The 54,139-nt window shown below is 64.4% G+C and carries 52 protein-coding genes; 31 read left to right on the top strand and 21 right to left on the bottom strand.

What is annotated here, in order from left to right; genetic code table 11:
* Positions 1–24: 24 nt before the first annotated feature.
* From ACEN8I_RS21200 to ACEN8I_RS21185, 4 genes are all read left to right on the top strand, one after another.
* Positions 25–507 carry a hypothetical protein gene (locus tag ACEN8I_RS21200; RefSeq protein WP_413330597.1) on the top strand — a complete coding sequence of 161 codons (483 nt, stop codon included), beginning with the start codon at positions 25–27 and terminating at the stop codon, positions 505–507.
* A gap of 12 nt (positions 508–519) precedes the next feature.
* Positions 520–915, top strand: coding sequence for a type II toxin-antitoxin system PemK/MazF family toxin (locus tag ACEN8I_RS21195; protein WP_413330596.1), 396 nt, complete (start codon positions 520–522; stop codon positions 913–915).
* 67 nt (positions 916–982) lie between these two features.
* Positions 983–1,528: a hypothetical protein gene (locus ACEN8I_RS21190; protein WP_413330595.1), complete on the top strand. Its 546-nt coding sequence runs from the start codon at positions 983–985 to the stop codon at positions 1,526–1,528.
* Positions 1,529–1,894: 366 nt separating this feature from the next.
* Positions 1,895–2,797 carry a DUF5677 domain-containing protein gene (locus ACEN8I_RS21185; protein WP_413330594.1) on the top strand — a complete coding sequence of 301 codons (903 nt, stop codon included), beginning with the start codon at positions 1,895–1,897 and terminating at the stop codon, positions 2,795–2,797.
* 78 nt (positions 2,798–2,875) lie between these two features.
* Here the strand turns inward: ACEN8I_RS21185 and ACEN8I_RS21180 are convergent, their stop codons facing one another.
* Together ACEN8I_RS21180 and ACEN8I_RS21175 are read right to left on the bottom strand one after the other, a co-directional pair.
* Positions 2,876–4,135 (bottom strand): DEAD/DEAH box helicase, encoded by a 1,260-nt coding sequence (locus ACEN8I_RS21180; RefSeq protein ID WP_413330593.1) that lies wholly within the window; start codon positions 4,133–4,135, stop codon positions 2,876–2,878.
* Positions 4,136–4,215: 80 nt separating this feature from the next.
* Positions 4,216–5,691 carry a DHA2 family efflux MFS transporter permease subunit gene (locus ACEN8I_RS21175; RefSeq protein ID WP_413330592.1) on the bottom strand — a complete coding sequence of 492 codons (1,476 nt, stop codon included), beginning with the start codon at positions 5,689–5,691 and terminating at the stop codon, positions 4,216–4,218.
* Between the two features lie 76 nt (positions 5,692–5,767).
* Between ACEN8I_RS21175 and ACEN8I_RS21170 the strand changes: the two genes are divergently transcribed.
* From ACEN8I_RS21170 to ACEN8I_RS21150, 5 genes are all read left to right on the top strand, one after another.
* Positions 5,768–6,811, top strand: a complete 1,044-nt coding sequence (locus ACEN8I_RS21170) for an ornithine cyclodeaminase family protein (protein WP_413330591.1) — start codon at positions 5,768–5,770, stop codon at positions 6,809–6,811.
* Positions 6,812–6,846: 35 nt separating this feature from the next.
* Positions 6,847–7,998, top strand: a complete 1,152-nt coding sequence (locus tag ACEN8I_RS21165; protein ID WP_413330590.1) for a DSD1 family PLP-dependent enzyme — start codon at positions 6,847–6,849, stop codon at positions 7,996–7,998.
* Positions 7,999–8,287: 289 nt separating this feature from the next.
* Positions 8,288–9,994: an FAD-dependent oxidoreductase gene (locus tag ACEN8I_RS21160; RefSeq protein WP_413330589.1), complete on the top strand. Its 1,707-nt coding sequence runs from the start codon at positions 8,288–8,290 to the stop codon at positions 9,992–9,994.
* Between the two features lie 11 nt (positions 9,995–10,005).
* Positions 10,006–10,266, top strand: a complete 261-nt coding sequence (locus ACEN8I_RS21155) for a UBP-type zinc finger domain-containing protein (RefSeq protein WP_413330588.1) — start codon at positions 10,006–10,008, stop codon at positions 10,264–10,266.
* 8 nt (positions 10,267–10,274) lie between these two features.
* On the top strand, positions 10,275–11,012 hold the full coding sequence (locus tag ACEN8I_RS21150; protein WP_413330587.1) for an AAA family ATPase: 738 nt from the start codon (positions 10,275–10,277) through the stop codon (positions 11,010–11,012).
* 25 nt (positions 11,013–11,037) lie between these two features.
* On the opposite strand, the gene ACEN8I_RS21145 is transcribed toward ACEN8I_RS21150, so the two are convergent.
* The 3 genes from ACEN8I_RS21145 to ACEN8I_RS21135 all read right to left on the bottom strand — a co-directional run bounded on the left by ACEN8I_RS21145 (position 11,038) and on the right by ACEN8I_RS21135 (position 12,565).
* Entirely contained in the window at positions 11,038–11,268 is a 231-nt protein-coding gene (locus ACEN8I_RS21145; protein WP_413330586.1) for a hypothetical protein, read from the bottom strand.
* A 49-nt stretch (positions 11,269–11,317) separates the two neighbouring features.
* Positions 11,318–11,965: a glutathione S-transferase gene (locus ACEN8I_RS21140; protein ID WP_413330585.1), complete on the bottom strand. Its 648-nt coding sequence runs from the start codon at positions 11,963–11,965 to the stop codon at positions 11,318–11,320.
* A gap of 132 nt (positions 11,966–12,097) precedes the next feature.
* Positions 12,098–12,565, bottom strand: coding sequence for a hypothetical protein (locus ACEN8I_RS21135; RefSeq protein ID WP_413330584.1), 468 nt, complete (start codon positions 12,563–12,565; stop codon positions 12,098–12,100).
* A gap of 195 nt (positions 12,566–12,760) precedes the next feature.
* Between ACEN8I_RS21135 and ACEN8I_RS21130 the strand changes: the two genes are divergently transcribed.
* Positions 12,761–14,089, top strand: a complete 1,329-nt coding sequence (locus ACEN8I_RS21130) for an OmpA family protein (protein WP_413330583.1) — start codon at positions 12,761–12,763, stop codon at positions 14,087–14,089.
* Between the two features lie 30 nt (positions 14,090–14,119).
* Here the strand turns inward: ACEN8I_RS21130 and ACEN8I_RS21125 are convergent, their stop codons facing one another.
* The gene (locus ACEN8I_RS21125; protein ID WP_413330582.1) at positions 14,120–15,223 is read right to left on the bottom strand and encodes an acyltransferase family protein; all 1,104 of its coding nucleotides are present in this window, start codon (positions 15,221–15,223) and stop codon (positions 14,120–14,122) included.
* Between the two features lie 315 nt (positions 15,224–15,538).
* Here ACEN8I_RS21125 and ACEN8I_RS21120 point away from each other — a divergent pair, with 315 nt between their 5' ends.
* Entirely contained in the window at positions 15,539–15,958 is a 420-nt protein-coding gene (locus ACEN8I_RS21120; protein WP_413330581.1) for a hypothetical protein, read from the top strand.
* 34 nt (positions 15,959–15,992) lie between these two features.
* Here ACEN8I_RS21120 and ACEN8I_RS21115 read toward each other — a convergent pair whose 3' ends face one another.
* A complete protein-coding gene (locus ACEN8I_RS21115; RefSeq protein WP_413330580.1) occupies positions 15,993–17,366 on the bottom strand; it encodes an MATE family efflux transporter in 1,374 nt (457 codons plus the stop codon).
* A complete protein-coding gene (locus ACEN8I_RS21110; RefSeq protein ID WP_413330579.1) occupies positions 17,363–17,956 on the bottom strand; it encodes a DUF2239 family protein in 594 nt (197 codons plus the stop codon). Before ACEN8I_RS21110 ends, ACEN8I_RS21115 begins: the two co-directional genes overlap by 4 nt.
* 270 nt (positions 17,957–18,226) lie before the next feature.
* On the opposite strand from ACEN8I_RS21110, the gene ACEN8I_RS21105 reads away from it, so the two are divergent.
* The 4 genes from ACEN8I_RS21105 (at position 18,227) to ACEN8I_RS21090 (ending at position 21,544) form a co-directional block, all read left to right on the top strand.
* Positions 18,227–19,294 (top strand): methionine ABC transporter ATP-binding protein, encoded by a 1,068-nt coding sequence (locus ACEN8I_RS21105; RefSeq protein WP_413330578.1) that lies wholly within the window; start codon positions 18,227–18,229, stop codon positions 19,292–19,294.
* Positions 19,284–19,949 carry a methionine ABC transporter permease gene (locus ACEN8I_RS21100; RefSeq protein WP_413330577.1) on the top strand — a complete coding sequence of 222 codons (666 nt, stop codon included), beginning with the start codon at positions 19,284–19,286 and terminating at the stop codon, positions 19,947–19,949. Before ACEN8I_RS21105 ends, ACEN8I_RS21100 begins: the two co-directional genes overlap by 11 nt.
* 105 nt (positions 19,950–20,054) lie before the next feature.
* On the top strand, positions 20,055–20,849 hold the full coding sequence (locus ACEN8I_RS21095; RefSeq protein ID WP_413330576.1) for a MetQ/NlpA family ABC transporter substrate-binding protein: 795 nt from the start codon (positions 20,055–20,057) through the stop codon (positions 20,847–20,849).
* 146 nt (positions 20,850–20,995) lie between these two features.
* Positions 20,996–21,544: an NADPH-dependent FMN reductase gene (locus ACEN8I_RS21090; protein WP_413330575.1), complete on the top strand. Its 549-nt coding sequence runs from the start codon at positions 20,996–20,998 to the stop codon at positions 21,542–21,544.
* 317 nt (positions 21,545–21,861) lie between these two features.
* On the opposite strand, the gene ACEN8I_RS21085 is transcribed toward ACEN8I_RS21090, so the two are convergent.
* Both ACEN8I_RS21085 and ACEN8I_RS21080 read right to left on the bottom strand, forming a co-directional pair.
* The gene (locus ACEN8I_RS21085) at positions 21,862–22,782 is read right to left on the bottom strand and encodes a TauD/TfdA dioxygenase family protein (RefSeq protein ID WP_413330574.1); all 921 of its coding nucleotides are present in this window, start codon (positions 22,780–22,782) and stop codon (positions 21,862–21,864) included.
* A gap of 152 nt (positions 22,783–22,934) precedes the next feature.
* Positions 22,935–23,588 (bottom strand): FMN-dependent NADH-azoreductase, encoded by a 654-nt coding sequence (locus ACEN8I_RS21080; protein WP_007873448.1) that lies wholly within the window; start codon positions 23,586–23,588, stop codon positions 22,935–22,937.
* Positions 23,589–23,785: 197 nt separating this feature from the next.
* Here ACEN8I_RS21080 and ACEN8I_RS21075 point away from each other — a divergent pair, with 197 nt between their 5' ends.
* The 7 genes from ACEN8I_RS21075 to ACEN8I_RS21045 all read left to right on the top strand — a co-directional run bounded on the left by ACEN8I_RS21075 (position 23,786) and on the right by ACEN8I_RS21045 (position 30,402).
* Positions 23,786–24,691, top strand: a complete 906-nt coding sequence (locus ACEN8I_RS21075; protein ID WP_413330573.1) for a LysR substrate-binding domain-containing protein — start codon at positions 23,786–23,788, stop codon at positions 24,689–24,691.
* A gap of 435 nt (positions 24,692–25,126) precedes the next feature.
* A complete protein-coding gene (locus ACEN8I_RS21070) occupies positions 25,127–25,777 on the top strand; it encodes a peroxiredoxin (protein ID WP_074574492.1) in 651 nt (216 codons plus the stop codon).
* A gap of 4 nt (positions 25,778–25,781) precedes the next feature.
* On the top strand, positions 25,782–26,387 hold the full coding sequence (locus ACEN8I_RS21065; RefSeq protein WP_413330572.1) for an RBBP9/YdeN family alpha/beta hydrolase: 606 nt from the start codon (positions 25,782–25,784) through the stop codon (positions 26,385–26,387).
* Positions 26,384–27,385 (top strand): sulfate ABC transporter substrate-binding protein, encoded by a 1,002-nt coding sequence (locus ACEN8I_RS21060; protein WP_413330571.1) that lies wholly within the window; start codon positions 26,384–26,386, stop codon positions 27,383–27,385. Before ACEN8I_RS21065 ends, ACEN8I_RS21060 begins: the two co-directional genes overlap by 4 nt.
* A gap of 8 nt (positions 27,386–27,393) precedes the next feature.
* On the top strand, positions 27,394–28,287 hold the full coding sequence (cysT, locus tag ACEN8I_RS21055) for a sulfate ABC transporter permease subunit CysT (protein ID WP_413330570.1): 894 nt from the start codon (positions 27,394–27,396) through the stop codon (positions 28,285–28,287).
* Positions 28,284–29,195 (top strand): sulfate ABC transporter permease subunit CysW, encoded by a 912-nt coding sequence (cysW, locus tag ACEN8I_RS21050; RefSeq protein ID WP_413330569.1) that lies wholly within the window; start codon positions 28,284–28,286, stop codon positions 29,193–29,195. Before cysT ends, cysW begins: the two co-directional genes overlap by 4 nt.
* A 118-nt stretch (positions 29,196–29,313) precedes the next feature.
* Complete coding sequence (locus tag ACEN8I_RS21045; RefSeq protein ID WP_413330568.1) at positions 29,314–30,402, top strand: sulfate/molybdate ABC transporter ATP-binding protein; 1,089 nt, start codon at positions 29,314–29,316, stop codon at positions 30,400–30,402.
* Positions 30,403–30,452: 50 nt separating this feature from the next.
* Here the strand turns inward: ACEN8I_RS21045 and ACEN8I_RS21040 are convergent, their stop codons facing one another.
* Positions 30,453–31,340 (bottom strand): LysR family transcriptional regulator, encoded by an 888-nt coding sequence (locus tag ACEN8I_RS21040; protein ID WP_413330567.1) that lies wholly within the window; start codon positions 31,338–31,340, stop codon positions 30,453–30,455.
* 94 nt (positions 31,341–31,434) lie between these two features.
* Here ACEN8I_RS21040 and ACEN8I_RS21035 point away from each other — a divergent pair, with 94 nt between their 5' ends.
* Positions 31,435–32,472 (top strand): NAD-dependent epimerase/dehydratase family protein, encoded by a 1,038-nt coding sequence (locus tag ACEN8I_RS21035; protein ID WP_413330566.1) that lies wholly within the window; start codon positions 31,435–31,437, stop codon positions 32,470–32,472.
* A gap of 17 nt (positions 32,473–32,489) precedes the next feature.
* Here the strand turns inward: ACEN8I_RS21035 and ACEN8I_RS21030 are convergent, their stop codons facing one another.
* The 3 genes from ACEN8I_RS21030 to ACEN8I_RS21020 are packed head-to-tail and all read right to left on the bottom strand — an operon-like array spanning position 32,490 to position 33,606.
* Positions 32,490–32,765, bottom strand: a complete 276-nt coding sequence (locus ACEN8I_RS21030) for a DUF2277 domain-containing protein (protein ID WP_413330565.1) — start codon at positions 32,763–32,765, stop codon at positions 32,490–32,492.
* 47 nt (positions 32,766–32,812) lie between these two features.
* Positions 32,813–33,223: a VOC family protein gene (locus ACEN8I_RS21025; RefSeq protein ID WP_007865284.1), complete on the bottom strand. Its 411-nt coding sequence runs from the start codon at positions 33,221–33,223 to the stop codon at positions 32,813–32,815.
* A 29-nt stretch (positions 33,224–33,252) separates the two neighbouring features.
* On the bottom strand, positions 33,253–33,606 hold the full coding sequence (locus tag ACEN8I_RS21020; protein WP_413330564.1) for a VOC family protein: 354 nt from the start codon (positions 33,604–33,606) through the stop codon (positions 33,253–33,255).
* A gap of 200 nt (positions 33,607–33,806) precedes the next feature.
* Here ACEN8I_RS21020 and ACEN8I_RS21015 point away from each other — a divergent pair, with 200 nt between their 5' ends.
* Positions 33,807–34,313, top strand: coding sequence for a disulfide bond formation protein B (locus tag ACEN8I_RS21015; RefSeq protein WP_413330563.1), 507 nt, complete (start codon positions 33,807–33,809; stop codon positions 34,311–34,313).
* A gap of 50 nt (positions 34,314–34,363) precedes the next feature.
* Here ACEN8I_RS21015 and ACEN8I_RS21010 read toward each other — a convergent pair whose 3' ends face one another.
* Positions 34,364–35,338 carry a Bug family tripartite tricarboxylate transporter substrate binding protein gene (locus ACEN8I_RS21010; RefSeq protein ID WP_413330562.1) on the bottom strand — a complete coding sequence of 325 codons (975 nt, stop codon included), beginning with the start codon at positions 35,336–35,338 and terminating at the stop codon, positions 34,364–34,366.
* A 221-nt stretch (positions 35,339–35,559) separates the two neighbouring features.
* On the opposite strand from ACEN8I_RS21010, the gene ACEN8I_RS21005 reads away from it, so the two are divergent.
* The 5 genes from ACEN8I_RS21005 to ACEN8I_RS20985 all read left to right on the top strand — a co-directional run bounded on the left by ACEN8I_RS21005 (position 35,560) and on the right by ACEN8I_RS20985 (position 43,156).
* Positions 35,560–36,243 (top strand): IclR family transcriptional regulator, encoded by a 684-nt coding sequence (locus ACEN8I_RS21005; RefSeq protein ID WP_413330561.1) that lies wholly within the window; start codon positions 35,560–35,562, stop codon positions 36,241–36,243.
* A gap of 92 nt (positions 36,244–36,335) precedes the next feature.
* A complete protein-coding gene (locus ACEN8I_RS21000; RefSeq protein ID WP_413330560.1) occupies positions 36,336–37,550 on the top strand; it encodes an alpha-hydroxy acid oxidase in 1,215 nt (404 codons plus the stop codon).
* Positions 37,551–37,723: 173 nt separating this feature from the next.
* Positions 37,724–38,548, top strand: a complete 825-nt coding sequence (imuA, locus tag ACEN8I_RS20995) for a translesion DNA synthesis-associated protein ImuA (RefSeq protein ID WP_413330559.1) — start codon at positions 37,724–37,726, stop codon at positions 38,546–38,548.
* The gene (locus ACEN8I_RS20990) at positions 38,508–39,971 is read left to right on the top strand and encodes a Y-family DNA polymerase (protein ID WP_413330558.1); all 1,464 of its coding nucleotides are present in this window, start codon (positions 38,508–38,510) and stop codon (positions 39,969–39,971) included. The genes imuA and ACEN8I_RS20990 overlap by 41 nt, the downstream gene beginning before the upstream one ends.
* Before the next feature lie 11 nt (positions 39,972–39,982).
* The gene (locus ACEN8I_RS20985; RefSeq protein ID WP_413330557.1) at positions 39,983–43,156 is read left to right on the top strand and encodes an error-prone DNA polymerase; all 3,174 of its coding nucleotides are present in this window, start codon (positions 39,983–39,985) and stop codon (positions 43,154–43,156) included.
* Here ACEN8I_RS20985 and ACEN8I_RS20980 read toward each other — a convergent pair.
* The 6 genes from ACEN8I_RS20980 to argA all read right to left on the bottom strand — a co-directional run bounded on the left by ACEN8I_RS20980 (position 43,150) and on the right by argA (position 48,606).
* A complete protein-coding gene (locus tag ACEN8I_RS20980) occupies positions 43,150–43,827 on the bottom strand; it encodes a phosphoribosyltransferase (RefSeq protein ID WP_413330556.1) in 678 nt (225 codons plus the stop codon). The genes ACEN8I_RS20985 and ACEN8I_RS20980 overlap by 7 nt on opposite strands.
* Before the next feature lie 116 nt (positions 43,828–43,943).
* Positions 43,944–44,423: a response regulator gene (locus ACEN8I_RS20975; RefSeq protein ID WP_413330555.1), complete on the bottom strand. Its 480-nt coding sequence runs from the start codon at positions 44,421–44,423 to the stop codon at positions 43,944–43,946.
* Positions 44,420–46,126 carry an ATP-binding protein gene (locus tag ACEN8I_RS20970; RefSeq protein ID WP_413330554.1) on the bottom strand — a complete coding sequence of 569 codons (1,707 nt, stop codon included), beginning with the start codon at positions 46,124–46,126 and terminating at the stop codon, positions 44,420–44,422. Before ACEN8I_RS20970 ends, ACEN8I_RS20975 begins: the two co-directional genes overlap by 4 nt.
* A 180-nt stretch (positions 46,127–46,306) precedes the next feature.
* Positions 46,307–46,939, bottom strand: coding sequence for a LysE family translocator (locus ACEN8I_RS20965; RefSeq protein ID WP_413330553.1), 633 nt, complete (start codon positions 46,937–46,939; stop codon positions 46,307–46,309).
* The gene (locus ACEN8I_RS20960; RefSeq protein WP_413330552.1) at positions 46,936–47,184 is read right to left on the bottom strand and encodes a DUF1272 domain-containing protein; all 249 of its coding nucleotides are present in this window, start codon (positions 47,182–47,184) and stop codon (positions 46,936–46,938) included. The genes ACEN8I_RS20965 and ACEN8I_RS20960 overlap by 4 nt, the downstream gene beginning before the upstream one ends.
* Before the next feature lie 72 nt (positions 47,185–47,256).
* Positions 47,257–48,606 carry an amino-acid N-acetyltransferase gene (gene argA / locus ACEN8I_RS20955; RefSeq protein ID WP_007865306.1) on the bottom strand — a complete coding sequence of 450 codons (1,350 nt, stop codon included), beginning with the start codon at positions 48,604–48,606 and terminating at the stop codon, positions 47,257–47,259.
* A 202-nt stretch (positions 48,607–48,808) separates the two neighbouring features.
* Between argA and ACEN8I_RS20950 the strand changes: the two genes are divergently transcribed.
* Together ACEN8I_RS20950 and hrpA are read left to right on the top strand one after the other, a co-directional pair.
* Positions 48,809–50,029: a GGDEF domain-containing protein gene (locus ACEN8I_RS20950; protein WP_413330551.1), complete on the top strand. Its 1,221-nt coding sequence runs from the start codon at positions 48,809–48,811 to the stop codon at positions 50,027–50,029.
* A gap of 101 nt (positions 50,030–50,130) precedes the next feature.
* Entirely contained in the window at positions 50,131–54,018 is a 3,888-nt protein-coding gene (gene hrpA, locus ACEN8I_RS20945) for an ATP-dependent RNA helicase HrpA (RefSeq protein WP_413330550.1), read from the top strand.
* Positions 54,019–54,139: the final 121 nt, after the last annotated feature.

Here is a 54,139-nt window from a genome sequence, read left to right as displayed (position 1 = left end):
TTTGACTTTCACTTTAAGCGTTGCATGAACCTGTCGAGGTACTTCGAAACAAATGACGGATCACTTCCCGAAATAGAAGTGACATTCAGCGATTCGTCACGGATGCTTTTGGCCTTTCAGCATCTCTACAACCGTGGTGCGCGGAATGTCACCGCGAATGGTGGGTCTCTCTGGCTCACCCAGTCGCAAACCGAGGCGCCATTTTCCGGCCCCGAAAGCGCATCTCTTGTTGTCTCAGGAGCGGCCGAGGCATTCCATGTGGTGCTAGGCGATATCGCAGGCTCTGACCGAACGATTCCGGACTTAGGCGTGTTCGTGTTTCCAGACACTCTTGCGTTCGATTACCGAATGGGCCCCGATTGGGGATCGCCGGAAATCCAGTCCTTGCTTGCGCTGCTGCGCCAACTCTGCGAGCTTGGTGGAGCGGTTTCTGTTCCGTGGTGGGGGCTCGACGGCGAGCGCGACTTCCTTGAAGCACTGGCCGCCGATGCAAACACTCCAAGATGAGAAACTAGGCTTATGGACAGAGACCCAGAAGCCCCTTTAGGCCCATTCCCCGACACCTTCAAGCAGGGCGACATATTCTGGATGGATCCCGATCCCTCACGCGGCTCCATCCCGGGCTCCCCGCATCCCCATGTCGTCGTGCAGGACGACGTCTTTAACCGCTCCCGCATCAGCACCGTGGTTGTGTGCGCGCTGACCTCGAATCTGAACCGTGCGACCGAGCCGGGCAATGTCTTGCTGGAGCCCGGCGAGGGGAATCTGCAGAAGCAAAGCGTGGTCGTCGTGTCGCAGGTCTCTTCGGTTTACAAGACGCGCCTGGGTGAACACATAGGGAGCTTGTCGGGCGAACGGGTTCAGCAGATACTGGCGGGCATGCGATTTTTGCAGGCGTCGTTTCTCCGTCGATAGTCCGGGGCCTCGTGCCCGATAGTTCCCGCCGCCTGCGCCCATTCCTCGCCATTTGAAGGCCCACACCATGCCAGCGTCGAGTCCCTCCACCATCACCTTGCTTGTGCTTCTTCCGCTGATTACATGGCGTGTCTACGCCCGCTTTCGCCGCATGGTGGGGCGCCAGCGCCTGTCGAGGATTAGGCCCTGGATCACGCTGGTGATCTTTCCGATTCTGATCTGCTTGCTAGGCTTTGCCGCGCGCGAGCACCTGGATCGGCTCTGCTGGCTGGCCGGCGGCCTGGGCCTGGGCGCCTGGCTGGGCGTCTTCGGGCTGGGCAAGACGCGCTTTGAGCCGACACCCCAAGGCCTGTTCTACACGCCCAATGCGCATCTGGGCATTGCGCTGTCACTGCTGTTTGTCGCGCGCATTGTTTATCGCCTGGTCGAGGTCTACCTCATCGCACCGGGGATGCCCAACGGCATCGGAGACTTCGCGCGCAGCCCGCTCACACTGGCTGTTTTTGGCCTGCTGGCGGGCTATTACATCAGCTATGCCATCGGCCTTGTGCGCTGGCGCTTTCGTGTTCTGCGGGCTAAGAGGGAGCGTGAAGAGCTAGGACGGGATGTTTAGCCTCATCGAGACCTGATCGGCACCGTAATTGATTGCACGCTGATCTCCAACCTCAACCTCAACCGCACCACGAAGCCGGGCAATGCCTTGCTAGAGCCCAGCGAGGGGAATTTGAGAAAGCGGAGTGTGGTGTTCTCGCAGGTATCTTCCGTTTACAAGACGCATTTGGGGACGTATATGGGGACGCTGTCGAGCGAGAGGATTCGGCAGATATTGATGGGAGTGCGATTTCTGCAGGCCTCGTTTTTCAGCCGGTAGCTTCCCAGTTGTTGCTTCGAATGCATTGAGAGAGCGGCTTTTAAGAAACTCAATCGCACCGCCATTTTTGATTTTTTTATTCGTAGTCAATCTACTGAGGGAGTAAAAATGGGTAAGAAAGCAGCGGCTATCGAAGCTCTAACTACTCATGGTCTGTTAAATGAGTTGAAAGTCGCCGTTGACGAGATAACTCGTGCGACCATACATGAGAAGGGAATATATGGGTTGGCGATACGTGCCTCGGTAGCGAAGAGCTTTGAGTTCACTTCTTTAGTGCATCAAGATCCCCCACCGGAACATGGCTTCTTTATAACCGCAACGCTACGTGGTATTTGCGAAGATCTGATCACTTTTACCTTTCTAGAGTCGCTAAGCGAAGATGATCGCAATCAAGCTCTGACGTTACTCATGAATGCAAACTTGGCAGAGGGTATTGCTGCGCAAAGCGATTTTTTTAGTCTGAACCGCCCGTGGCAGCCCGTAGTACAACCCTCGAAGCAAAGTGGGGAAGTTGCTGAGCAACAATTGCGGACATTGTCAGCAAAACTTGGATGGACTGGCCGGCAATCCTGGCCAACGGTGTGGCATATGGCAAAGGTTGCCCGCATGCACGAGTTGTATAGCTACTTGTACTCTACAACGTCAAAATGGGTTCACTTCAGTCCACAAATCTTGTTGCGGATGGGTTGGGGCGGAGGAAAAGATGATCACGCGAATGAGCATACCGAGTGGAAATTCACGACGACGAACTTCTCTAGGTACTATGCTGAGTTCAGCCAAATCTATTCGCTCTTGCTGCTTTTGAAGTTACTTCGTGGGCCAGCGGCGACATTTTTACCTGATATCGCACAAAAAATTGTTATTGCTCTTGAGACGCGTCTAAATGAGCCTATTCGCTGGCCAGAGGCTGTAACTTATGAAGAGTTGAATTTGGAGGGGCCAACCTCAATCATGCGTATTTTTTTGCGCGCTACTCATGAAATTAAGAGTGAGGTCAAGCGCGGAGGCTGACCTATTCAAATAGCAGCGCATTTGGTCGAGGACATTCAAATGCTAACTAGTCGCATGACATGAGACATACGCGACAAACTATGACTGACCGCCGGAAAGCGCCCGCAACTTATCCTTCTTGCTAGGCCGCTTCCCCTTGACCCCACCCGTCCCCGCAGGATCGACCGGGTTCACCGCCGCGACTTCCACCCGCTCAAAACCCGCGACCTGCTCGCGCGGCACTTTGAGGCCCAGGCGCTTTTCAATCAGCTTGAAATGCGCCTCGGTGTCTGCACTCACAAAACTTACCGCCACGCCTGATTCACCGGCCCGGCCGGTGCGGCCTATGCGGTGGGTGTAGTCGGTGACGGAGCGCGGCAGGTCGTAGTTGACGACGACCGGTAGCTGCGCGATGTCTATGCCGCGTGCGGCGACGTCGGTGGCGACCACCACTTGCACGGCCTTGATCTTGAAGTCCTGCAGCACCTGGGTACGTTTGCCCTGGCTCAGTTCGCCGTGGAAGGGTTCGGCCTGGATGTCCACTTTTCGCAGCTTGTCGGCCACGATTTCGGCCGCGTGTTTGGTGGCGACAAAGACCAGCACGCGCTCCCATTTTTCGGTTTGCACCAGGTGGCGCAGCAGCTGGGTGCGGCGGGGGGCATCGACTTCAATCGCGCGCTGGGCGATGTCGGGCACGGCTTGCACCACGGGCGCGACTTCGACGCGCAGCGGGTTGCGCAGCAGGCTGGCGGCCAAGGCTTCAATGGCGGGCGGGAAGGTTGCTGAAAAGAACAGGGTCTGGCGCTTGGCCGGCAGCAGGGCCAGGATGCGATTGAGTTCCTCGCCAAAGCCCAGGTCCAGCAGGCGGTCGGCTTCGTCGAGTACCAGGCTGCTGGTACCGGCCAGGGTCAGGGCGTTGTGGTCTATCAAATCGAGCAGCCGGCCCGGTGTGGCGACCACGATGTCGGCGCCGCCACGCAGGTTCATCATTTGCGGGTTGATCGAGACGCCGCCAAACACAATCGCCACTTTCACGCGCTGCGGCAAATATTTGGCGAAGCTGACGATGGCCTCACCGACCTGCGCCGCGAGTTCACGCGTGGGCACCAGGATGAGCGCACGAACGGGCCGGTGGCCGCCGGGCGCGGCAGTGGTCGCCAGGCGCTGCAGCAGCGGTAGCGCAAAGGCCGCGGTCTTGCCCGAGCCTGTCTGGGCCGAGGCCACCAGGTCGCGGCCTTCCAGGATGGCCGGGATGGCGGCCTGCTGGATGGGCGTGGGGGTGGTATAGCCTTTTTCGTCGAGGGCGCGCAGCAGCAGGGGCAGCAGCGCGGGCGAAAAGCCCAGTGAGGAAAATGGCATGGGGTGGTGTGGAGGAGGGTGGGAGGACGCGGTATTGGCCGCGTGGAGCGAGCCCGGCAAGGCCGCCTGAAGCCTCAAGTTTAAGGCCGCGTGCTTTTCACCCCGGCCGGCGCCAGAAACAGCAGCGCGCAGGCCGACGCCCCCAGCGCGCACAGCACGCAGCCCAGCACCACCCAGCGAAAGGCCGCCACCAGCAATTCGGGCGGGGCCGACTGCACCGGGCCCTGCAGCGCGATGGCAAACACCACGCCCAGCAAGGCCACGGCCAGCAGGCCGGCCACGCGGGCCACGGCGTTGTTGATGCCCGAGGCAATGCCGGCATGGGCGGCGGGCACGGCGTTCATCACGGTGGTGGTTAGCGGCGCGACGGCAATCGTCATGCCCAGGCCCAGCACCACCATGGCGGGGAAGAAACCGGCCCAGTAAGGCCAGCCCACGCCGGGCAGGGCCAGCAGCGCAAAGCCCGCGGCCGCCACGGCCGGCCCGGCCATCAGCATGGCGCGGGCGCCAAAACGTTCGGTGAGCCTGGCGGTGGCCGGCGACAGAAAACCCAGCAGCAGCGAGAAGGGCAGCAAGGTGGCGCCCGCGGCAGTGGCGGAATAGTGGAAGGCGCCTATCAGCACAAAGGGCAAAAAGAACAGCGCGCCGCTGAGCGCGAAGTACAGCAGCAGCGTGAGCAAATTGGTACCCACAAAATCCCGCGACTTGAACAGGCCCAGCGGCATCATGGGTGCGCGCGTGTGGGCCTGCACAAAGACGAAGGCCAGTAGCAGCACCGCGCCCAGGGCGATGGGGCCCAGTACCTGGGCCGCCTGCCAGCCACGCTCAGGCGCCAGGGTCAGGCCGTAGGTCAGGCCGCCCAGGCCGCTGGCCACCAGCAGCACGCCGGGCCAGTCCAGCTGCTGGGGCGCGTCGGGGTCGCGGCTGTCGGGCACGGCGTACAGGGCCAGCCACACGGTGGCGACGGCCATGGGCACATTCAAAAAGAAGATGGCGCGCCACGACACCGCATCGACGAGCCAGCCGCCCAGCACAGGCCCGGCCGCGCCGGTGATCGCCGCCCAGGCGGCCCAGGTGCCGATGGCCTTGCCGCGCGCCTCGCCCTCAAACACATTGCCGATGATGGCCAGGCTGGCCGGCACCAGCAGGGCCGCGCCCACGCCTTGCAGGGCGCGCGCCGCGATCAGCGCGAGCGGCCCGGGCGCCAGGCCGCAGGCGATGGAGGCGGCGGTGAACAGGGCGATGCCCATGATGAAGATCTTGCGCCGGCCAAAGCGGTCGCCCAGCGAGCCGCCCACCAGCACCAGCGAGCCCAGCAAAAGCAGGTAGGCATTGATGACCCATTGCATTTCGGCCAGCCCGGAGGCCGAGCCGCCGGCCAGGTCGCGCTGGATGGCGGGCAGGGCGATGTTGACGACCGAGCCGTCGATAAAAGCCATGGAAGAACCGAGCACCGTGGCGGCCAGCGCCAGCTTGGGATGTGGCGTGGGGCCGCAGTCGCCGGCCTGGGCGCGGATGATGCCTTCGTCACAAGGGGCGTGCGGGTTGCCGGGCATGGAGTCTCCTGCAATGGACGAGTGAAAGTGAAGTGGCTTGTTTGACAAATTGTCTAATAATGGATAATATTTCCAGATGTCGAATGAAGCACAAACACCCGGTCTTAAGCCTCATCCTGCCAGCTTTGGCAACGCCGCGCCAAACGCGGCCCTGCCGGCCGATGCGCAACTCCTGCTGCTGGACAAACACGCGGTCGAAGCCATGCTGCTGCCCGCCGATGTGCTGGAAGCCACACGTGAAGCCTTTGTGCTGCACAGCCAGGGTGAGGGCCGCGTGTTCTCCCTGGTGCGTGAAAGGCTGGCCACCGGCGGCGTGTTCGGCATCAAGTCGGGTGACGTGGGGGCGCAGTCGCTGCTGGGTTTCAAGGCGGCCGGTTTCTGGCCCGGCAACCTCGCGCGGGGCGCCGACGCCCACCAGGCCACCATCATGCTGTTTGACCCCGCCACCGGCCGGCCGACCTGCCTGATCGACGGCAACGCCGTCACCACCGAGCGCACCGGCGCCGCCGGCGGCCTGGGCCTGCAACTGGCGCGGCCGGACAGCCGCACGGTTTGCGTGTTCGGCACCGGCGTGCAGGCACAGGCGCAGCTGCGCTTTGCCATTCGCCAGCTGCCCGGGCTACGCCAGGTGTTTTACGCCACGGCCGACGGCGCACCCAAGCCGGCGTTTGAGGCGAAGTTTGCCGGGCAGTGCGCGATCGCGCATGCGGCCGATGTGAATGCCGCCGTGGCCCAAAGCGATGTGCTGATCACCGCCACCACCGGCAAGGGCCCGCTGTTCGAGTTGGCCGCTGTACGGCCCGGGACCCATATCAATGCGGTGGGCAGCGACACCAAGGGCAAACGCGAGCTGCCTGAAGGCCTGCTGGCCAGGGCGCGCGTGTTTGTGGACGATGCCGACCAGTCGCGCGGAATAGGTGAGCTGCAATGGGCGCCTGACATCGCCTGCACCGAAATCGGCGATGTGCTTTCGGGCAAGGCCGCGTTTGCGCGCAGCGCCGGCGACATCACCGTGTTCGACATGACCGGCATCGCCTTGCAAGACCTTACGGTTGCGCGCATGCTGGAGCAGCGCGCGCGCCTTGCCGGCAAGGGCCAGAGCATCAGCTGGCCCTGGTGAATGATTTTGTTGATAGCTCGCATCGGAGACCCCCTTTGAACGCCACCACCCAGACCAACCCCCTGGCCGCGCTGGACACGCCCGCCGCCGTGATAGACCTCGCGCGCATGCAGCGCAACATTGAGCGCATGCAGCAGCGCATGAACGCGCTGGGCGTGCGTTTCAGGCCGCATGTCAAAACCAGCAAATGCACGCCGGTGGCGCGCGCGCAGCTCAGGGCCGGGGCCGAGGGCATCACGGTGTCCACGCTCAAGGAGGCCGCGCAGTTTTACGCCGATGGTTTTAACGACATCCTTTACGCGGTCGGCATGGTGCCGGCCAAGCTGCCGCAGGCGCTGGCGCTGCGGCGCCAGGGCTGTGATTTGAAAATCATCACCGACAGCGTGGCCTCGGCCGCGGCGATTGCCGCCTTCGGCCGCGAGCACGGCGAAAAATTCGAGGTCTGGATAGAAATCGACAGCGACGGCCACCGCTCGGGCATCAAGCCCGGCGAGGCCGCCTTGCTGGACGTGGCGCGCGTGCTGCACCAGGGCGGCATGGTGCTGGGCGGTGTGATGACGCATGCCGGATCGAGCTACGACCTCAATACGCCCGAAGCGCTGGCCGCCATGGCCGAGCAGGAGCGCGCCGCCTGCGTGCGGGCCGCCGAACGTGTGCGCGAGGCGGGCTTTCCCTGCGCGGTGGTCAGCGTGGGTTCCACGCCGACGGCGCTGTCGGCGGCGCAGCTGGATGGCGTGACCGAGGTGCGCGCCGGGGTGTATGTGTTCTTTGACCTGGTGATGCACAACATCGGCGTCTGCACCACCGACGACATCGCGCTCAGCGTGCTGACCACGGTGATAGGCCATCAGGTGGACAAAGGCTGGGCGATTGTGGACGCCGGCTGGATGGCCATGAGCCGCGACCGCGGCACCCAGAAGCAGGCGCATGACTTCGGCTACGGCCAGGTCTGTGATGCCGAGGGCGAGGTGCTGGCCGGTTATGTGCTCAGCGGCGCCAACCAGGAGCACGGCATTCTTTCGCGCGAAGGCGCGCCCGATACCGATATCGCGAAGCGTTTCCCGGTCGGCACGCAGCTGCGCATTTTGCCCAACCATGCTTGCGCCACCGGCGCACAGCATCCTGAATACCATGCGCTGGCCGAGAACGGTGAAGTCGCCACCTGGCGCCGGCTTTACGGCTGGTAACCGCTGAGCCGCTCAAAAACCCTCCTGGCGTTGTTGCAGCCGCCTTGCCGTGCTGGAGCACTGTCTGCGGCGGCGCGCCTAGCCAGGACCGCTTCGCTGGGTTTTGTGAACGGCTCAGCGGTACATGTTGTAGCCGCCGTTTCGAAGTGAAATAGCCGAGGCCAGCAACCGGACCTGGCCGCGCAAAAGTTTGTAGCAGTCGCCATGCCGGCCGTTAATCCGGCATCATGTCGGCATGGCGCTGTGCAAGCGCTGCCTGTTTCCATCCTCACGCGCACCGGAGTTTTTGATGGCTGACGACCCAACCCCCGCACCACCGCCGCTGGCCGAGAGCCGGCGCCACCAGATGTTCCCCGTGCTGAGCCCGGCGGAGATCGCGCGCATACGCCGCTTCGGCAGCGTGCTGCATTTCAAAAAAGGCGACAGGCTGTTCGCCGCTGGCGAGCCCGGCCCCGGCATGTTTGTGGTGCTCAAGGGCTCGGTCACCATTACCCAGCGCGACGGCCTGGGCCATGTGGTGCCCATCGTCACGCAGGGGCCGGGCCAGTTCCTGGCCGAGGTGGGCCAGCTTTCCGGCGCGCCGGCGCTGGTGGACGGCCATGCCGAGGACGAGGTGGACACCTTGCTGGTGCCGCCCAGCCAACTGCGCGCGCTCATCATTGCCGAGGCCGACCTGGGCGAGCGCGTGGTGCGCGCGCTGATATTGCGGCGTGTCGCGCTGATCGAAGCCGGCGCCAGCGGCCCGGTGCTGATAGGCCGGCCGCAGTCGGCCGCCGTGGTGCGGCTGCAAAGCTTTTTGAATCGCAACGGCGAACCCCACCATGTGGTCGACATCGCCGAAGATGCCGATGCCGCCGCGCTGATGGTGGAGTACGGCGCCGCCGCCGGCGACGTGCTGGCGGTCTGCCCCGACGGCTCGGTGCTGGTGAACCCCGGCGAGAACCAGCTGGCCCGCTGCATGGGCATGGTGGACACGGCCGAGCGCGAGGGCCTGTTCGACGTGATTGTGGTGGGCGGCGGGCCGGCCGGCCTGGCGACGGCGGTGTATGCGGCCTCCGAAGGCCTGCAGGTCATCGTGCTGGACTGCAGGGCTTACGGCGGCCAGGCCGGCGCGAGCGCGCGCATCGAGAACTACCTGGGTTTCCCGACCGGCATCTCGGGCCAGGCGCTGGCCGGCCGCGCTTATGTGCAGGCGCAGAAGTTCGGCGTCGAGATGCTGATCCCCGCGCAAGCCCAGTCGCTGGACTGCGCGGCCAAGGCCATCAAAGGCGAGCTGCATGTGAAGCTGACCGACGGCCGCGTGTTGCGCGCCAAGACGGTGGTGGTGGCCAGCGGCGCGCGCTACCGCCGCCCCGAGGTGCCGCGCCTGGCCGAGTTTGAGGGCCGCGGTGTCTGGTACTGGGCCTCGGCGCTGGAAGCCAGGATGTGCAGCCAGACCGAGGTGGTGTTGGTGGGCGGCGGCAATTCGGCCGGGCAGGCCGCGGTGTTTTTGTCGCAGCACGCGGCCAAGGTCAACATGCTGGTGCGCGGCCCCAGCCTGGCGGCCAGCATGTCGCGCTACCTGATAGACCGCATAGACGCCACGCCCAATATCGAGCTGTTGCCGCAGACCGAAGTGGTCAAGCTGCACGGCGACGGCAACGCGGGCCTGAGCGCCGTGACCTGGCGCAACCGCCAGCGCGGCACCGAGCATGACGCCGAGGTGCGCAATGTGTTCCTGTTTGTCGGCGCGGATCCGGAAACCGCCTGGCTGGACAGCTGCGGCGTGGCCCTGGACGCGCACGGCTTTGTGCGCACCGGCGAAAGCGTGACCTGCAAACATTCCGACTACAAACCCGCGCCGCTGGAGACCAACATCCCCGGCCTGTTCGCCGTGGGCGACGTGCGCAGCGGATCCGTCAAGCGCGTGGGCGGCGCGATAGGCGAGGGTGCGGCGGCGGTCGCGATGATTCACCAGCACCTGGCGGCGATGGAACGCGCCGCTGCAACGGCCTGAGGAGATTTTGGATGCGTATCAAACCTTGCGACCATGTTCCCGCCGAGCTTCACTCACCGAATGCCAGGGGCTGTGAGGAGTGCCTCAAAATGGGCGACACCTGGGTGCATTTAAGGCTGTGCGTGCACTGCGGCCACATCGGCTGCTGCGACGACTCCAAAAACCAGCATGCGAGCCAGCACCATGCGGCCACCGGCCATGCGGTGATCCAGTCGTTTGAGCCTGGGGAAAGCTGGATGTGGTGTTATGAGCACGAACTGCAGGTGGGGTAGTCAACAAGATGATGCTCACGCCAAGGCCTTATCTTCAACAAGTCTCGATTCGTCCTGATGCGGAAATTGATCTGGACAGCTATCCGTACAGCATTCCGGCCGTGCGGGAAATCGGGGAGTTGACATTTCATCCCGATGTCACGTTCTTTGTCGGGGAGAACGGCGCGGGGAAGTCCACTGTGCTTGAAGGCATTGCGATGGCGCTGGGTTATGCCCCTGAAGGCGGTACGCGAAATGTCCGGCTGTCCACCACCGATTCGGTGTCGTCACTGCATGAGAATCTTCGTCTGGCGCACAGTTTTCGAAAGCCCAAGGACGGATATTTCCTGCGGGCCGAGAGTTTTTTTAATGTCGCGACCTATATGGACGAGGTAGGTTATCTCGGCGGCTATGGCGACCGCTCCTTGCACGAACGTTCGCATGGGGAAGCATTCATGGCCTTGCTGACGCACAAGTTTCGCGGCAACGGGCTCTACCTGCTTGACGAGCCCGAGGCGGCGCTGTCGCCCAACCGCCAGTTGGCGGCGCTCTCGGCCATACACCAGCTTGTTCAGGAGGAGTCGCAATTCATCATTGCGACCCATTCGCCTATCCTGTTGTCGTACCCGAACGCAAAGATACTGTTGTTTGATGGTTCAGGAATATCGGAAGTCCAGTATGAGGACACCGAACACTTTGCCGTCACGCGAGATTTTTTGAACAACTATCCGAGGCGGCTGGAGCAATTGCTTGCGGATGAAGAATGAGCTGGCTTGAGCTGCAAACTGTCATTCATTTTCGCTTGGTGTAGTCCATGGTCGCCACCATCACCGGGCTGGATTTCGGGCTGCGTTGCCAGTGTTCGTCGGCCATTTTTTGAACCGCGTCCTTGTCGTAGTTGCCCTTCGAAAGGTCGGCCCAGACATGCACATAGGCCCGGCACCAGGCATCGTGGGCTTCATGGATCTTTTCCCCGGAAAGCTCGGGGCTGGATTCCGGATGGGGGATGGGGTCGGGGACCATGGGCCCATCCTAGCGGTCTGGGGCGGGCCAGTCCACCCCGGCGGTCGCTTCAGGGTTTGGCCTGGTAAGTGAGGTCGCTGTGCGGCGCCGCGGCGAATTCGGGCAACCGTTCGGCCCGCGCCGAGAACTCGCGCAGGGCCGGGAAGTCCGCCGCGTTCACCACCTCGGGCAGCATGGCCTGGGTGAAATGCCAGGCGATACCTGCCGTCACGCCGTCCTGACCCATGGTGTCACTGCTCACGGCCAGGGGTTTGCGCTGTAGTTCTGCCTCAAGTTCGCCATAGGCCGCCAGCAGCTGGCTGGTTACGCGCGACACCCAGGGTTGGTGCAGCTTTTCGGCGGGGCGAAGGTGGCGCTCGTAGACGATCTGCACGCTTTTTTCGCAGGCGGCCAGGGCCAGGCCGATGACGCGCAGCGCCTGCTGGCGCTCGGCCAACGTGGAGGGCATCAAGCTCCTGCCGGCCGGTGCCTGCGCCGCCAGCGCTTCGGCGTAGTCAATGATGAGCGTGGAGTCCATCAGCACCGTGCCGTCGTCGCAGACCAGTGAGGGTGCTTTCACGACCGGGTTGATGGCGCGGAATTTTTCGAAGGTGCTGAACACCGAGACCGACTGGTGCTCAAAGCGCAGGCCCAGAAGCTGCAGGGAAATGGCCACGCGGCGTACGTAAGGGGAGTCGAGCATTCCTATGAGTTGCATGGGAGTTCCTGTTCAGGGTTGACCGGTCACGAATACGAAGGGAATTCGAAGGAAAGAAGGAAGACTTGTGACGTTTATACCGCGCAAGCGGCACACGCGCAGGCCTTGTGCGGAAGCCGGATGGGCCCTGTGTCAGCCGCCGCTGTGCACCGTGACGGCCCGGGCCAGTTCACTCAATTTTTCAACCTGCCATGCGAACTCTGCTTCAAAAGCCGATGGGTCGGTGACTGCATAACCGCCATAACCATAGACGGCGGCATACGCCGCGTAGCCCGCTGCGTCCAGGGCCCGGCCGGCAAGGGCATTGGCCACGGCGTAGGTGGCGGAGACGGCTGCGTGGGCCGAGCCGTCGATGGAGTTGGATCCCCTGTGGCTGTTGGCCACCTGGGCAATTTCCTGTGCCGCCTGCGCCAGGGCGGGCCGGTCTGATGTGCCTTCCACAAAAGACCGAAGCACCGCCAGGCAACGGATGGCCTGCGGGTTTTCGAGCAGGTGTTCCGTGCGTTGTGCGCAGGCCAGGCCAAAGGCAAGGCGAAGCGGCTCGCACTGCGGCTCGCCCATGTTGATCTCGGTTGCCAGACGTGAGAGTTCCTCGTTCATGACACATCTCCTGGGGGTGAAGCTATCGTAGCGCTGAAATCCGGTTGGCGCCGGGAAGCTGCCGGCATGAATTGTTTACCTGGCGTGCCCTCCGGTTACTTCGGGCTACTTTAGGGTATCGCGATTGACAGTCGACAGCGCTGTACCGCACATTACGGTCTGGCATAACAACAGCAAGAACCATTTGGGAGGTTTATGACATTCACAAAACGACTTGTGCTGCTGGGTATGGCTGCAGGCTTGGGCCTCACACAGGCCGGCTGCGGAAAAAAAGACGAGGCTCCCCGGCCGGCGGCAACTGCGGTGCCGGCGGCGATGGTGATAGCGGTGCCTGCCGCGACGCCTTCGGCGCCTGCGTCTGCTGCCTCGACGGCACCCGCCGCGCCCGTTGCTGTGGCGCCGGCCGCGTCCACCGATCCCGACAGCCCGACGCCTTTGCCCGCGAAAGAGATCAAGGGCGTGGGCATCAAGCAGAAGCTGACCTACTACTACACGCTGAACGGCGGCCCCGGCACTGTCAAGATCACCGCCACGGCCAAGAACTCGCCCAGCGGCGCGACCCAGGCACTGGCATTTGGCCTGTATGACCTCAAAGCCAACAAGCTGTGCTCCGAATCCCACGGCAATACCAATGCCGACAAGACCCTCGTGATCAACTGTCAGGTTGAAAAAGCGCAGCCGCTGATCCTGCGCCTGGACCTCAGCGAAGAGACGATTGATTACGCGCTGGCGCTGGAAGGCCCTGTCGAGTTGCCGGCGCCGCAGGCGGCCGGTGCGGCCCCGGTGCTGGCGGGCGCGGGCTCCACCGACATCGACGAGCCGACCCGGCTCAAGGGCAACCGCATCAAGGGCGAGGGCATCAAGAAGGCCGTGTCGTATTACTACGCTTTCAATGCCGGGCCGGGCGAGCTGGTCGTGACGGGCGACGGCAAAAACACCTCGGCCGCCACAAGCAATGCGCTGGCGGTGGGCTTGTACACCTTGCGCTCTGAGCGGCTGTGCGAGCTTTCCCTGGGCAACACCACACTGGACAAGCGCGGCGTGATGAGCTGCAAGGTCGACAAACGCCAGCCGGTGATTCTGCGGCTGGACCTGTCGGCGGAGACGGTGGATTTTCGCGCCAGGTTCGAAGGGCCCTACGACTTTGAGGCATTCACCCCGCCCAAGGCGGTTACCATTGCGCTCGATTCCGCGGTGCTCTTTGACACCGGCAAGGCGGTGCTCAAGCCCGAAGCGCGGCAGACGCTGCATGAGGCGGCCGACCGGGTAAAGAAGTTCGCCGATGCGGCGGTGATGGTCTCGGGCCATACCGACAACGTCGGCAATGAGGTGGCCAACCAGGCGCTTTCAGACAAACGGGCCGCCGCGGTGAAGGACTATTTTGTGTCGCAGGAAGGCGTGCCTGCGGCGGGCCTCGCTGTGAAGGGCTATGGAAAATCGCAGCCCGTGGCCGACAATGCCACCGAGGAAGGCCGGGCCCGCAACCGCCGCGTGGATGTGGTGATCACGCCCAAAGGCAAATAAGCCAGCAGCCGGGCAGCCGGCCTGCCCGGCTCACGGCGATCTGCCGGTGGCGTTCTGCGGCAACGCGGGGCCGGCCTTCCGCGGTGGCGTTATCGGCAACAGCAGCAGCGCCAGATACCTTTGCCGCCGCACCAGCTCCAGTAAAACCAGGGGCAGCGCCACCCCGGCGGCCAGGCTTGCCGCGCCGACAAGCACCTCGTTGCGGCTGACATGCGACAGCATCAGAAAAACCCGTCCCTGCACAACGTAATGAAACAGCAGGATGAACAGGCTGGCCGACCCGATGCCGGCCAGCGGTCGCCTGAACACCGCATGGTGCTGCAGCAGCGCGGAAACACTGAGGACAAGGTAGATGCCCAGCGCGGCCTGCAAGGTGGAGATGACCGGATTGCCGTACACCCGCAGGTTCAGGTCCATGGTTTCGCCGGAATACGTGTGCAGTGCGGTGAAGGCGAGGGCTGCGGCCGCAAACTTGAAGAGACTGAAACGCATGGCTGCCACCGGCTTGCCGAGCAGATAACCGAACAGCATAAAGGGCGTGCTGACCAGGAGCAGGTCCAGGCTCCAGGGAAGGCCGGGCAAGTCCTCCAGGCCCATGAAGCGCAGCGACTCCCCGGTGCCGGTTTTCCAGAACCAGTCTATGCCGCCCACGCCCGCGGCCAACAGGGCGCAGGCGAGCAGCCAAAGCGCGGTGGTGCGCCTGGGAAGATGCCTGGTGGCGCGCAGCAAGGCCGTGGCCAGGACGGAGGCTACAAACAGATGCGGCAAAAACCACAGCGGCGTCCAGGCAATGGTGGGCGCGGTGCCGTAGAGGACGCCGGTGAAATACGCGAGCGCCGTGGTGCCGGCAACCGGCACGGCCTGCGGGGCCAGCATCTCGCTGATGCCCAGCAGCAGCAACACGGCGAAGTAGGGCTTGAGCAGGGTGTCGGCGCGCGACAGCGCAAAGCGGCCCAGGCTGCCGGCGTCCTTCAGGAAGAGGCCCGACAGGAAAAAGAAGAGCGGCAGGTGAAAGGAATAAATCACCCGGAAGAGCTCGCCTCTTTCCTGCAGCACTGTCCAGTTATGCCCGAGCACCACAAGGAGGATGCCTATACCCCTGGCGATGTCGATGGCGGGGTTGCGGCGGTTCATGATGAGGGAAGCATCGATGCCGGCGGTGTGCAGGCGGCGGGCGCGGGGCCGAGGTGATGGCGGGAGAGCACCCATGGTAGCAAGGCTTTGTAAGCGCCTTGAAACAGCTCTTAACAGGTGTTGAACGGGCTCTTTGAACGGGTCGGTGTCCATGGGCACTGAATGCCGGCTTGCGACTATCCCACTTCAAATTTCCAGCTACGGACAATTCGCCGCAGTGGCGGCCGTGAAATCGAATATGGTCCGGCATTCAGCGATCACGGGGAGTCTTTCATCTCCGGATTTCGCCTCCCGCCAACCCCATAGGAGACCATCATGGCATTCGTGATCCAACCCGTTGCCCGGGATGTTTTTGATTCATTCTGGACACCCGCCCTCAAGCGCAAGATTGGCAAGTTCATCCAGGCGGCGGACGCCGCTTCCGGGGAACTCCAGCAACAGACCTGGGCCGTCGACGAAGGCGTCAAGGCTTGCCTGCTACCCGTTTCCCTGGCGGGCAGCACGGATGCCGCCTGGTGTTACGCCTTTGTGATGGACGGCGAGTTTGCCGTGGTGCGGCATGAAAGTTACTGCGTCTATTCCTTCGTGGGCATCTCGCCGGGCCTGCAGGACAAGCTCGACGGCGTGAAGCGCCTGATCGCGGAGGCGCTTCGTGTGGGCGGGGAGTTCCTGGACGGGAAGTCCGGCGACGACGGGCTGTTCGCCGTCCCGGACGCGCAGTTCATACGCGCCTGAAGCGCCCGGCCCTGCATGACCCTGAAACAGGCTCTTACACCAGCCGCCGTATCGCTTTTTTCCTCCATGCCAGCCGGTAGTAAGCGGTCTGCAGGCCCAGCATCGCGATAAAGGTGACGGGGTAGGCGATCCAGATGCCGTTGATGCCTATGCGGTGGCTGAGCACCCAGGCCGTGGGCACCTCGATCAGCGCGATGCAGAAAATCGAAATGCCCATGGGTACCCATACCGTGCCGCTGGCGCGCATCACGCCTGAGACCACGCCCTGCATGCCGAAGACCACGCTGCTCCACAGCATGATGTGCAGCAGGGTTTGCGACAGCTCGATCACCGGTTCGCTGGTGATGAACAGGCCCATCAGGTGGCGCGAGAACAGATAACCCAGCAAGACCAGCGCGCCGGTCAGCGCCAGGTTCATCTGCAGCCCGGTGCGTGTGATGGCGCCCAGCTTGTCGGTGCGGCCCGCGCCTATGGCCTGCGCGCCCAGGATGGAGGCGGTGATGGCGATGGAAATGGCCGGGAATTGCACATAGGCCACCACCTGGTTCACCGCGCCATAGGCCGCGGTGGCGTTGGAGCCGTAGCCGTTGACCAGCGAGAGCAGGGCGATCTCGGCGAGCGAGATGACGACCAGCTGAACCCCGGTGGGCACGCCGACCCTTAGCACGGTCTTGAGGATGGCGGGGTTCACGCGCAACTGGCGCCTGAATTCGGCGTCGGGTGCCAGCGGGCTTTTGATGGCGTGCAGGCGCCGGGCCAGCCAGGCGGTCGAGACGAGGAAGGACAGGATGGTGGCCACCGCGCTGCTGGCCACGCCCAGCCTGGGAAGGCCGCCCCAGCCCAGGATGAGCGCGGGCGTCACGACCAGGCCGCAGGCGGTGGAGATGCACAGCGTGTAAAGCGAGCTCACCGTGTCGCCCACGCCGCGCAGCATGGAGGTCGACAGCAGGAAGACGAAAAGCCCCGGCATGGCGATCAGCATGATGCGGGCATAGAGCGTGGCATCGGCCAGGATGTCGGGAGGCGTGCCCAGGGCCTTGAGCAGCGGTGCGGTGAAGGCGCCGCCAAAAACGGCGACAGTGAGGCCGAATCCGGCGCCTACCGCCAGGGTGGTGCCGGCGACGGCCTTGACCTTGCCGGTGTCGCGCGCTCCCCAGGCCTGGCCGATCAGCACCGACGCGCCCGCGCCCAGGCCGATGGTGAAGGCAATGAGGAAAAACATGAGGGGGAAAAAGCTGGTCACGGCCGCCAGCGCCCCCACACCAATCATCTGGCCGATGTAGATGTTGTTGATCGTGCCTGAGAGCGATTGCAGGATGTTGCTGAGCAGCATGGGGCCGAGAAAGGCCGCGAAGGTTTTCCACATCGGCACGCCCTCGCTCAGCGTCTTTGGGGTGGATGGCGTCATTCGGCGCTCCAGCCGGCTGCCGCCAGTTTCGCCAGCTGCAGGCGCACGTCTTGCGGCCATGGCGCGACCAGGCCTTCAAATTTGGACTTGTCGCCCGCGAACAGCGCGCGGCTGGCTTCTTCAAAGCCCGCCAGGTCGCCGGCCATCTCGCTCATGAAGCGGTAGGCGTTTTCGCGCGAGGTGCGCACGCTGATGCGGCCTTCGCCGGCCTTGCGCGATTCATCAATCAGGCGGCGCAGGGTGATGGACGCGCCGCCGGGCTGGCTGCCCAGCCATTCCCAGTGCCGGGGCAGCAGCGTGACTTCACGCGCGACCACGCCGAGCTTGGGCCGGCCTACGGGGCGCGCGGTGGATGTTTGGGGCGTTTCGGGTGCCTGCGCGGCAGGCGAGGGTGGCAAATCCGCCTCGGGGCGCAGGTCCAGGTCTATGCGCTCGCCGGTGGCGTCGTTGAAGACGCGCAGCAGCTCTTCGGTGCCGGACAGCTTGCGCAACGCGCTGACGACCTGCGCATGGTCGCCGGCGGCGACTTGCCGGAAGCCTGCGAAGGCGATCAGGCGCGGGAAAGTTTCGGGGGAGGGCTGGGATGGCATGGCGACAGCTTCGATTGGGAGGTCAAAAAAAAGGATTAATTTAATCCGGGTGAATTGATTCTATAACACCCGGATATAAATTGTCTACCCTCTATTGATGCCGGGTGTAATTATTTTCATAGCATTAAATTCATCTAATTAACCTATTTAATATTCTTTTGAGTTTGAGCTTCAGGCTTCTACATTCGCTGTCTGTTCAAAAAAAAGCGCCTCGCGGTTTTCCACAAGAAACGCGAAGGCGGCAAAAGTCAGAAAAGTCAGCGGGATTTCATGATCGAACTCAAAGGTATTGTTCAAACCTACCAAGGCCCCACGGGCCAGGTCGAAGCGCTCAGGGGCGTCGACCTTCACATTCAGCCGGGCGAGGTCTACGGCATCATCGGCCGCAGCGGCGCCGGCAAAAGTTCTCTGGTGCGGGTCATCAACCTGCTGAACCGGCCCTCCGCCGGGCAGGTGGTGGTGGGCGGGCGCGAGCTGAGCTCGCTGGGCGGCGACGCGCTGCGTGTGGCGCGCCGCGACATCGGCATCATCTTCCAGCACTTCAATTTGCTTTCCTCGCGCACGGTCTACGGCAACGTGGCCTTGCCGCTGGAGATCGCCGGGCTGCCGGCCGATGAGATCAAGGCGCGCGTGGGGCCGCTGCTGGAGTTGGTGGGCCTGAGCGCCTTGGCGGACCGCTACCCGGCGCAGATCAGCGGCGGGCAAAAGCAGCGCGTGGGCATTGCGCGCGCGCTGGCCAACCGGCCCAAGGTGCTGCTGTCGGACGAGGCCACCTCGGCGCTGGACCCGGAAACCACACGCTCCATCCTGGGCCTGCTGCGGCAGATCAACAAGGAATTCGGTCTGACCATTGTGCTGATCACGCACCAAATGCAGGTGATCAAGCAGGTGGCCGACCGCGTCGCGGTGATAGACGCCGGCCGCATTGTGGAAAGTGGGCCGGTGATCGACGTCTTCACGCGGCCGCAGCATGAGACCACGCGCAGCCTGATCGCCGAGATCGTGCCGCAGGACTTACCCGACAGTGTGCTTGCGCGCATACGCAGCCTGATGAGCGCTGGACGCCCTGAGGAGGGGCAGCTTTTGCGCCTGGCTTTCGCGGGCGACGAATCGGACCGGCCGCTGCTGTCGGACGTGATACGCCGCTTCGGCATAGACCTGTCCATCGTGCACGGCCAGGTCGACGAGATCCAGGGCAAGCCTTTCGGCTCGCTCGCAGTGTTCGCACGCGGCGCGCGCGAACAGCTCAGCGCGGCGGTCGCGCATCTGCGCGGCGCCGGTGTGCATGTCGACGAGGTCGGTGCGGATTTGACCGGGAGGCTCGCCAGTGTTCAGTAATTTTTCGCAAGCCCTGCTTGAGCTGTTTGTGAGCTCGCTGTGGGAGACCCTCGTCATGGTCGGCATCTCGGGCCTGGTCGGCGCGTTGATAGGTATTCCACTGGGCGTGTTCCTGCGCCTGACCGATGAAGGCGGCGTGCTGCGCAACGCGGGCGTGAACCGCGTGGTGGGTGGCCTGGTGAACGCCGTGCGTTCCACGCCTTTCATTATTTTGCTGGTGGCCATCATCCCGCTCACGCGCTTTTTGACCGGCTCGTCCATAGGCACGGCGGCCGCCGTGGTGCCGCTCACGATTGCGGCGGCGCCCTTTATCGCGCGTCTGGTGGAGGCCTCGCTGCGCGAGGTGGACCACGGCCTGATCGAAGCGGCTCAGGCCATGGGTGCGACCACGTGGCAGATCGTGCTCAAGGTGTTGCTGCCCGAGGCGCTGCCTGGCATCGTCGCGGGCCTGACCATCACCTTTGTGAGCCTGACCGGTTATTCGGCCATGGCCGGTGCCATCGGCGGCGGCGGGCTGGGCGACCTCGGCATCCGCTACGGCTACCAGCGCTTTTTGCCGGAAGTCATGCTGGCCGTGGTGCTGGTGCTGATCCTGTTTGTGCAGGCGGTGCAAAGCCTGGGCGACTGGGCTGTGCGCAGGCTGAGCCATAAATGAGCCGGGCATTCATCTCTTATCAACAGCGATGTTGATTCACTGAATTTCTCTTACTCCCAGGGGAGGAGGGGACAAGATTTTTTCAATTCATCCAAAGGAAACACCATGAACAAACGCACTCTCATTCAATCCGCCGTCGCGCTCGCGCTGGCCGCCTCTTTCTCCTCCGCCGTGCTGGCGCAGGACAAACCTCTCAAGATAGGCGTCACCGCCGGCCCGCACGCGCAGATTTTTGAGCAGGTCAAAAAGATCGCCGAGAAAGACGGCCTCAAAATCCAGATCGTCGAGTTCAGCGACTACATCCAGCCCAACGCCGCGCTCGCCGCCGGCGACCTGGACGCCAACAGCTACCAGCACAAGCCCTTCCTGGACCAGCAGGTCAAGGACCGCGGCTACAAGATCGTCAACGTGGGCTACACCGTCAACTTCCCGATAGGCCTTTACTCCAAAAAAGTCAAAAGCCTGGCCGAACTCAAGGAGGGTGCGCGCTTCGGCATCCCCAACGACCCGACCAATGGCGGGCGCGTGTTGCTGGTGTTGCAGGACAAGGGCCTGATCAAGCTCAAGCCCGAGGCCGGCCTCAAGGCCACACCGCTGGATGTGATTGAGAACCCCAAGAAGCTCAAGTTTGTGGAACTCGACGCCGCCCAGCTGCCGCGCTCGCTGGACGACCTGGACGCTTCGGCCGTCAACACCAACTATGCGCTGTCGGCGGGCCTGAACCCCAAGGACGCGATCGCGCAGGAAGCGGCCAAGTCGCCTTACGTCAACCTGCTGGCCGTGCGCGAGCAGGACAAGGACAAGCCCTGGGTCGCCAAGCTCGTGAAGGCCTACCACTCGGAGGAGATTCGCAAGTTTGTGCAGGCCGAGTTCAAGGGCGCGGTGCTGGCCAGCTTCTGATCGGGCTTCGGGGAGCTTCCCGTCCTGGAGTCCTACAGCAGGGATTGCCGAATTGGTTTACAAAGTGGGAGGCCTGACGCGCATGCGCGGTTCAGGCTCCCTATTTTTTTCATCCCCATCCCATCCACCACTTCCTGGAGAACCCCATGGCCCAATACAACATTGCTGTCGTCGTCGGCAGCATTCGCAAGGACTCGTTCAACAAAAAGCTCGCCCGCGCGCTTGAGAAGCTGTTTCCCGCGGACTTCAGTTTTACCCATGTGCGCATCGACGACCTGCCGCCTTACAACCAGGACGACGACGGCAACCCGGCGCCGCAGGTGGTGAGGCTCAAGGGCGAGATCAAGGCCGCGCAAGGCCTGCTGTTTGTCACGCCCGAGTACAACCGCTCGATTCCCGGCGTGCTCAAAAACGCGATTGACCATGCTTCGCGCCCATACGGCCAGAGCGCCTGGGACGGCAAGCCGGCCGGCGTGATTGGCGCTTCGGTGGGGGCCATAGGTACCGCGCTGTCGCAGCAGCATTTGCGCAATATCCTGGCTTACCTGAATGTGCCCACGCTGGGGCAGCCTGAGGCTTTTATCCACAACAAAGAGGGCCTTTACGAGGCTGACGGCAGCTTGAGTGAAGGTAGCCGGAAGTTTTTGCAGACCTGGGTGGATGCTTATGTGGGGTGGGTTAAGAAGCATTCCTGAGGGTTGTGGCCGGTCTTGCTCGGGCCTTTGCGCTTTTTGTTGAATGCGGCTGGCCGGGATCGCCCGGCATGCGACTCACTTTTTTTGCTTCGCCAAAAAAAGTAAGCAAAAAAAGGCGACCCTGGTGTCTGCGTCCCTCCGCTTCGCTGCGGGCAGCCTGCGGTGCTCGGTTCAGGCGGGGTCTCGCTAAACTCGCCTTCGGCTCAGACAACGCGATCCCTTATCCGCCTGAACCTCCGCTCCTCGGCGCATACACAAGGGGTGGGTGCAGAAATACCGAACAGCCAAATCCCAATACCTGATTCCCACGCCGCCGGTTAAAACGGCGTGTCGCCCTCAATCGTCGTGCGATACAGCTTGCGGCGCAGGTGGTCGGGGGTGCCTGCTGCCAGGTGGGTGACGGAGCGGTTGTCCCAGAACACCATGTCGTGCGGCTGCCACTGGTGGCGATAGATGAGTTCGGGGCGCGAGCTGTGTTCAAACAGTTCGCCCAGCAGTGCTTTACTTTCGTCCTCTGGTATGCCGAGGATGCGGGTGGTGAAATGTTCGCTGACGAACAGGGCCTTGCGGCCGGTTTCGGGGTGGGTGCGTACCACCGGATGGACCACCGGTTTGACTTCGTCGACCTGTTCCTGTGTGAGCTTGGGTCGCCAGGGGCTGCGGCTGCGCAGTTCTTCGTATTTGGCGAGGTAGGTGTGTTCGGCGCGCAGGCCTTGCACGGCGGTCTTGAGGGCCAGGGGCAGGGTGTCCCAGGCTGTGTGCTGGTTGGCAAACAGGGTGTCGCCGCCTTCTGAGGGCAGTTCCTGCGCATGCAGCAGCGAGCCCAGGCTGGGCTTGTCCTTGTACGACAGGTCGGAGTGCCAGAAGTGGCCGGCGTCGCCCAGGCCTATGGGTTCGCCGTTTTCCTTGATGTTGGAGACGATCAGGATTTCCGGGTGGTCCTGCAGCTGGAAGTTTTTCAGCACATGGATTTGCAGCGGCCCGAAGCGGCGGCTGAAGTCGACATGCTGCCGCGGCGTGATGCGTTGGTCGCGGAACACCAGCACGTGGTGATCCAGGTGGGCGCGGTGTATGCGGCTGAAGTCGGCCGCTGAGAGCGGCTGGGAGAGATCCAGGCCCAGCACCTCGGCGCCCAGCGGGGCGTCAAAAGGGCGGATTTCAAGAACGGAGGAGGAGGGTGCGGCGGGCGCTGCTGTCGCTGTTGCCGGTTGCTCGTTGGGAGCGAAAGTCGCTGTCATCTTCACCTTTGTTATGGGCGCCCTGGGCAGGGCCAGCGCTGAATATAGGGACGCGCCGGCCCAAAGTGAACAATCGATTTGTCATTTGGTAATTACCTCACCATGAAAAAAGCCCGCGGATGCGGGCTTTTTGGCTATGCGGAACGCCGCGTTCAGGCGGCCACGGCGGCCCGGTCCTGGTTGGCGGCGGGTGCCTGGGTGTGCGTGACGATCTCAATCTGCGCGGCGGCCAGGGCGGCCTCCTTGGCGGCTTCGCCCATGGCCAGGCCTTCGGCGCGCACAAAACGCACGTCGGTGATGCCGAAGAAACCGAACACCACCTTGAGGTAGCTCTCCTGGTGTTCCAGGGCGGTCATGGCTTCGCTGGTCGAATAGACGCCGCCTCGAGCCGAAGCCACGATCACGGTCTTGCCGCCGGCCAGGCCCACAGGGCCTTTCTCGGTGTACTTGAAGGTGCGGCCGACCTGGGCGACGCGGTCAATCCAGGCCTTGAGCTGGCTGGGGATGGCGAAGTTGTACAGGGGTGCGCCCACCACGATCACATCGGCTGCCAGGAATTGCGTCACCAGGGCTTCGGACACGGCGTTTTCGCGCTTTTGCACCTCGCTCAGGTCGCTGCCGGCGGGCATGCGGAAACCCAGCGACTCGGCCGACAGGTGGGAAGGCGTGTCGACGGCCAGGTCCAGGTAGCTGACTTCGGTGCCGGGGTGGCCGGCGCGCCAGGAAGCCACGATTTGGGCGGTGAGCTGGCGGGAAACCGAGTTGCCGCCCAGGATGCTGGAGTCGATGTGAAGAAGCTTGCTCATGATGGGGTTCCTAAACAGAGTGGTTGTTGAGTCGGGTTTTCAGGCCGTATTCACCTTGAATCGCAGCCATGGATAGATTGTGCGGATGAGTCGATTGATTGATAAGTCGGTAAAATTGCGATAGATCGTCCTATATTTGGGACAATCAACCAGAAAGCAGGGCCAAATCCGGTCGCGAAGAAAGGGCGGGTTCTCTTATGCAAGACCTCAATGACATGCTGTATTTCGCCGAGGTGGTGGAGCGCGGCGGCTTTGCCGCGGCCGGGCGCGCGCTGGGCCTGCCCAAGTCACGGCTGTCGCGCCGCGTGGCCGAGCTGGAGTCCAGGCTGGGCGTGCGGCTTTTGCAGCGCACCACGCGCAAGCTCTCGCTGACGGAGGTTGGTGAAATCTATTTGCGCCACTGCGGCGCCATGCGCGACGAGGCCCTGGCGGCTTCCGAAGCCGTGGCGCAAATGCAGGTCGAGCCGCGCGGCACCTTGCGCATCACCTGTCCGGTGACGTTGGCGCAGGGCTCGGTGGGCTACCTGGTGCCGCGCTATATGGAGATGTTCCCCCAGGTGCGGATAGACATGCGCGTGACCAACCGCGTGATCGACCTGGTGGAGGAGGGCATAGACATCGCGCTGCGCGTACGCCCCACGCTGGAAGACAGCGGCAGCCTGGTGATCAAGAACCTGGGCTCCAGCGGCGGCCAACTGCTGGCCAGCCCGGCCCTGCTGCAGCGCCAGGGCCGGCCCGAAAAACCCGAAGACCTGCTCAAGCTCGACACGGTGTCCATGTCCTGGGCCGACGGGCGCTCGTCATGGCGGCTGCTGGGCCCGGGCGGCAAGGAGTTCGTGCTGCAGCACCAGCCGCGCTATGTCGCCGACGACCTGCAGACCCTGAAACTCGCGGTGTTGGCCGGCACCGGCATGAGTTTTTTACCCGACTCCATGAGCGCGGCCGAACGGCAGGCCCAACTGCTGGTACCCGTGCTGCCGGGCTGGGCGCTTCCCTCGGGCGTGGCGCATGCGGTGTTCCCCTCGCGGCGCGGGCAGGTGCCGGCGGTGAGGAGTTTTTTGGATTTCCTTGGGGAGAGGATGAGAGGGGATTCGCTGGCTTGAGGTTTTGGCCTCAAGCTCCATTGGGCTGTTCTTGGTCTATGGTTGTTTTCTCTGCTGAGGCTGCTGGCCGGGTCTCGCCCCGGCGGGCGACTTACTTTTCTTTGCTTCGCCAAAGAAACGTAAGCAAAAGAAAGGCGACCCTGGTGTCTGCGTCCCTTCGCTTCGCTACGGGCAGCCTGTGGTGCTCGGTCCAGACGGGGTCAAAAACAACTCGCTTCGCTTGTATGTTGTGGGTGTCGGGGTGGAGGGAGGAATACCAAGCAGCCAAATACCAATACCGAATACCTGAAGAAACAAGGACATGCCACCTCAATCGTCAGAACAAGTGAATCCCTTCGTTATGTACAAATCCGGATAAATTAAGAGCAATATATTCTTTTGCGTTTTAACGCTTGCTCCCCACAATGCTTTGATCAAGCAACTCAAGGAGCAACCATGGCCACTCTCAGACTCGGCGACACCGCCCCCGACTTCACGCAAGACTCCACCGCAGGCAAGATTTCCTTTCATGAATGGGCCGGTGATTCCTGGGTGGTGCTGTTTTCGCACCCCGCCGACTTCACCCCCGTCTGCACCACCGAACTCGGCAAGACTGCTGCGCTGAGCGGTGAGTTCGCCAAGCGCAATGTCAAGCCCATCGCGGTCAGCGTCGACCCGTTGGACTCCCACAGCAAGTGGGTCAATGACATCAATGAGACGCAGAACACCACGGTGAATTTCCCCATCCTGGCCGATGCGGACCGCAAGGTGGCCGGGCTCTACGACATGATTCACCCGAACGCCCTGAGCACCGGCCCCACGGCGACCGTGCGCAGCGTGTTCATCATCGACCCGAAGAAGGCCATTCGCACCACCTTCACCTATCCCGCGAGCACGGGCCGCAACTTTGACGAGATCCTGCGTGTCATCGACTCGCTGCAGCTGACCGACGGCTACAAGGTGGCCACGCCGGTGAACTGGAAGGACGGCGACGACGTGATCATCGTGCCCAGCCTGCAGGACCCGGCCGAAATCGCCCAGCGCTTTCCAAAAGGCTTTAAAGCCATCAAGCCGTATTTGCGCGTCACGCCGCAGCCGAACAAGTAAGCAGATGGGTTCACGCAGCGTGCGTTTCATCATCGTTCCCGGCTGGCGCGACTCCGGCCCCGGCCACTGGCAAAGCCTGTGGGCCGAGCGCCTGGGCAATGCGGTGCGTGTGCGGCAGGACGACTGGATCACGCCTTCGCGCAAGGCCTGGGTGGCGTCGCTGGCCAACACCATCCTGCTGCAGAACGAGCCGGTGGTGGTGGTGGCGCACAGCCTGGGTTGCATCGCGACCGCGCATTTGCCGCCTGAGGCGGCTGAACGCATACAGGGCGCCTTGCTGGTGGCGCCGGCCGACCCGGAACGCCGCGCCGTGCTGAGCGACTTCGCCCCCGTGCCTTACCAGAAGCTGCCTTACCGCAGCGTGCTGGTGGCCAGCAGCAACGACCCTTTCTGTCCGGTGCGCCTGGCCGGCGCCTATGCCCGCGCCTGGGGCAGCGAGTTTGTGCGCCTGCAGGATGCGGGCCACATCAACATTGAATCGGGCCACGGCGAATGGCCGCTGGGCATTGCCCTGCTGCAGTCGCTGGCGGGCGATGCTTCGCTCTCGGCACCGCGGCTTGATTTTTCTTCTCCGCGAACTTCTTCTTTCGGATCCCTGGAAACGGCATGACTTCCCCACAACTCAAAATCGCTCTTGCTGCCCTGGTTTTGGCAACGAGCGGTATCGTCCCGGCGCAGTCGCAAACGCTGCTCAACGGCTCTTACGACGTGGCGCGCGAGTTCTACAAGGACTACAACGCGGCCTTTATCGCCCACTACAAAAAGACCACCGGCAAGGACGTGAAGGTGGACCAGTCGCACGGCGGCTCCAGCGCCATCGCGCGGTCGGTGGCCGACGGCCTGGATGCCGATGTGGTCACCATGAACACTTCGACCGACGTGGACTTCCTGGCCAATGCCGGTGTGGTTGCCAAGGACTGGGTAAAAAAGTTTCCGGACAACGCATCGCCCACCACCTCGACCATGCTGTTCCTGGTGCGCAACGGCAATCCCAAAGGCATCAAGGACTGGGATGACCTGGTCAAGCCCGGCATCCAGGTTGTCGTGGTGAACCCCAAGACCGGCGGCAACGGCCGCTACGCCTACCTGGCGGCCTGGGGTTATGCCAAGAAGAAGGGCGCAAGCGACGCGCAGGCCGCCGAATTCGTCGGCAAGCTCTACAAAAACGTGCCGGTGTTGGGCAAGGGCGGGCGCGATGCGACCACCGTCTTCCTGCAGCGCAATATCGGCGACGTGCTGATCACCTTCGAGTCCGAAGTGCTGTCGGTGAACCGGGAGTTCGGCGAAGGCAAGGTGGACGCGGTGTACCCCTCCATCAGTATCCTGGCGGAAAACCCGGTGGCAGTGGTGGAGCGCACCGTCGCCAAGAAGGGCACGGCGGACCTCGCCAAGGCCTACCTCAATTACCTCTACTCGGACGAGGGCCAGGAAATCGCCGCGCGCCATGCGCTGCGCCCGCGCTCGCAGGCCGTGCTCAGGAAATACGCAAGCACCTTCAAGCCGCTGCAGCTGTTCACGGTGCAGGACGTGTTCGGCAGCCTCGGTGAAGCGCAAAAAGTGCACTTCAACGACGGCGGGCAGTTCGACAAGCTCTACGCCGTCAAGTAAGCCAAGCCATGACTGCCTTGTCTTCTGTGGCGCCGCCTTCCGCGGTGGCGCCGGGAATCCCTGCGGGTGGCAAAAGGGCCGCCCGGCGCGTGCTGCCAGGCTTTCGGCTCACGCTGGGTTACACAGTGCTGTACCTGAGCCTGATTGTGCTGATCCCGATCTCGGCGCTGTTCTTCAAGACCTTCACGATGAGCTGGGAGCAGTTCATCACCGCCGTGACCTCGCCGCGCGTGCTGGCCTCCTACCGGCTCACCTTCGGCGCTTCGCTGGTTGCGGCGCTGGTGAACCTGGTCTTCGGCCTGCTGGTGGCCTGGGTGCTGGTGCGCTACAAGTTCGCGGGCAAAAAGATTGTCGATGCGCTGGTCGATTTGCCTTTCGCGCTGCCCACGGCCGTGGCCGGCATCTCGCTGACGGCCTTGCTGGCCGGCAACGGCTGGATAGGCCAGTACCTGGAGCCCATGGGTATCAAGCTGGCCTTCACGCCGGCCGGCGTGGTGATCGCGCTGATCTTTATCGGCCTGCCCTTTGTGGTGCGCACGGTGCAGCCTGTGCTGGAAGACGCCGAAAAAGAGCTTGAAGAGGCCGCCACATCCCTGGGCGCCACGCGCCTGCAGATTTTCACCAAAGTCATATTGCCGCACATCACGCCGGCCTTGCTGACCGGCTTTGCCATGGCGTTTGCCCGCGCGATCGGCGAATACGGCTCGGTCATCTTTATCGCCGGCAACATGCCCATGATTTCCGAGATCACGCCGCTCATCATCATCGGCAAGCTCGAGCAGTACGACTATGCCGGCGCCACCGCCGTGGCCGTGGTGATGCTGCTGGTGTCCTTTGTGCTGCTGCTGGTGATCAACGGCCTGCAGGCCTGGCAGCGCCGCAACGCAGGGGCCCCAGCATGAGCGCCCAACTCACCAACCGCCGCGTCCGCGCCGGCACCACCGAGGCTCCCTGGGTGCGCTACACGCTGACCACCGTGGCGCTGCTGTTTGTGCTGCTGTTCCTGGTGCTGCCGCTGGCGGCCGTGTTCACCGAGGCCTTGCGAAAAGGCTTTGGCGCCTACCTGGCCGCGCTGCGCGAGCCCGACGCCTGGTCGGCCATCCAGCTGACGCTGATCGCCGCTGTGATCGCCGTACCGCTGAACCTGGTGTTCGGTGTGGCCGCTGCCTGGGCGATTGCCAAGTACGAGTTCCGCGGCAAGTCGGTCCTGACGACGCTGGTGGACCTGCCGTTTTCGGTCTCGCCTGTGGTGGCCGGCCTGATTTATGTGCTGATCTTCGGCGCCCAGGGCTGGTTCGGGCCCTGGCTGCTCGCGCATGACATCAAGATCATCTTCGCCGTGCCCGGCATCGTGCTGGCGACCGTGTTCGTGACCTTTCCCTTTATCGCGCGCGAGTTGATCCCGCTGATGCAGGCGCAAGGCAATGACGAGGAGCAGGCCGCCATCGTGCTGGGCGCGACCGGCTGGCAGACCTTCTGGCATGTCACCTTGCCCAACATCAAATGGGGTCTGATCTACGGCGTCATTTTGTGCAATGCGCGGGCCATGGGCGAGTTCGGCGCGGTGTCGGTGGTATCCGGCCATATCCGCGGGCAGACCAACACGCTGCCGCTGCATGTCGAAATCCTCTACAACGAATACCAGTCGGTGGCCGCCTTCGCCGTGGCCTCGCTGCTGGCCATCCTGGCGCTGGTCACGCTGGCCATCAAGTCGGTGGCCGAATGGCGCCACGAAGCCGACATGAAAGCCGCGGCGGATCTGCCGCCCGAGCGCCCCGTTTTATCCCCTCTCCCTCAGGGAGAGGGCTAGGGTGAGGGCGGCTCCCGATTTGTAGCCGCCGGCCCTCACCCCAACCCTCTCCCAGGGGGAGAGGGAGGAAGAAAAGCCAACCTCCCTTCGCTATGGGGAGGGAGAAAGAGAGAAAGACATGAGCATAGAAATCCGCAACGTCAGCAAACATTTTGGCGACTTCCAGGCCCTGGGTGACGTGAGCCTGGACATTGAGTCGGGCGAGCTGGTCGCTTTGCTGGGCCCCTCGGGCTGCGGCAAGACCACCTTGCTGCGCATCATCGCCGGCCTGGAAACCGCCGACCGCGGCAGCATCCTCTTCAGCGGCGAAGACACCACCGACGTGCATGTGCGCGAGCGCCAGGTCGGCTTTGTGTTCCAGCACTATGCGTTGTTCCGCCACATGACGGTGTTCGAGAACGTGGCCTTCGGCCTGCGCGTCAAGCCGCGCGGCGTGAGGCCCAGCGAGGCGCAGATCAAGGAAAAAGTGCATTCGCTGCTGAACCTCGTGCAGCTCGACTGGCTGGCCGACCGTTTTCCTTCGCAGCTGTCGGGCGGGCAGCGCCAGCGCATCGCCCTGGCGCGCGCCCTGGCGGTGGAGCCCAAGGTGTTGCTGCTCGACGAACCCTTTGGCGCGCTGGATGCCAAGGTGCGCAAGGAATTGCGCCGCTGGCTGCGCCGCCTGCACGACGACCTGCATGTCACCAGCATTTTTGTGACGCACGACCAGGAAGAGGCGCTGGAAGTGGCCGACCGCGTGGTGCTGATGAACCAGGGCAAGATCGAGCAGATAGGCTCGCCGCAGCAGGTCTGGGACCACCCGGCCAGCCCCTTTGTCTACGGCTTCCTCGGCGACGTCAACCTGTTCCACGGCCGGGCCCACGAAGGCGAGGTGCAGCTCGAGGGCCTGCGCCTTGATTCACCCGAACACGCCGGCGCGCAGGACGCCAAGGCCTTTGCCTACGTGCGCCCGCACGACCTGGACGTGCAGCGCTACGCACCCGGCGCCGAAGGCATCGTCGTCCACCTGGAGCGCGCCATCGTCATCGGCCCCATCGCGCGGCTGGAACTGATTCCCGCCGAAGGCTACGAGCAAAAAGGCAATGTCCCGGGCGACGCCATCATCGAAGCCCAGATGCCCTCGCAGCAATTTGCCGACATGGGCCTGCGCGAAGGCGACATGCTGGTGGTGACGCCGCGCAAGGCGAGGGTGTTTGTGGAGGGCTAGTTGCGGGTGCGTGCAGGCAGCTGCTTATGCAGGTCGAATCCTGTTCGGCTTCAACCAATATGCTGCTGCAAACCTTCGACCAATGCGTCGAAGGTGACACGGCAACGCGGGCTGTGGCGCAGGTCTTCGTGCATGGTCAGCCAGGTTTCGAGTTTGAAGGACAACTCGCCAGGCAGCACCCGCACCAGGGCGGGGTCACGCGCCGCCAGCGCTGACTGGCACACGCCAATGCCGGCGCCGGCACGTATCAATGCCAGTTGCGCGAGGTCGCTGTCGGTACGCGTGGCAAACGCCGCCCGCTTCCATGCGGGCAAGGCTTTGCGCGCCGAACGCAGAAAGGGTGTCTCCTCGTCAAACCCGATCAGCGCATGCTGCGCCAGGTCCGCTGACGACTGGGGTGTGCCACGCGCGTCCAGGTAATCGCGGCGCGCGTAGAGACCCAGTTCCACTTCACCCACGCGGCGAGCGATCAGCAGGTCTTGCTTGGGCTGTGTCATGCGCACGGCAATGTCGGCTTCGCGTTGCAGCAGGTCCTGCACGCGGTTGGTCAGCACCAGTTCGATGGTCAGACCCGGGTGCTCGCGCTGCAGTTTTGCGACGATGGGCGGCAACACTTCGACACCGATGACTTCGCTCACCGTGACCCGCACCGTGCCGCGCACACCGTCGCCCTGGCTTTCGGCGGCGCGGCGTAAGGCGGCCGCGGCGCTGGCCATTTCTTCGGCGAAGGGCTGCAGTTCCAGCGCGGCTTCGGTCGGCGCAAAACCGGTTTGTGAGCGCGTGAACAGCGCCAGGCCTAGCGATTTTTCGAGTGAGGCGACATGGCGTCCGACCGTGGGCTGTGCCACCCCCAAAGACCGTGCCGCACCTGAGAGCGAACCCTCGTGCAGCACCCCCAAAAATGAGCGATAAAGCTCCCAGCCGGCATCTTCTTCCATACAAAAATGTATAGCTGTTACCCTGTCTTAGTCAATTCCATTTTGACCCTTCGGGGCCCAGACTTTACCCATCGCAACTTTTTGGGGAATTGGCATGAGCAGCAAACAAGACAGATCAGGCACAGCGCTTGTGCTGGGCGCAACCGGCGGCATTGGCGGTGAAGTGGCCCGGCAACTGCAGGCGGCAGGCTGGCAGGTTCGCGCGCTCAGCCGTGGCGAGCTGCCGCAGGGCGAGCAATATGGCGGCATCACCTGGCTGCGTGGCGACGCGATGAATCCCGGTGATGTCATGGCTGCGGCGCAAGGCTGCGGCGTCATCGTGCACGCCGTCAATCCGCCCGGCTATCGTCGCTGGGGCGAGCTGGTGCTGCCCATGCTGGATAACACGATCGCAGCCGCCCGGGCGCACGGCGCGACCATTGTGTTGCCCGGCACGGTCTACAACTACGGGCCGGACGCATTTCCCAGCCCCCGGGAGGATTCACCGCAACACCCGCAAACTGCCAAAGGTGCGATTCGTGTGCAGCTTGAGCAACGCCTCAAGGACGCGACCAGTGACAGTGGCCAGGGCGGCTGCCGGGTGATCATCGTGCGCGCGGGTGATTTTTTTGGGCCGCGCGCCGGTAACAGCTGGTTTTCGCAAGGCCTGGTCCGGCCGGGCGCTCCGCTGCGCAGCGTGAAGCTGCCTGGCAAGCCCGGGGTCGGCCACCAATGGGCTTATTTGCCGGATGTTGCGCGTACCATGGTTGCCTTGCTGGCGCGGCGTGACGTTCTGCCTGCATTCGCAACCTTCCATATGGACGGCCAGTGGGACAACGACGGCCGCCAGTTGGCTGAAGCGATCTGCCGTGTCGTCGCGCGGCGCGGCGGCCCTGCGCCGTCCATCAAATCCTTTCCCTGGTGGGCGGTGACGCTGGCCGCACCCTTTGTCGAGACCCTGCGCGAGCTGCGCCGGATGCGCTACCTCTGGAACACGCCGGTACGCATGGACAACGCCTCCCTGGTGGCGGCGCTCGGTGCGGAGCCGCACACGCCGCTGGACATGGCGGTGGAGGAAACGCTGCAAGGGCTGGGTTGCCTGGGTGCGCAAGGCGGGGATTTCAACCACGGTACCGTCCGCCGCCATGGCTGATGCAAGTCCGGCTCCGGCTACCGGTTCGTGCCAAACCTCAGCGCCGACCTGGCCCGCGCCCGTTCGGCTTCCACCTCCCGGTTGCGCGGTTCGGCGTTGGTGACCAATGTCCGGATGAGAACCCGCGCCGAGGCCGCAACCTCTTCCACCGCACGATCAAACGCGGCCTCATTGGCCTTGGACGGCACATTGAAGCCGCTGAGCTTTCTCACAAACTGCAGCGAGGCGTCACGGATTTCCAGCTCGGTGGCCGGTGGCTCGAAATTGAACAAGGTCTTGATGTTGCGGCACATGCCGGCTCCTTGAGGCGAAGGCTTCCCGTTGAAATCTCAGGCTCTGCCTAGCCGGCGGGCTTGATCACCACCGACTCGGCCGAAGCCACAAAAGGCCCATGGTAGACCGCCTCGATGTTGTTGCCGTCCGGGTCCAGCACAAAGGCGCCGTAGTAGCCCGGGTGGTATTTTCGCTCGCCCGGCGCGCCGTTGTCGGTGCCGCCCGCGGCCAGCGCCGCTTCATAAAAGGCTTTGACGGCCGCCTGGTCTTTGGCCTGGAAAGCCAGGTGGACGTGCGAGGTGGCGCCGTCGGCCTGGTCTATCCAGAGCTCGTCGGCCGAAAAATGGCTGTCGGCTTCCTGGATGGCACCGGCCTTGCCCAGCGACTGCAGCACGGCACGGTAAAAGCGTTTGCTGGCCGCGAGGTCATGGGCGCGCAGGTGGATGTGGTCGACGAGGCGGCCGCGGTGGAATTCCATGGTTCTATCCTTCCTGGTTGTGCTGGTTTTCAGCGTATCACGCCGGGCATCAGGGCTTCGGCGATTGCGATGTGGTTGCCGTCGGGGTCGCTGATCATCACCGCGCGGACTTTGTCGGTGGCGGTTGTATGGCTGGTGTCTATGCCCAGCTTTTGCAGGTGTTCGATTTCGGGTTCAAGGTCGTTGACGGCCAGGGTCAGCGAGCCTTCGCCGGCGCGCTCGGGCAGTTCATAGACTTGCAGGCCGCCGCCGCGCTGGAACTGCCATTCGCCGACTTCGGGCATGGGGCGGCTGGCTTTGGCGTCCAGCAGTTTTTCGTACCAGGGCAGGGCAGTGGCCAGGTCGCGCACGGCGACACTGGCGAGGGCGTTTTGCACCATCATGAGGGTCTCCAGAAGTGGTTGGGTCCTGAAAATCTACGCCCGCCGGCACCGCCCACCTGTAGGACAAGTGCTGGCCTCCGCGGATGAAAGGGGGCGAAAAAATTCGCCCTCCATGAATCGCAGGCGGGAACTTATCCCGGCCCAAACGCCCGAACCGCTGGACAATCCATAATCCATCCAGAAAAAAAGAGGGCTCCCTGATGTTTTTGACGTATTTCGATGCCATGCCGCGCCGCGTGCTGGTGTTGGTTGCCGCGGCCTGCGTGGCCATGCTGGCTTTTGGCCTTTATCTGCAGCATGTGGTGGGCCTGGAGCCGTGCCCCATGTGCATCGTGCAACGCTATGCGCTGGTGCTGGTGGCGCTGGTGGCGGGCGTGACGGCGATTGCCAAAAGCCGCGGCTTCCTGATCGCCGGTTCGGGCCTGATGGTGCTGCTGGCCGGTTTCGGCGCTTTTGTCGCGGCGCGCCAGAGCTTTTTGCAGTGGTATCCGCCTGAAATCGCTTCGTGCGGCCGCGATTTTTACGGGATGATCGAGACCTTTCCCCTGAAGCGCGCGATTCCCATGATCTTCAAGGGCAGTGGTGACTGCACCAAGATCGACTGGACCTTTCTGGGCGGCTCGATTGCCAACTGGTCGTTTGTCTGTTTTGTGGTGATCACGCTGGTGGGCCTGCTGCTGGTCGCCCGGCTGGCGCGCAAACCTTAAGTTTCCCGGCCGGTATCGATTTTCTGTACGTCAGTGCAGTTATCAATTTTCTAGTTCAATTCAATTCGCGCCTCACGGATCACTTTCTCCCAGATGGCCGACTCCTTGCGCACAAGATTGCGCATCTCATTCGGCCCGGACATCGCAACGTCCACCCCTTGCTCATCGAAGCGCTGGAGCAGTGCGGGGTTCCTGGCTGCGGCCTGCATTGCCGCGTAGAGTTTGTTGGTCACAAGCGCAGGCGTGCGCGCGGGCGCAAAAATGGCGTTCCAGGAACTGTAGGCAAACCCGGGCACGGTCTGCGAAATCAAGGGTAGTCCTTTGAGCGGGCTGGACTTGCTGGGTGCGGTGATCCCGATGGCCCGGATCGCGCCCTTGTCAATCATTCCCGTGAATGAGGGCATGGTCCCGAAGATGGCTTGCACCTGGCCGGCGATGAGGTCGGTCATGACCTGGGCCGCGCCCTTGTAAGGGACATGCGTCACCTGGATGCCGGCGCTTCGCGCGAACAGCTCCGTCCCCAGGTGGGCGAGGCCGCCTATGCCTGCGGAAGCGAAATTCACCTCGCCCGGGTGGGCCTTGGCATAGGCAATCAGCTCCGCGACGGATTTGAAGGGCGCCTTCGCACTCACCACCAGCACATGGGGCGCCGAAGCGATCATGCCCACGGGCGTGACCTGGGTGAGGATGTCCACACGGTTCTTGCTCAGCAAGGGCTGCGCAGTGATGTTGCCGGAGGCACAAAACAGCACGGTGTAACCGTCGGCTGCCGAGCGCGCCACCGTATTGAGCGCCGGGACGCCGGCACCGCCGCCGATGTTCTCGACGATAAAGGCCTTCCCGAGGCTGGGCGCCATGGCCTGTCCAAGATCGCGTCCCAGCACATCGGTCGCGCCACCGGCCGCGAACGGAATGATCATCCGGATGGGTTTGCTCGGGTAGTCATCCTGCGCCTTGACGGCAAAAGGCAATAGTGCGGCCGCGCCGAGAAGGCGGCGGCGGCCGGGGTTCAGGGGGATAGTCACGGTTTTGTCTCGCTCTAGTTGTTTGAATGCCGGCATCATGGTTCGGTGTCGAAACAAAAACAACGCGTTACGCTCCGCGAAACAATCATCCTCACCCCATGGCCCCTAGAGCATCCGCCCCGAGCACCGGTGCCTCGACTCCAAAGCGCTCTTCTTCAAGAGGCCTCGCGGACATCGAGCAGGCCCCGGGACGGGATCATGTCCACGCGGTTGTCCGGGCCATGTCCTTGCTCAAGGCCTTCGACGATGGCGACAAGGTGTTCCTGTCGCTGACGGAACTGGCGCGCCGCACCGGCATGCACAAGCCCACCGCCCTGCGGCTGGCACGCACGCTCGCGCTGTCCCGTTTTATGGTGCAGCGCGACGACGGTGCATGGCGACTGGGGCCCGCGGCCGGATGGCTGGGCTCGCGCTACCAGGCTCAATTCGATGTCGGATCCGTCATCGAACCCATCCTGGTTCGACTGGCCGCGGACACCGGTGAAAGCGCTTCTTTCTACGTGCACGAAGGTAATCTTCGCAGCTGCCTGATGCGTTGCGACGGCCCCAATGCCAGGCCCGACCATCCCCGCTCCGGCGAGCTGCTGCCCCTGGAACTGGGAGCGCCGGGCAGGGCAATTCTGGCGGCACTCGGTGAGCCCGGCGACCTCTACGAACGTATTCGCCGGCGTGGCTACCACTGGGCACGCGCAGAACGCTCAACGGGCGCGGCCGCTGTGGCCGCCGCCGTACGCGGCGAAAAGGGCACGGTACTCGGGGCCGTCAGCACCTCGGGGCCTGTCGAGCGATTGACACCGGCCGTTCTCCGAGGGCTGGCTCCCGTCACGATGGCCGCCGCGCGGCAACTGGGTTTGGCGCTGGGCGGGGTTTCAACGACGGCGCTGCGCGCTACATGGCATCCATGATGTTACGCACTGCGTAACCCATTGCCGTCACCTGTCGTCTGAATTCCAATTCGCGCAGGCCTGGATCGCTGCAGGCATCCGAAGGAATTCCGATGACAACAACTCCACATCGACAGCAGCTGGGCCCTGCACCGAACGCCCGACGCCAGCTGCCTCCCCGGCTTCGAAGCATTCTTTCGCTGGGGGACCTGGAGCCCGCGGCACGCCGCGTCCTGCCTCGTCCGATCTTCGGCTACCTGCAAGGCGGTGTTGAAGACAACGTGACGCTGCAGGCGAACGGCGCGGCGTTCAGGAAATGGATGTTCCGCACCAGTGTGTTGGTGAATGTCTCAGCGCGCGAGCAGCGCACCACGTTGATGGGGCAGACCTACAGTTCACCCTTCGGTGTGGCGCCCATGGGCCTGTGTGCGCTGTTTGCCTTCGACGGCGATGTGGCGATCGCCAGCGCCGCCGAAGCCGCGGGCATACCTTTTGTCCTGAGCGGCGCGTCGCTGACCCGCATGGAACGGGTGGCGCAGGCCGCTCCCACCTGCGGCTGGTTCCAGGCCTACATTCCGGGAGAGGCCGGGCACATCGAAGGACTTGTGAACCGCGTGGAGGCGGCCGGCTTCAAGACCCTGGTCGTGACGGTCGATACGGCGACGCTGGCCAATCGGGAAAACAACGTCCGCGTCGGCTTCTCCACACCGCTGCGGCCAAGCCTGCGCCTGGCCTGGGACGGCATGGTACGCCCACGCTGGCTTGTGGGCACCCTGGTCCGCACGCTGGTCGAGCATGGAGTGCCTTACTTCGAGAATGCGGGGGCAGGGCGCGGCGCGCCCATCATCTCCGGCAACGCCGTGCGGCAATTTGGCATGCGCGACCACCTGAACTGGGAACACCTGGCGCTCATCCGCCGGCGTTGGCGGGGCAAGCTGGTCATCAAAGGCCTGACGTCCGCGGCTGATGTCCAGCGCGCGGAGCAGGCGGGGGCGGACGGTGTGATCCTGTCCAACCACGGAGGACGCCAACTGGATGGAACAGTGCCCCCGATGCTGGTGCTTCAAGAGGCTGCCAGGGTCAAGGGTGGGATGGCGTTGATGATCGACAGCGGCATCCGCCGCGGCACCGATGTCTTGAAAGCCTTGGCGCTCGGGGCCGACCATGTATTCGTGGGCCGCCCCATGGCCTATGCCGCCGCAGTGGGTGGCCAGGCGGGTGTCAGCCACGCGATCGGGCTGCTGAGGGACGAAGTTCACAGGGACATGGCGCTTCTTGGCGTAAAGACTTTGAAGGAGCTGGGCCAAGGGCACTTGGTCGCGGTGTAGGGCAATGCCAAGGCCGGTCCGGCCTTGGCAAAAAAGGTCGGTCTGCATCGCGTGCGCCGGCATCCCATCTCGACGTCCGACACGGGAACTCGGTTTTAGGTTTTAGGGCTGACACGGGATGGTTTCCATGATACTGTATGCATGTACAGTATTTGCCTTGTTGACCTCTCGCCATGCTTTCTCCAACCCCCGCAGCCCGCGCCTTGCCGGACTTCGCCAACGCCCATGTATGGCGCGCCGGCGAGCTTGGCGGCGCGAGTGTGCAAACCATTGCCACCGGCCATGCGGCGCTGGACGCCGCGCTGCCCGGTGGCGGCTGGCCGCGGGGGGCCTTGATCGAGTTGCTGCAGCCGCAGGCCGGGGTGCATGAATGGGGCCTGGTGGCGCCGGCCCTGGCGGCCCTGCAGGCCCAGGCCCGTGAATTGACGGTGCTGGTGGGCGCGCCCTGGCTGCCATTCGGCCCGGCGCTGGGCGCGCGATCCCTGGACATGCGGCGCCTGCTCAGCATAGACGGCCGGCCTGGCGATGCGCCCTCGCTGCTGTGGGCCACGCGCGAGGCCCTGCAATGCGCCGACGTGCACAGCGTGCTGGCCTGGTTGCCCGATGCGCGCAGCGCGCACCTGCGCCGCCTGCAGATCGCAGCCCATGCGCACCACAAGCTGCTGTTTGTGTTCCGGCCTTTGCGGGCGCAGCAGGAATCCTCGCCCGCGCCGCTGCGTTTACGGCTGGAGGGCGCGGCCCATGAGGCGGGCGTCTTGCGGGTCGATGTGTTCAAGCGGCGCGGCCCGCCGCTGGCCGCGCCGCTGCTGCTGGACACCCGGCCGGCCCGCTTGGCCGCGCTGCTGGCGGCCAGCCGCGAAAGGGTGCGGCGCCAGCGCGAGGAAGCCGGTATCCCGGTGCCCCTGCTGCTGCCTTCGCTGGTGTCGCTTCCCCTTACTTCACCCCAGAGTCCCATCCATGCGTTGCTGGATCGCATTGCGCATCTCGACCACCACTGAGGCGGGCCAGCCGGCTTGTCCGATGGATGCCGCCACGCTGCGGCAGGCGGCGGCCAGCCTGGCGCTGGGCCTGACGCCGCGCGTGGCGCTGGTCGACGAAGCCGTGCTGATGGACGTGACCGGCAGCCTGCGCCTCTTTGGCGGGCTGGCGCGGCTGATGCAGTTGCTGGCGCAGCGCCTGGAAGCTTTTTTTGGCGAGAACGGGCTGCAAGCCGAAGTCCAGCGCGCGCAGGGCGCGACCTCGCTGATCGCGCTGGGCCGCTTGCGTGTGCTGGGCGAGGGTGGGGCCGCCGTCAAAAAACGCGTGGCCGAACTACCCATGCACACGCTGACGGCCGCCCGCCCGCACCTGGGTGTGCTCGAGCGCATAGGCTGCCGGACCTGGGATGACCTGCTGCGCCTGCCGCGCGACGGCGTGGCGCGGCGCTTCGGCGCGGAACTGCTGCAGGCGCTGGACCGCGCTCGCGGCAGCGCACCCGACGACTACGAGTGGCTGCTGCTGCCCGAGCACTTCGAGGAAAAGCTCGAGCTCAACGCGCTGGTGACCCACGCCCCCGCGCTGATGGCCGGCGTGGAGCGGCTGCTGGTGCAGCTGCACGCCTGGCTGCTGGGCCGGCAAAGCGGGCTCAGCGCCCTGAAAATCACCTGGCACCTGGACAAGCGCCGCGACGTGCCGCCCACGGGCGAGCTCGAAGTGCGCACGGCCCAGCCCGCGCAGGATTTGCGTCATGTGGCGCGCCTGATATCGGAACACCTGGTGCAGCAAAAGCTGCCGGCGCCGGTGCACAGCCTGACTTTGCAATCGCTGGCCACCGAGCTGCTGTCCGACGCGGCCGCCGCCACTGGCAGCCTGCTGATGGAAACGCGCCAGCAGGGCGACGGCGTGGTGGAACTGGTCGAGCGCCTGAGCGCCCGCCTGGGCGATGCGCGGGTGCGGGCCTGGCAGCCTTGCGCCGACCACAGGCCCGAGCTGATGCAGCGCTGGGTGCCGGCCAGGGGCGTGATTGCATCGATCAGCGCGCAGCTCTATCCCGCCCGGCCTGGCCGCAAGCGTGCAAAGGGTTCAAAGACGGCTTCCAGCAGCCCACCCCCGGAAGTCAAGACCGAAGCCTTGTACCCGGCCTGGTTGCTGCCCGAGCCCATCAAGCTGGCCGCCGCCGGCAACAACCCGGTTTACCAGGGCCCGCTGCGCCGCCTGGCCGGGCCGCAGCGGCTGGAGGCCGCCGAATGGCTGCTGGCGGGCAGCGAGGCCGCGCGCCAGCAGCCATTCAGCGGCCTCAGCGCAAAACCGTGGGCGCTGCGCGACTATTTCATTTACCGGACCCAGCAGGGCGGCCTGCTCTGGATTTACAGCGAGCGCCTGGGCGCAACGCCCGAGGGCGCGCGGCAGCGCGCCTGGTATTTGCACGGTTTTTTTGCCTGAGGCCAGCCGCCATGTCCACCCACGCGCTGCCCGATTACGCCGAGCTGCATGCCCTGAGCAACTTCAGCTTCCAGCGCGGCGCCTCGCATGCCGACGAGCTGGCCGAGCGGGCGGCCGAGCTGGGCTACAAGGCGCTGGCCGTCACCGATGAATGTTCGGTCGCCGGCGTCGTGAAGGCGCATGAGGCGGCCCGGGCGCACGGACTCAAGCTGCTGCCGGGGGCTGAGTTCCTGGTGCAGGCTGCTGATGCCTTCAGGCTGGTGGTGCTGCCCCACAACGCGGCGGGCTGGGGCAACCTCTGCGAGTTCATCACCGAGGCGTGCCGGGCCGGCGACGAGATCGAGAAGGGTCGCTACCGCGTCGCGCTCGGTGAAACCGATTTTTCGCGGCTGGTCGATTGTGAAATCCTGCTCTCGCCCCTGCCCGAAGCCATCCATGTGCAGGCGCTGGGCGCGCACGCCGCCTGGGCGCTGCGGCTGTTCGGCGCGCGCGCCTGGCTGGCCGTCGAGCTGCAGCAGGGCCTGGACGACGCGCTGCGCCTGCAGCAATTGCAGGAAGTCGCCGCGCGCACCGGCATAGGCCTGGTGGCGGCTGGCAATGTGCTGATGCACAAGCGCTCGCGCAAGCCGCTGCACGACGTGATGACGGCCATCAAGCTGGGCCGGCCGGTGCATGAATGCGGCTTTGCGCTGCAGGCCAATGCCGAGGCGCATTTGCGCCCGCGCATGCGGCTGGCCGGTATTTACCCGGCCGCGCTGCTGCGCGCCACGCTGGAGGTGGCGGCGCGCTGCAACTTCAGCCTTGACGAGATCCGCGACCTCTACCGCTATCCCCGCGACGACATGGTGCCGCCGGCCGAAACACCGGCGCGCTGGCTCAGGCGGCTGAGCTGGCAGGGGGCGCACACACGTTACCCGCAGGGCATACCTCACAAGGTCAGGCGACAGCTGGGCTTTGAACTGGCCTTGATCGAAGAACTTGAATACGAGATGTTCTTTATCACGGTGCACGACATCGTGCGTTTCGCGAGGCAGGAAAAAATCCTCTGCCAGGGGCGCGGCTCGGCCGCCAACTCGGTGGTGTGCTTCTGCCTGGGCATCACGGCCGTCAACCCGGCGGAAAGCAAGCTGCTGTTCGAGCGCTTCATCAGCCGCGAGCGCCGCGAGCCGCCCGACATCGACGTGGACTTCGAGCACGAGCGGCGCGAGGAGGTCATCCAGTACATCTACCGCAAATACGGCCACGACCGCGCCGCCATTGCCGCGACCATCATCAGCTACCGCCCGCGCAGCGCGATCCGCGACGTCGGCAAGGCGCTGGCGATAGAGCCTGAACTGGTGGACCAGTTCGCCAAGGAGCATTTCTGGTTTGACGGCAGCGAGGTGCTGCGCGAGAAAATCCGCGAGGCCGGCCTGGCGGGCCGGGAAGGGCCGGTGCTGCAGTGGCTGGACCTGTCGGCGCAGCTGATCGGTTTTCCACGCCACCTGAGCCAGCATGTGGGCGGCTTTGTGCTCACGCAGGGCAAGCTCACGCGGCTGGTGCCGGTGCAGCCGGCCTCCATGGAGGAGCGCCGCATCATCCAGTGGGACAAGGACGACCTGGAGGCCATGGGCCTGCTCAAGGTCGACGTGCTGGCGCTGGGCATGCTGTCGGCCATACGGCGCTGCCTGGCGCTGGTGAACCAGGTGCGCGGCACCACGCTGCAGATGCACGAGGTAAAGCCCGATGAGAAGACCTACGACATGATCTGCGCGGCCGACACGGTGGGCGTGTTCCAGATCGAAAGCCGCGCCCAGATGTCCATGCTGCCGCGGCTGCAGCCGCGCAGCTACTACGACCTGGTGGTCGAGGTCGCCATCGTGCGGCCCGGGCCCATCCAGGGCGGCATGGTCCACCCCTACCTGAAGAACCGCGAAGCCCAGAGGCGCGGCGAAACCATCACCCCCGAATACCCGGCGCTCAACCCGGCCCTGGAGCGCACGCTGGGCATTCCGATTTTCCAGGAGCAGGTGATGCAGATCGCGATGATCGCCGCCGACTTCACGCCCGGCGAGGCTGACGACCTGCGCCGCTCCATGGCGGCCTGGAAGCGCAAGGGCGGGGTGGAGCGTTTTCACGGCCGCCTGGTCCAGGCCATGGTCAAAAACGGCTACAGCGCTGAATTCGCCGAACGCATCTTCAGCCAGATACTGGGTTTTGGCGACTACGGTTTTCCCGAAAGCCATGCCGCCAGTTTCGCCAAGCTGGTGTACGTGAGCTGCTGGTTCAAGTGCCATGAGCCGGCCTGTTTCCTGGCGGCCATGGTCAACTCGCAGCCCATGGGGTTTTACACACCCTCGCAGCTGGTGCAGGACGCCATCCGCCACGGCGTGGAGGTGCGCGCCGTGGACGTAATGCACAGCCACTGGGACTGCACGCTGGAGCCGGGCGGTGTGCTGCTGCCCGGCACGCAGCCTGCGGTGCGCCTGGGCCTGCGCCTGGTGGCCGGCCTGCGCGAGGACGCAGCCCTGCGCCTGGTGGCGGCGCGGGCGCAAGCGCCTTTCAGTTCCACCGAAGACCTGGTGTCGCGCGCGCTGCTGGGCACGCTGGAAGTCAACGCGCTGGCCGCCGCCGATGCCTTGCTGCCCCTGTCGGGCCACCGGCGCCAGCAGGTGTGGGACGCCTCGGCCATCAAGCCGGCGCCGCGCCTGCTCAAGTCCGTGCCCACGCATGAGACCCCGCTGTCGCTGCCCGACACGCCAGAAGGCGAGAACATTTTGTTCGACTACCAGGCCACAGGCCTGACGCTGCGACGCCACCCGGTCGCGCTGCTGCGCGAGCGGCTGGCGTGCAGGGGCCTGCTGAGCGCCAGCGAACTCAACGCCTTGCCCGACGGCGAAGAAGTGGCCGGCTGCGGCATCGTCACCGTGCGCCAGCAGCCGCAAACCGCCAAGGGCACCATCTTTGTCACGCTGGAGGACGAAACCGGGCCGGTCAATGTGATCGTCTGGAAGTCGCTGCGCGAAGCCCAGCGCGCCGAACTGCTGCACTCACGCCTGCTGGCGGTCTACGGGGTGTGGCAGCGCAGTGAGGAAAGCGGCACCGCCAAAGGCTATGGCGCGGTGCGTAACCTGGTGGCGCGGCGGCTGGAAGACCTCACGCCGCTGCTGGGGCGGCTGGGCACCTCCAGCCGCGACTTTCATTGAGGCCGGCCGGCTTGCCGCGTGTGCTCCCGGTGCGCGTCGTCCAGCAACTGGCGCACTTCCTCGTCGGTGGCCTGGGGAAAGTCCACATACCACTGGCTCACGGCGCCGAAATAGTCCAGGCGGGCCGGGCAGACGACTTCCGTGCCCTGGTCTTCCAGCTCTTGGCACCCTTGTTCAGAACCGACCGGCACGGCCACCACCAGCTGCGCCGGCTGTTGCTGCCGGATCGCCAGCACGGCCGCGCGCAGGGTGGCGCCTGTGGCCAGGCCGTCGTCCACCACGATGACCGTGCGGCCCGTGATGCCGGGTGCCGGGCGCTGCCGGCGGTAAAGCTGTTCACGGCGCGCCAGCTCGGCTTCTTCCCGGGCCAGCACGGCGGCCACCGCCTGCGGCTGCGGCGCGGCGCCGGGCGGCGGGTTCATCACCCGCACACCGCCGCTGGCGATGGCGCCCATGGCGTATTCCTCATGCCCCGGATAACCGAGCTTGCGCACCACAAAGACGTCCAGCGGCGCTTCGAGTTCCCGGGCCACCTCGTACCCCACGGCCACGCCGCCGCGCGGCAAGGCCAGCACCAGCAGGCCGGGGCGGCCGCGATAAGAGGTCAGGGCGCCAGCCAGCAGGCGCCCGGCATGGACGCGGTCACGATAGGGCAGTGCGAAGTCCGTCATACGCAGGCTTCGGCAGGCTTTCAGGCCGCTAAAACGGGCCCGGCCGCCTTGCCGGAACGGTTTTATTTTCCTGCGGGAATACCGCGGCCCGCAAGAGGGCGCTGGCGTGAGGCGGCTCAGCGCTGGTGTGCTTCGCCGGTCTCCACACTGCCCTGCTGCAGGGCATGCTCCAGCAGCTTGCTGTAGTTTGCGAGCTTTCTGTACAGCAGGCGCACTTCCAGCATGTTGTGGATGCGCGTCTTGACTTCCACCAGGTCAAAGGGCTTGCTGATGAAGTCCTTGGCGCCGGTTTCCAGGGCGCGCAGCTTATGGGCCGGCTCCGCGGTCAGCACGATGACGGGCAGGTAGTTGTCGCGGCTGTTCTTCTTGAGTTCCTGCATGACCTGGAAGCCGTCCATGCCCGGCATTTTCAGGTCCAGCAGGATCAGGTCGTAATGGTGCTCGGCGTGCAGCCCGGCGACTTCCTGCGGGTTCATGGTGGCGCTGACGCGGGTGTAACCGGTCTCGCCGAGCAGTTGCCTGAGCAGTTGCACGTTCACGGGCTGGTCGTCCACGACCAGGATGCTTGCATTGAGGATGTCGAATTCGGTGTTCATGGCGTGGTTTCCCCGGCCGCAAGGCGGTCGGTCCTGGCTTTGGCCAGGGAGAGCATCAAGTTCAGCGTTTCCATGAACTCGTTGATCTTGATGGGTTTGGTGAGGTAACGAAAGAAGCCGGCCCGCAGGCCTTTTTCAATGTCGCGGGGCATGGCATTGGCGCTGAGGGCCACGACCGGGATGTGTTTCGTCAAAGGGTCTTCCGACAGGATCTTCATGGCCGTGATGCCGCTGATGCCGGGAAGGTTGATGTCCATCAGGATGAAGTCCGGCAGCGCGGCCTTGGCGATGGCGATGCCGCTGATTCCGTCGCGCGCGGACAGCAGGCGAAAGTCCGGGCGCCTGGCGATCAGGTCCTCCACCAGCATCAGGTTGGCCGGGTTGTCCTCGACGTACAGCACGGTGCAGGTTTGCGGGTTCGCGGGCGCGGGCGCGGCAAGCCCGATCGCGAGATTGAGCAGTTCCGGCGAAAATTTCTGCTCGGCGGTGACGTTCATTTCAATCCAGAACATGCTGCCCTTGCCGATCGTGCTTTCCACGCCGATCACGCCGCCCATCAGTTCGACCAGCCGCTTGGTCATGACCAGGCCAATGCCCGTGCCCTGTTCGGTGCTGGCTTCCTGCCCGAGGCGGTTAAAGGGCTGGAAGAGCTGTTCTATCTTCTCGGGCATCAGGCCTTCGCCGGTGTCTTCCACGCAGATGCGTATGCGCCCGGGCGGGGTGTCGACGCACCTGAGCGTCACCTTGCCGCGTTCGGTGTTGTATTTGATGGCATTGGTCAGCAGGTTGATCAGCACCTGCTTGAGCCGCGTGCGGTCCGCATTGACAAAGAGGGGCGAGGTGAACGCTGGAAAGCTCACACTGATGCCGCGCTTTTCGGCCTGCGACTCGATCATGGTCTCGCACTCGTGCATGACTTCGGCCAGCGACACCGGCTCCAGCGACAGCGACAGCTTGCCGGACTCGATCAGTGCCAGGTCCAGGATCTCGTTGATCAGGTCCAGCAAATACCAGCCGGCCTGCAAGATCTGGTCCACGCTGCGCTTTTGCGAGGGCGTGGGTACCGGCGTGCCGGACTCTATCAGCTGCGCGAAGCCCAGAATGGCGCTGAGTGGCGTGCGCAGTTCGTGGCTCATGCTGGAGAGGAAGTCCGATTTGGCGAGGTTGGCCTTCTCGGCCACCGCCATGGCTTCCTTCAGAGCGATCTCGACCTGCTTGCGCACCGAGTTGTCGGTGCCTATCAGCAGGTAGCCGATGATGGTGCCGAAGTCGTCGCGCAGGGCGGTGATGGACACGATGGCCGGAAAGCGGCTGCCGTCCTTGCAGATGTAGGTCAGCTCGTAAATATCTTCAATGCCGCGCGAGGCCTTGAAGGCCAGGGCCTCGAAGCCCGGCGTGATGGGGGTGGCGAGCTCCAGGCTCAGCGCCTGCGCGCGCGCCATCACTTCCTGCGGGTCGTGGATGTCGCTGGGGTTGATTTTGTTGACGACCTCGGCTGCCATATAGCCCAGCATGCGCTCGGCGCCGACGTTGAAGAGCTGGATGATGCCTTTTTCATCGGTCGCGATGATGGAGAAGTTTTCGCTCGTCAGGATGGCTGTCTGCAGCGCACCCGTCTTGAGCAGCGCTTCCTGGCGCCGGACCTCTATGCCGTCGGCTTTGGCGAGCGCCTCAAGGGCGCTCAGGCTGGTAATGGGTGACATGGGCCATGTTCTCTGTGAAAGTAACGACGATGCCGCGAGGCGCCGGCTGTGGGGCGGCGCGTCCAGGATCCTGGCCGGGGAGGGGGTGAAGTCCTTGGAAAGACTCCGGGAGTATGAGGGGTCGGGCCTTGAGCTGTCTGTTCGGCAGCGCACATAGGGGCCGCCCGGGCCCCGCAATGGCTAGCTGTTTGCCCGCCGGTAGAAGGCCAGCGAGCCGGCCAGCGCCAGCAGCGCGCCGCCGCAGGCGCGGTCCATCCAGCGCGTGGCCGAGGCCTTGAGCAGGCGTATCGCGCGCGCGCCCACAAAGGCGTAGGCGAACATGACGGAAAAATCGATGCCCGCGAACACCAGTGCAATCGCGAGGTACTGCGGCGCCTGGGCGGCGGCCGGGTCTATGAATTGCGGCAGCAGGGCCGAGCAGAACAGGTAGCCCTTGGGATTGGTCACCGCCACCAGGAAGGACTTCATGAAAATCGCGCGGCTGCCGTGCTGCGTGCCGCCGGCGCCTTCGGCGGGAATTTCAAAGCCGCCGCGCGAGCGCAGCAGGCGAATGCCCAGCCAGGCCAGGTAGGCCGCGCCGGCCCACTTGAGCACCGAAAACCAGAACTCGGAGGCGGCCAGCAGCGCGCCCAGGCCCAGGGCCACCGCGCCCACCAGCACAAAATCGGACAGCACCGCGCCCAGCATGCCGGGCACGGAGCGGCGCACGCCGTAGCGCGAGCCGTTGGCCAGCGCCAGCAGCACTGTGGGGCCGGGCGTGGCGATGGCCACCAGTGCGACGACGGAAAACAGCAGCAAGGTGGTGGTGTTCATGCGGCGGCTCCGCAGCCTTGGGGCTTGTAGACGCGCTCGGTCGAGGGCGGGTATTTCGCGAGAAGGCGCTCGGGGCGGCTGGGCCGCACCGTGAAGCCGCCGCCGCAGTTGGGGCAAACGCCCTTGAGCCGGGTGTCGGCGCAGTCGGCGCAAAACGTGCATTCAAAGGTGCAGATGCGTGCCTCGGCCGACTCGTTGGGCAAGTCCTTGTTGCAGCATTCGCAGTTGGGGCGCATTTGGAGCATGTGAGATCCTGTTGGACGTGGGGATTGACCCGATGCTAAAGAAAAACCCCTGCGAGGGAAACCCCGGGCGGGTCAGGACAGCTTCTTGACCAGCACCTGGCTCTTGCGGTCCCAGTTGTACTTGCGCTTGCGGCCTTCAGGCAGCCAGTCCGGGTCCACCTGCACAAAACCGCGCTTGATGAACCAGTGCATGGTGCGGGTGGTCAGCACGAAGATGCTTTGCAGGCCGGCCGCGCGGGCGCGCTGCTCTATGCGTTTGAGGATTTTCTCGCCGTCACCCTGGCCCTGGCTTTGCGGCGAGACGGTGAGCGCCGCCATTTCAGCCGTTTTGGCTTCGGGGTAGGGGTAGAGCGCCGCGCAGGCGAAGATCACGCCGTCGTGCTCGATGATGCTGTAGTTGGCGGCGTCGCGCTCGATCTCGGTGCGGCTGCGTTTGACCAGGGTGCCGTCGTTTTCAAAGGGCTCTATCAGCTGCAGAATGCCGCCCACGTCGTCCCCGGTGGCTTCGCGCAGCTCTTCGAGCTTTTCATCGACCACCATGGTGCCTATGCCGTCGTGCACATAGATTTCCAGCAGCAACGAGCCGTCCACCGCAAAGGGCAGGATGTGGCTGCGCTCCACGCCGGCCTTGCAGGCCTTGACGCAGTGCTGCAGGTAAAAGCCCGTGTCGGTGGGGCGCTCGCCGTTGGGCAGGGTAGCCAGCAGTTTTTCGGCGGCGGCCAGCGGCAGCTCGGTGTCTATGGGGTTGTCCTCGCTCTCGGGCTGGTCGTGATGTATGCGTATGCCCGGAATCTCGGTCAGGAAGATCAGCTTGTCGGCCTGCATGGCGATGGCCACCGAGGTGGCGACCTCTTCCATGGTCAGGTTGAAAGCCTCACCGGTGGGCGAGAAGCCGAAAGGCGAGAGCAGCACCATGGCGCCGAAATCCAGCACCCGGCCTATGGCGGCGGTGTCCACCTTGCGCACCAGGCCCGAATGCTTGAAGTCCACGCCGTCCAGGATGCCGACAGGCCGCGCGGTGATGAAGTTGCCCGAAATCACCCGCACCGTGGAGCCGGCCATGGGGGTGTTGGGCAAGCCCTGGCTGAAAGCCGCCTCGATTTCATAACGCAGCTGGCCGGCGGCCTCCTGGGCGCTGTCGAGGGCGACCTCGTCGGTGATGCGCATGCCGTGCGAGTATTTGGCCGTGTGGCCCTTGGCCTTGAGCTGCTCATTGACCTGCGGGCGAAAGCCGTGCACCAGCACGATCTTCACGCCCATGCTCTGAATCAGCGCCAGGTCCTGGGCGATGTGCTGCAGCTTGCCGGCGGCGATGGCCTCGCCGGCCAGGCCCACCACAAAGGTCTTGCCGCGGTGCGTGTGGATGTAGGGCGCGACCGAGCGGAACCAGGGCACAAAGGTGAAATTGAAGACGGCGGACATGGGCGCGCTTTCGGGTCGTAAAGGGCAGGGCGGAAGCAGCCGGGGGCGGGGCGGCCGCAGGGCAAGGCACTGCTTTTCCCGGCAAACGAAAAAGTCCAGTGAGTGTAAGGGAGACGCGGCCGGCCCGGGGACTTCGGGGGCGGCCGGCCTACGCCTTATAGGGCTTGGCGAACAGGGTGGGGCAGGTTATGGTCAGGGGGTCATGGATAAATATGCGATCGGGTTCTGGGGCTGCTATTTCGGCTCGGCCGGCCTGATGCTGGCCGGTTCGGTGTTTGCCTATATCCGGTCCCTGCGGCGCATTGCCGTCAACGCCGCCGCCTCGGCCCTGGCTTCGACCTTTTTCGTGGCGGCCTTCCTGGGCGCCCTGCCCATAGGCGACGCCGACACGCTGGACCGCTTCCTGGCCCATGTGGCCAGCCTGGTGTCGGTTTTGCTGGCCTACCTGCTGTTCTCCATCCTGGGCATTTTGCGCAGCCCTTCGTCCCGGCGGCGCGCCTTGCTGCTGCTGGCGGCCGTCGCTGCCCTGGTCATTGCGCTGGGCTGGGCCGTAAGTCCGCAGCAGTCCCTGATGCTGAGCCTGGCCGGGGCCGCGCTGATGGGTTTTGTGGCGCTGGCCCTGAGTCTGCGCAGCGCCTTGCGCGGCGATCGCCTGGCCTGGGTGGCGGTGGCGGGCGTGATTTTTATGCTGATGGCCATTGCGGGCCTGAGCTGGGCGGCGCTGGACCGCGCCCACGTGCCCTGGCAGGCCCACGCCGTCAGCGCACTGGCGGGCACGGCCTACCTGACCACCATGGCTTCCGTGCTGTGGATACGCTATTCCTACCTGATCGAGTTGAACCAGGCCATGGCCTACGGCCCCAGCTATGACCCTGTCACCCGCATGCGCTCCAACAGCGAAACCAACAACATGGTGAACGGGGCTTTCAGGGATTACCGCGACAAGCCGGTGCCGCTGGGTGTCATCGTGGTGTCCATCGCCAACCTGTATGTGCTCGAAAAACTCTACGGCCTGGCGGCCGTCAACCATGCGCTGTTTGTCTGCGCCGGGCGCCTGCGGCGCGCAGTGCCGGCTCATGTGGAGATGGGGCGGCTGGGCGAGGACGGCTTTTTGCTGTTGATGCGAAACTGTCACGACAGCGGCGACCTGATCCACCTGGCACGCCGCGTCCAGGCCGCCCTGACGCGCACTGTGACGCTCAATACCAGTCTGGAAGCCGGCACCGGGGCCGGCCAGCAAACGCCCTGGGCGGCGGAGGTCGGGCTCGGCGTGCTGCGGGTGTCCAAAACCGACGCGCGCGCCTCCTCGGCGGTGGGTTTGGGGCGCGGCATGTCGCGCGCGGCGATGGGCTATCCCAGCCGCATCGCCTGGTTTGACGAAACCAGCGGGGAAATCGTCGACATGCCGGTGCTGGCGGCCTGAGCCGGTGCCGCGCTCCCCCGGCGCGCGGGGCCTTACGGAAGCGCCGATAATTGGCGGCTTTGGCCGTCCCGGCCTCGCGGCATTCCTTACGGCTCTTTCCTTTGTCCCCAGTTTTGACTCCCCTCGCCATCACCTTTCCCGAATCGCTGCCCGTCTCCGGCAAGCGCGATGAGATCACCGCCGCCATGGCGGCCCACCAGGTCGTCATCGTCTGCGGCGAGACCGGCTCGGGCAAGACCACGCAGTTGCCCAAGATCGCGCTGGCCATGGGGCGCGGCAAGCTCAACTACCCGCCGGGGCAGGGCCGGCTCATAGGCCACACCCAGCCGCGGCGCATCGCCGCCTCCAGTGTGGCCAAGCGCATCGCCGAGGAACTGAAGACCCCGCTGGGCGAGGTGGTGGGCTACAAGGTGCGTTTCCAGGACCGGCTTTCGCGCGAGGCTTCCGTCAAGCTGATGACCGACGGCATCCTGCTGGCCGAGACGCAGACCGACCCGCTGCTCAAGGCCTACGACACCATCATCATCGACGAGGCCCATGAGCGCAGCCTGAACATCGACTTCCTGCTGGGCTATTTGCGCCAGTTGCTGCCGCGCCGGCCCGACCTCAAAGTGGTCATCACCTCGGCGACGATTGATGCGCAGCGTTTTGCCGATTACTTTGCATCCGCCAAAGGGCCTGCGCCGGTCATCATGGTATCGGGCCGCATGTTCCCGGTGGAGCAACGCTACCGGCCCTTTGAAGAGTCGCGCGAGCATGACCTGAACGACGCGATTGCCGACGCCGTCGACGAGCTCTGGCTGAGCCCGCACAGCGCGGGCGACATCCTGGTGTTTTTGCCCGGCGAGCGCGAGATCCGCGAGGCGGCCGACCATTTGCGCAAGCACCTGGCGCACCAGCCGCTCACGCGCAACGCCGAGGTGCTGCCGCTGTTCGCACGCCTGAGCCAGGCTGAGCAGGACCGCATTTTCGACGGTCACAGCGGCCGGCGCATCGTGCTGGCCACCAATGTGGCCGAAACCTCGCTGACCGTGCCCGGCATCCGTTATGTGATCGATGCCGGCACCGCGCGCGTCAAGCGCTACAGCTTTCGCAACAAGGTCGAGCAGCTTATGGTGGAGCCGGTGTCGCAGGCCGCGGCCAACCAGCGCGCCGGCCGCTGCGGCCGCGTGGCTGACGGCATCTGCATACGGCTGTATGACGAGAAAGACTTCCAGGGCCGCCAGCCCTTTACCGACCCGGAAATCCTGCGCAGCTCGCTGGCTTCGGTGATCCTTCGCATGAAGGCGCTGCACTTGGGCAATGTCGAGGAATTCGCCTTCATCGAGCCGCCGCAGCGCCGCGCGATTGCCGACGGCTACCAGCTGCTGGCCGAGCTGGGCGCGGTGGACGAGGACAACGAACTCACACCCGTGGGCCGTACGCTGGCCAAGCTGCCACTGGACCCGCGCGTGGGCCGCATGATCCTCGAAGCCAGGGACCGCAATGCGCTGGACGAGGTGCTGGTGATCGCCAGCGCGCTCAGCGTGCAGGACGTGCGTGACCGGCCCATGGACAAGCAGGCCCAGGCCGACCAGCAGCACGCCAAGTTCGACGACGAAAAAAGCGAGTTCAGCGGCTACCTCAAGCTCTGGAAATGGCTGGGCGATGCGCGCGGTGGCCACGGCACGGACCACAAGCTCTCGAATCGCCAGTATGAAAACCTGCTGCGCGAGAACTACGTCAACGTGCGCCGCGTGCGCGAGTGGCGCGACATCCATTCGCAGCTGCACACGGTGGTCGGCGAGCAGAAATGGGTGCTCAATGACAAGCCCGCGAGCTATGAGCAACTGCACCTGTCCATGCTCTGCGGGCTGCTCGGCAACATCGGCTGCAAGAGCGACGAGGAAGACTGGTACCTGGGCGCGCGCGGCATCAAGTTTTACCGCCATCCCGGCGCGCGCCTGAGCAAAAAACCGGGCCGCTGGATTGTGGCGGCCGAGCTGGTGGAAACCACGCGCCTGTTCGGCCGCGGCATCGCCAATATAGACCCGGCCTGGATAGAGCAGGTGGCCGGCCACCTGCTCAGCAAACAGCTGCTGGACCCGCACTGGGAGAAAAAAGCCGCCCAGGTGACGGCGCTGGAGCGTGCGACGCTCTACGGCCTGGTAGTCTACAACGGCAGGCGCGTCAATTTCGGCCGGGTCGACCCGGTCACGGCGCGCGAGATCTTCATCCGCGAGGCGCTGGTGGCCGGCAACTGGGACACCAAGCTGCCTTTCCTGGCCGCCAACCAGAAGCTGATCCAGCAGGTGCAGGACCTGGAACACAAAGCCAGGCGCCAGGACGTGCTGGTCGATGAGGAACTGATTTACGCCTTTTACGACCAGCAGTTGCCGGCCGACGTGCACAGCGGCGCGGGCTGCGAGCACTGGTACAAGGAAGAGTCCAAAAAGCAGCCGCAGCTCTTGCTGCTGACGCGCGAAGAGCTGATGCGCCATGAGGCGGCCGGCATTACCACCCAGTCCTTTCCCAAGACCCTGCGCATGGGCGGCGTGGATTGCGGGGTGACTTACCTGCACGAGCCCGGCGACGCGCGCGACGGCGTGACCGTCGAGGTACCGCTGTTCGCGCTCAACCAGGTCAACGAGGAGCGCTGCGAGTGGCTGGTGCCCGGCATGCTCAAGGACAAGGTGCAGGCGCTGATCAAGACCCTGCACCAGCGCCCGCGCTCGCGCCTGGTGCCCTTGCCCGAGACCGCCGCCCGCATGACTGAGCAACTGCTGCAACCCGAGGTCTTCGGCAGCGGCTCGCTGACCGACGCGGTGCTCAAGCTGGTGCGCGACGCGACCTCGCTGGACATCAAGCGCAACGACATGAAGCTGGACATGCTGCCGCCGCATTTGTTCATGAACTTCCGCGTGGTCGACGAGCACGGCCGGCAGTTGGGCGCGGGCCGCAATCTGGGCGCGCTCAAGGGCGAGCTGGGCTCGCAGGCGCGGGGCGCTTTCCAGGCGCTGGCTGGCCTCAAGAACCTCGCGAAAGCGCCCGAGCCGGCCGCCAATCCGGGCAAGACTCCCCCTGCCGGCAAGCCTGGCGCTCCGGCCGCGGCGGAAAAACCGGCGGTCAAGGTGGCGGAGCGCTACACGGGCTGGAGTTTTGGCGAATTGCCCGAACTCATGGAAATCCGCAAGGGTTCGCAGACACTGATAGGCTTTCCGGCGCTGATCGACCTGGGCGATGCGGTCACCATAGAGGTGTTTGACGAGCCCGATGCGGCGGCCGCCAAGCACCGCGCCGGCCTGCGCCGGCTGTTTGCGCTGCAGATCAAGGACGCGCTCAAATACCTCGAGAAAAACCTGCCAGAGTTGCAGAAAATGGCCACGGCCTACATGCTGGTGGGCCGCGCCGCCGACAATTCCGGCGGCGGCACGCTCGAGGAACTGCGTGAGCAGATCATCGAGGTTGCGCTGGACCGCGCCTTCCTGCTCGATCCGCTGCCCACCAGCGAGGGCGAGTTCAAGAAGCGCATCGAAGACGGCCGGGGCCGCCTGACCCTGATCGCCAGCGAGGTGGCCCGGCTGGCTGCGGGCATCCTCACCGAATTCGCCGCGGCCCAGCGCAAGATCAAGGACAGCAAAAACGCCGCCGAAGCCGCGGCCGACGCCGCCCAGCAATTGCAGCGCCTGGTGCCCAAGCGCTTTCTGGCGGTCACGCCTTATGCGCAGCTGCAGCATTTCGCGCGCTACCTCAAAGCCATCACCTTGCGGCTGGAAAAATGGCGCGCCGACCCGGCACGCGACGCCGCGCGCCTGGCCGAACTGCGACCGCAGGAACAGCGCTACTGGCGCCTGGTGGCCGAACGCAAGGGAGCGGTCGACGCGCGCATGCAGGAGTTCCGATGGTTGCTGGAGGAGTTGCGTGTGAGCTTTTTTGCACAGGAATTGCGCACGCCGCAACCGGTCAGTATCAAGAGGCTGGAAAAGGCCTGGGCTCAACTGAATAGTTGAGCCCAGGCCTTTCAGCGAAGGCTAACAACTGCCGAAGGCTTGTTATGCCGCAGCTAAAAAGCGTGGCAGCAGCTGAACAGTTGACGCTACGCTTTTCAGCGAAGGCTAACAACTGCCGAAG

This window comes from Polaromonas sp. CT11-55 (assembly GCF_047303325.1).
Lineage (GTDB): Bacteria > Pseudomonadota > Gammaproteobacteria > Burkholderiales > Burkholderiaceae_C > Polaromonas.
The sequence above is the reverse complement of the archived record's forward strand: the minus strand, read 5'-3'. Positions and strand labels throughout refer to the sequence as shown.

Excerpts from the sequence above, each read along its gene's own strand:
- ACEN8I_RS21075 (WP_413330573.1), top strand. The coding sequence starts at position 23,786 with ATGCAAGACCTCAATGACATGCTGTATTTCGCCGAGGTGGTGGAGCGC.
- ACEN8I_RS21185 (WP_413330594.1), top strand. The coding sequence starts at position 1,895 with ATGGGTAAGAAAGCAGCGGCTATCGAAGCTCTAACTACTCATGGTCTG.
- imuA (WP_413330559.1), top strand. The coding sequence starts at position 37,724 with ATGCTTTCTCCAACCCCCGCAGCCCGCGCCTTGCCGGACTTCGCCAAC.
- ACEN8I_RS21180 (WP_413330593.1), bottom strand. The coding sequence starts at position 4,135 with ATGCCATTTTCCTCACTGGGCTTTTCGCCCGCGCTGCTGCCCCTGCTG.
- ACEN8I_RS20960 (WP_413330552.1), bottom strand. The coding sequence starts at position 47,184 with ATGCTCCAAATGCGCCCCAACTGCGAATGCTGCAACAAGGACTTGCCC.
- ACEN8I_RS21150 (WP_413330587.1), top strand. The coding sequence starts at position 10,275 with ATGATGCTCACGCCAAGGCCTTATCTTCAACAAGTCTCGATTCGTCCT.
- ACEN8I_RS20975 (WP_413330555.1), bottom strand. The coding sequence starts at position 44,423 with ATGAACACCGAATTCGACATCCTCAATGCAAGCATCCTGGTCGTGGAC.
- ACEN8I_RS21110 (WP_413330579.1), bottom strand. The coding sequence starts at position 17,956 with ATGCCATCCCAGCCCTCCCCCGAAACTTTCCCGCGCCTGATCGCCTTC.
- ACEN8I_RS21090 (WP_413330575.1), top strand. The coding sequence starts at position 20,996 with ATGGCCCAATACAACATTGCTGTCGTCGTCGGCAGCATTCGCAAGGAC.
- ACEN8I_RS21060 (WP_413330571.1), top strand. The coding sequence starts at position 26,384 with ATGACTTCCCCACAACTCAAAATCGCTCTTGCTGCCCTGGTTTTGGCA.
- ACEN8I_RS21135 (WP_413330584.1), bottom strand. The coding sequence starts at position 12,565 with ATGAACGAGGAACTCTCACGTCTGGCAACCGAGATCAACATGGGCGAG.
- ACEN8I_RS21115 (WP_413330580.1), bottom strand. The coding sequence starts at position 17,366 with ATGACGCCATCCACCCCAAAGACGCTGAGCGAGGGCGTGCCGATGTGG.
- ACEN8I_RS21125 (WP_413330582.1), bottom strand. The coding sequence starts at position 15,223 with ATGAACCGCCGCAACCCCGCCATCGACATCGCCAGGGGTATAGGCATC.
- ACEN8I_RS21085 (WP_413330574.1), bottom strand. The coding sequence starts at position 22,782 with ATGACAGCGACTTTCGCTCCCAACGAGCAACCGGCAACAGCGACAGCA.
- ACEN8I_RS21040 (WP_413330567.1), bottom strand. The coding sequence starts at position 31,340 with ATGGAAGAAGATGCCGGCTGGGAGCTTTATCGCTCATTTTTGGGGGTG.
- ACEN8I_RS21190 (WP_413330595.1), top strand. The coding sequence starts at position 983 with ATGCCAGCGTCGAGTCCCTCCACCATCACCTTGCTTGTGCTTCTTCCG.
- ACEN8I_RS21030 (WP_413330565.1), bottom strand. The coding sequence starts at position 32,765 with ATGTGCCGCAACATCAAGACCTTGTTCAATTTCGAGCCACCGGCCACC.
- ACEN8I_RS20990 (WP_413330558.1), top strand. The coding sequence starts at position 38,508 with ATGCGTTGCTGGATCGCATTGCGCATCTCGACCACCACTGAGGCGGGC.
- ACEN8I_RS21025 (WP_007865284.1), bottom strand. The coding sequence starts at position 33,223 with ATGGAATTCCACCGCGGCCGCCTCGTCGACCACATCCACCTGCGCGCC.
- ACEN8I_RS21015 (WP_413330563.1), top strand. The coding sequence starts at position 33,807 with ATGTTTTTGACGTATTTCGATGCCATGCCGCGCCGCGTGCTGGTGTTG.
- ACEN8I_RS21155 (WP_413330588.1), top strand. The coding sequence starts at position 10,006 with ATGCGTATCAAACCTTGCGACCATGTTCCCGCCGAGCTTCACTCACCG.
- cysW (WP_413330569.1), top strand. The coding sequence starts at position 28,284 with ATGAGCGCCCAACTCACCAACCGCCGCGTCCGCGCCGGCACCACCGAG.
- ACEN8I_RS20965 (WP_413330553.1), bottom strand. The coding sequence starts at position 46,939 with ATGAACACCACCACCTTGCTGCTGTTTTCCGTCGTCGCACTGGTGGCC.
- ACEN8I_RS21045 (WP_413330568.1), top strand. The coding sequence starts at position 29,314 with ATGAGCATAGAAATCCGCAACGTCAGCAAACATTTTGGCGACTTCCAG.
- ACEN8I_RS21095 (WP_413330576.1), top strand. The coding sequence starts at position 20,055 with ATGAACAAACGCACTCTCATTCAATCCGCCGTCGCGCTCGCGCTGGCC.
- ACEN8I_RS21070 (WP_074574492.1), top strand. The coding sequence starts at position 25,127 with ATGGCCACTCTCAGACTCGGCGACACCGCCCCCGACTTCACGCAAGAC.
- cysT (WP_413330570.1), top strand. The coding sequence starts at position 27,394 with ATGACTGCCTTGTCTTCTGTGGCGCCGCCTTCCGCGGTGGCGCCGGGA.
- ACEN8I_RS21160 (WP_413330589.1), top strand. The coding sequence starts at position 8,288 with ATGGCTGACGACCCAACCCCCGCACCACCGCCGCTGGCCGAGAGCCGG.
- ACEN8I_RS21130 (WP_413330583.1), top strand. The coding sequence starts at position 12,761 with ATGACATTCACAAAACGACTTGTGCTGCTGGGTATGGCTGCAGGCTTG.
- ACEN8I_RS20950 (WP_413330551.1), top strand. The coding sequence starts at position 48,809 with ATGGATAAATATGCGATCGGGTTCTGGGGCTGCTATTTCGGCTCGGCC.
- ACEN8I_RS21145 (WP_413330586.1), bottom strand. The coding sequence starts at position 11,268 with ATGGTCCCCGACCCCATCCCCCATCCGGAATCCAGCCCCGAGCTTTCC.
- ACEN8I_RS21200 (WP_413330597.1), top strand. The coding sequence starts at position 25 with ATGAACCTGTCGAGGTACTTCGAAACAAATGACGGATCACTTCCCGAA.
- ACEN8I_RS21170 (WP_413330591.1), top strand. The coding sequence starts at position 5,768 with ATGTCGAATGAAGCACAAACACCCGGTCTTAAGCCTCATCCTGCCAGC.
- ACEN8I_RS20985 (WP_413330557.1), top strand. The coding sequence starts at position 39,983 with ATGTCCACCCACGCGCTGCCCGATTACGCCGAGCTGCATGCCCTGAGC.
- ACEN8I_RS21105 (WP_413330578.1), top strand. The coding sequence starts at position 18,227 with ATGATCGAACTCAAAGGTATTGTTCAAACCTACCAAGGCCCCACGGGC.
- ACEN8I_RS21020 (WP_413330564.1), bottom strand. The coding sequence starts at position 33,606 with ATGATGGTGCAAAACGCCCTCGCCAGTGTCGCCGTGCGCGACCTGGCC.
- argA (WP_007865306.1), bottom strand. The coding sequence starts at position 48,606 with ATGTCCGCCGTCTTCAATTTCACCTTTGTGCCCTGGTTCCGCTCGGTC.
- ACEN8I_RS20980 (WP_413330556.1), bottom strand. The coding sequence starts at position 43,827 with ATGACGGACTTCGCACTGCCCTATCGTGACCGCGTCCATGCCGGGCGC.
- ACEN8I_RS21140 (WP_413330585.1), bottom strand. The coding sequence starts at position 11,965 with ATGCAACTCATAGGAATGCTCGACTCCCCTTACGTACGCCGCGTGGCC.
- ACEN8I_RS21120 (WP_413330581.1), top strand. The coding sequence starts at position 15,539 with ATGGCATTCGTGATCCAACCCGTTGCCCGGGATGTTTTTGATTCATTC.
- ACEN8I_RS21035 (WP_413330566.1), top strand. The coding sequence starts at position 31,435 with ATGAGCAGCAAACAAGACAGATCAGGCACAGCGCTTGTGCTGGGCGCA.
- ACEN8I_RS21005 (WP_413330561.1), top strand. The coding sequence starts at position 35,560 with ATGTCCTTGCTCAAGGCCTTCGACGATGGCGACAAGGTGTTCCTGTCG.
- ACEN8I_RS21000 (WP_413330560.1), top strand. The coding sequence starts at position 36,336 with ATGACAACAACTCCACATCGACAGCAGCTGGGCCCTGCACCGAACGCC.
- ACEN8I_RS21175 (WP_413330592.1), bottom strand. The coding sequence starts at position 5,691 with ATGCCCGGCAACCCGCACGCCCCTTGTGACGAAGGCATCATCCGCGCC.
- ACEN8I_RS20970 (WP_413330554.1), bottom strand. The coding sequence starts at position 46,126 with ATGTCACCCATTACCAGCCTGAGCGCCCTTGAGGCGCTCGCCAAAGCC.
- ACEN8I_RS21195 (WP_413330596.1), top strand. The coding sequence starts at position 520 with ATGGACAGAGACCCAGAAGCCCCTTTAGGCCCATTCCCCGACACCTTC.
- ACEN8I_RS21080 (WP_007873448.1), bottom strand. The coding sequence starts at position 23,588 with ATGAGCAAGCTTCTTCACATCGACTCCAGCATCCTGGGCGGCAACTCG.
- ACEN8I_RS21065 (WP_413330572.1), top strand. The coding sequence starts at position 25,782 with ATGGGTTCACGCAGCGTGCGTTTCATCATCGTTCCCGGCTGGCGCGAC.